Source organism: Microvirga sp. ACRRW (genome assembly GCF_022346925.1).
In the GTDB taxonomy this organism is placed as follows: Bacteria; Pseudomonadota; Alphaproteobacteria; order Rhizobiales; family Beijerinckiaceae; genus Microvirga.
The window spans coordinates 1-41,265 of the sequence record NZ_JAKRNJ010000014.1; the positions used below are offsets into that span (position 1 = coordinate 1).

A 41,265-nucleotide genomic window follows, 5' to 3' on the forward strand; every position below is an offset into this window, starting at 1 on the left:
GTCCGGGGTGGGGTGGGAGAGCGACCTTGCAGAATGGGGTGTTTCCACCCCACCCCGCCGCTGCTGACGCAGCGTCGACCCTCCCCCTCGAGGGGAGGATGGGTTGCGCCCCCTTGTCATGGCTTTAAGCAGCCTCGCCTTCACCAGCCGAAGCGGCAGCGGCCTTGGCTTCAGCGCGCTCGGTCGCCTTCTTGCCCGGAACGGCCTTCTGCGGGTTGTTGCGGGCCGTACGCTTCAGGAGGCCAGCGGCATCGAGGAAGCGCAGGACGCGGTCGGTCGGCTGGGCGCCCTTGGCGAGCCAAGCCTTGATCTTCTCGACTTCGAGAACGACGCGGCCGGCATCGTCCTTCGGCTTCATCGGGTCATAGGTGCCGACCTTCTCGATGAAACGGCCATCGCGCGGGGAGCGCGAGTCGGCAACGACGATGCGGTAGTAAGGACGCTTCTTCGCACCACCACGGGTGAGACGGATCTTGAGGGACATGGGTTTCTCCTAGTGTTTAGGCTTTTCGCTAAATTCGCTGATCAGGCGTTCGATAGAGGTTTCATCCTCTAAATCACCCGTGGATCGAAGCACTTCCACATCGGTAGTGCCGTCCTCGAGCAGATCGATCTCCCAGTATTCACCGGGAACGCGTGCAAGGACGGTAATTCCGTCCTTACGAAAGAAGCGGATCTCGTTCCAGATTTCTGCATCTTCCAATTTTTTTGACAGCGCATGAGCGCGCTGAAGTAGCTCAGTGGCGCTGAAGTTCTCGTTCATGGCCGGCCTCCCTCGACAACGCCACCAGCCGTGCTGATCGCTTCGTGATGGCGGATGACTTGCCTAACGATGAAGGCCAAGAACTTTTCAGCGAAGTCGGGATCGAGCTTCGCGGTCTCTGCAAGGGAGCGCAGACGTTTGATCTGCGTTGCCTCGCGGATGGGGTCGGCAGGCGGAAGGCTGTGCCGTGCTTTGAGCTCGCCTACTTTCTGCGTGCACTTGAAACGCTCCGCCAGCGTGTGAACGAGCACCGCATCGAGATTGTCGATGGAGTCGCGCAGGCGCTGCAATTCAGCGCTCGCGTCACTCATCTCATGCATCTGCGTCACAGTCGACATTGCCGCTTACTTCTTCTTACCGAACGGGAAGCCGCCGATGCCAGGCAGACCCGGCATCTTCGGCCCAAGGCCCGGCAGGCCCGGAACGCCCTTCGGCATAGACGGAAGTCCGCCGCCTGCACCCGTGCCCGGGAAATCGGGGAGCTTGCCGCCCATCTGCTTCTGCAGCGCCTCGATCTGCTCCGGCGTCGGCTGGGGCATGCCGCCACCGCCGAGACCGAACATCTTGCCGAGCTGGCCTGCCATGCCCTTGCCCTTGCCGCCGCCCATCATCTTCATGACGTCGGCCATCTGGCGGTGCATCTTGAGCAGCTTGTTGATGTCCTCGGGCTTCGTGCCGGAGCCTGCCGCGATGCGCTTCTTGCGCGAGGCCTTGAGAATATCCGGATTGCGGCGCTCAGACGGTGTCATGGAATCGATGATGGCGCGCTGACGCTTGATGATCTTGTCGTCGATATTCGCGTTTTCGAGCTGCGCCTTCATCTTGGCGACGCCGGGCATCATGCCCATCAAGCCGCCGATGCCGCCGAGCTTTTCCATCTGGGAGAGCTGCTCGCGCAGGTCTTCGAGATCGAACTTCCCCTTGCGCATCTTCTCGGCCATGCGCTGGGCCTGCGCGGCGTCGAAGTTCTCGGCGGCCTTCTCGACCAGCGAGACGATGTCGCCCATGCCGAGGATGCGGTTGGCGACGCGGCTCGGATGGAACTCCTCCAGCGCATCGACCTTTTCGCCCGTGCCGATGAGCTTGATCGGCTTGCCGGTGACGGCGCGCATGGAGAGCGAGGCACCGCCGCGCGCGTCACCGTCCATACGGGTGAGCACGATGCCGGTGACGCCGAGGCGCTCGTCGAAGGCGCGCGCGGTGTTGACCGCGTCCTGACCGGTGAGCGCATCCGCCACGAGCAGAACCTCGTGCGGGTTGGTGGCGGCGCGCACGTCGGCGGCTTCCACCATCAGCGCCTCGTCCACGGTCACGCGGCCTGCCGTGTCGAGCATCACTACGTCGTAGCCGCCGAGGCGCGCGGCCTCCATGGCGCGCTGCGCGATCTGCACCGCCGACTGGCCCGTCACGATGGGGAGCGTATCGACGCCCACCTGCTTGCCGAGCACAGCGAGCTGCTCCATCGCCGCCGGACGGCGCGTATCGAGCGAGGCCATGAGGACCTTGCGGTTCTCGCGATCCGTCAGGCGCTTGGCGATCTTGGCGGTGGTGGTCGTCTTACCCGAACCCTGGAGACCGACCATCAGGATGCCGACGGGCGGAACCGCGTTGAGACTGATCACCTCCGCGTCCGAGCCCAGCATGTCCACGAGCTGATCGTGGACGATCTTCACCACCTGCTGGCCGGGCGAGACCGACTTGACGACCTCGGCACCGACCGCGCGGGCGCGCACCTTGTCCGTGAAGGAGCGCACGACCTCGAGCGCAACGTCGGCCTCAAGCAGGGCGCGGCGGACTTCGCGCAGGGCGGCGTTCACATCTTCTTCCGTCAGCGCGCCACGGCGCGTGAGGGAATTCAGGATGTTGGAAAGTTTATCGGAAAGGCCTTCGAACATGATCACTCAATTCCTTTTGCAATGAGTGGTACATCGCGATCCGCGATGGCCTTTTCAAACTGATTGATTGCCGTTTCGAACTTGTCGCGGCAGCCGGGATTGCAGAAGCCGACCACTTCGCCGCGATAGAGGGTGAGCGAATCCGCCGCGATCGGCTTTCCCGACCACGGGCAGGTCTCGTTGACCGCGTCCTCGATGCGCAATGTGTCTTTCGACATTCCTTCGTCCATTCGTCGGGCTCTTTCGCAGCCTCATCCTGAGGAGGACCGTCAGGTCCGTCTCGAAGGACGAGGCGTCTCCAGTGCCCGCTGGACCCTCCTTCGAGACGCCGCTGACGCGGCTCCTCAGGATGAGGGTCGGTGTAGTGGAGAAAGACCAAATGAAAGCGCGCCCGAGGGCGCATCGCGCTGTCGGACGTTGACCTCCAGCCTCTCAGGCTGGTCGGCGGCTCATAAGGGCTCGCTCTACAGATTTGCGGTCAGCACGTAAGGGGAAATGACCGGAGAGTCAAGAAAGTCGCCTCACCTTCTCTTTGACCCAACCCTGAATTAGCTTGGCCTTTCATGGAGAAAGCCCGCATGCTCCCTCGCACCGCTATCGCTTGTGCTTGTCTTGTCCTGAGCATCGGGGCTGCCCGGGCCACAGGCACCTTGGATTGCGAGGCGAAGGATAAAGCCATCGATTTCACGGCCTTATCGGCCGTTCCTTATGGTCACGGCAGCCCTTTCCTGAACTTCCAGGCCGAACTGAACCTCCTTTTGAAGGGGGCGCCCGACGATTTCCGGCACCTGAAATTGAGCCAGGAGAACCTCGTCCACCACTGGATCGATGCCCGCGACATCAAATTGCTGCTCTATTGGGAGCGCATCGAGGGGCCTCACGCCTATGTCGAGCTCGTCGTGGAAACCAAACGCAAACCCGACGACGATACCAGCAGAGGGACTTATCAGCTGAGCCTCTTCACGGTCACGAGCGACAACTCCAGGCTTATCAAGAAGCGTGGAATTGTCTCATGCGGGGTGCAATAAGAGGCCTCTTGAGCCACCTAATAAGTCACCGATGAACCGTCGCACCCTTCTCAAAGCCTTAGGTCTCCCCGCCATCGCCGCCACGGGCGCCTTTGGCTGGATGACAGCCGCCCGCGCCACGAACCGCTATTACCAGGGCCCTGTGAGCGACCATTTCGACGGGGTGCGGTTCTTCTCGCCGGGCCAGCCGCAGGACAAGGGCTTTGGCGAATTGCTGCGCTGGCAGCTCGGCGGCGGGCGTAAGGACTGGCCGGAGAGTTTTCCAAGCCCTTTTCAGGACATGCCTCCAGCCGAGGTGAAGGACTTGCGGGTCACGCTGATCGGCCACGCCTCCTTCCTGATCCAGGTGGCGGGGCTCAACATCCTCACCGATCCGGTGTTTTCCGAGCGGGCGAGCCCGGTCTCGTTCTCAGGCCCGAAGCGGGTCAATCCGCCCGGCATCCGCTTCGAGGATCTGCCGCCGATCCATGCGGTGCTGATCACGCACAACCATTACGACCATCTCGACATCGAGACCCTGGGCCGCCTCTGGCACAAATATAAGCCGCGCTTCATCGCGCCGCTCGGCAACGATGCGGTGATCAACGCCGAGCATCCTGAGATTTCCGTCGAGGTGCGGGATTGGGGCGGGTCGGTCGATCTTGGGTCAGGCGTCACCGTGCATCTGGAACCCGCCTATCACTGGTCCGCGCGCGGCATCAACGACCGGCGCATGGCGCTCTGGTGTGCCTTCGTGCTCACCACGCCGGAAGGCACGATCTACCATATCGGCGATACGGGCTTCGGCGACGGCAAGATCTTCCATGCGGTCCGCGAGCGCTTCGGCGCGATCCGCCTCGCGCATCTTCCCATCGGCGCCTACGAGCCGCGCTGGTTCATGCAGCCGCAGCACATGAACCCGGACGATGCGGTGAAGGTGTTCAACATCATCGCTCCGCAGCAGGCGCTCGGCCACCATTGGGGCACATTCCGCCTCACCAACGAAGGCGTCGACGAGCCGCCGGTGGAGCTGGCAGCGGCGCTTGAAAAGTCGGAGATCTCGCCGGAACGGTTCAGGCCGTTGTGGCCGGGCGAAGCGTGGATCCCGTCAGGGTCAGAATCGGGTCTATGAGCTCGCCGGGCCGGTCCACGAAGCATGTCACGCCCGCATCCAGCAATTCCTGACGGGAGCCGTAGCCCCAGGTGACGCCGATGCCGGCGATGCCATTGGCCCGCGCGCCGATGGCATCGTGCTCCCGGTCGCCGATCATGACGGCTCGGAGCGGGTCGAAGCGTTCCTCATCGAGGATGTGGCGGATCAGGTCGCGCTTGTCGGCGTTGCGGTTGTCGAGCTCGGACCCGTAAACTTCGTGAAAGAAGTGCGACAGGCCGAAATGCTCGATGATCCGCCTTGCGAAAACATGGGGCTTGGAGGTCGCGACGAAGAGGCGGACGCCAGCATCCTGCAAGATTTCGAGAACAGCCGGAATGCCGGGATAAACCTCGTTCTCGAACAGCCCGACATCGCTGAAGCGCTCGCGATAGAGCCGCACCGCTTCCATGGCATCGTCCGGCGCGCCGAAGAGCTTCGTGAAGCCTGCAACCAGAGGCGGCCCGATCATCCATGTCAGCTCGTCCGCATGCGGAACGGGGCGGCCCAGCTTTTCGAGGGCGTATTGGATGCAGCGGGTGATGCCCGTCTTCGGGTCGGTCAGGGTCCCGTCGAGATCGAAAAGAGCAATCGTCATTTCGGCTGAACGTAGATATTCACTTCGAAGTTGGTGTCCTGCGAATCCGTGAAGTCGCTCACGTATTCCTCGATGAAGGCGTCGTTGGCGACGATTTCCTTGATGTCGAGATAGGCCGTGATCGTCTCGTAGGTGCCGTCGATCTCATCATAGGCATCCTTGTGCACGAAGCGGAATGCCTTGCCTTCCGGCGTCTTGCCGAACTTGATCTCCGGCGTCAGCTCGGTCTTGCCCTCGGGCGCCTGCGCGATCGGGATCATGACCTCATACTTGAAGCCGTTATCGTCCGTATGAACGAAGATGGTGATCGGGCGACCTGCGGACGCAATGTTCGCCTTCTTCAGCTCAGCATCGAGCTTCGCGACCGCGTTCTTCAGGTTGGTGAAGGCATCGTCCCAGGTGCTGGTACCGGTGAGGATTGCCGACGGCTTGGCCGTGAGCACGCCTTCCTCCACACCCGTGGGATCGTTCGGATTGGGGAAGAGCGTCGTGCGCGCCGACTGCTGGGCGGGCGCGATGGGAGCCGGGGCGGGCTGCGCCGTCGTCGGCTGCTGCGGCTGGGCCGGGGTCTCAGCCGCGGAGGCCGGGGCCGAGGGAGCGGGGGCGCTCTCCGCCGGGGCTTGAGCAGCAGGAACTTGGGCGGCAGGAGCCGGAGCGGGCTGGGGGGCTGGCGTCGCCGGTACGGATTCTGCAGGCGCTGGAGCGGCCGGAGATGGGCTTGCTGCGGGCGGAGTCTGTGCCAGGGCCACGCTTGAGCAGAGGGCGAGCACGAGACAGAAGGTGGTGGAGCGCAGCCGCATGGGAATGCCTTAACTTCGAATCACGACAGAGTGATGAGCCGGAGCATAAGGGGGTTTTGACCGGGCCGCGAGGTGGTCCAAGCCTCACTGTGCATGTCAGATGGAAGCAGGGTTAAAGCTCCCTCTCGCGATTTTCGGAATTTTCGGCCATATACGGCCATAAGCCTTTGAAAAGCAGCGTCATGATGAGCCCCCTCGCGAACCACCGCTTCCTGAAGATGAACGGTCTCGGCAACGAGATTACCGTGTTGGACCTGCGTGACTCCGCCCATGTGGTGAGCCCTGCGGAGGCACGCGCCATCGCCGCCGATCCCCGTTCGCGCTTCGACCAGCTGATGGTGCTGCACGATGCGGTCTCGCCTGGAACGGATGCCTCCATGCGCATCTACAACACGGACGGCTCGGAATCCGGCGCCTGCGGCAACGGCACCCGCTGCGTCGCCTGGGCCATGCTGGCCGACCCGGTCATGAGCCGCCCGGTTCATGAGGGCCTGGTGCTCGAAACCAAAGCCGGCCTCCTGCCGGTGACGCGCGTCTCCGACACGGTGTTTACCGTCGATATGGGCCCGCCGCGCCTCGCCTGGAACGAGATTCCCTTACGCGCACCCGTTTCCGACACCAGCGCCGTTGCGGTCGATAGGCATCTGCCGGAACACCCGGAGCTGCAAAACCCATCCGTCGTGAGCATGGGCAACCCGCATGCGATCTTCTGGGTCGAAGATGCACAATCCTACGATCTCGCCGCTGTCGGCCCGGTCTTCGAGCACGATCCGGTGTTTCCGGAGCGAGCCAACATTTCCTTTGCTCAGGTCGTTAGCCCAGACCACGTGATCCTTCGCGTCTGGGAGCGCGGAGCGGGCGCCACCCGCGCCTGCGGCTCCGCCGCCTGCGCCACCGTGGTGGCGGGGGCCCGTAAGGGCCTGACAGGCCGCAAGGCCAAAATCTCGCTTCCCGGCGGAGACCTTCTGATCGAGTGGCGCGAGAGCGACGGCCACGTGCTCATGACCGGCGAGACGCAGCTGGAGCACGAGGGTTTCTTCCCTCCTGCCCTGTTCGCGGGGGCAGCCTGATGAGCGTCGAGGTCGTTACCTTCGGCTGCCGCCTCAACATCTACGAATCCGAGGCCATGCAGCGCCACGCGGAGGATGCGGGCTTAGGCGAGGTCATCATCGTCAACACCTGCGCGGTGACCTCCGAGGCGACGCGCCAGGCGCGTCAGTCAATCCGCAGGATCGCGCGCGAAAAGCCCGATGCCCGCATCATCGTGACGGGCTGCGCGGCGCAAGTGGAGCCCGGAACCTTCGCCTCCATGCCGGAGGTCGCTCAAGTTCTCGGCAACCACGAGAAGATGAAGGCCGAGACTTGGGTATCCATGCGCGATTTCGGCTTGGGCTCATCCGAAAAAGTTCTCGTCAACGACATCATGGCGGTGAAGGAAACCGCCATGCACCTGATCGACGGCCTTCGCGGGCACACCCGCGGCTTCCTGCAGGTGCAGAACGGCTGCGACCATCGCTGCACCTTCTGCATCATCCCGTATGGCCGCGGCAATTCCCGCTCCGTGCCCATGGGCGCAGTGGTGGAGCAGGTGCGCACCCTCGTGGAGCACGGCTCGCGCGAGGTGGTGCTCACCGGCGTCGACATCACGAGCTATGGCAAGGACCTGCCGGGCGAGCCGAAGCTCGGCTCGCTGGTGAAGAGCATCTTACGCCATGTACCGGAGCTGGAGCGCCTGCGCATCTCCTCCATCGACTCGGTGGAAGCGGACGATGATCTTCTCGATGCGATTGCCAACGAGAGCCGCCTGATGCCGCATCTGCATCTCTCATTGCAGGCTGGCGACGACATGATCCTCAAGCGCATGAAGCGCCGCCACCTGCGCGACGACGCCATCGCCTTCTGCGAGCAGGTGAAACGCCTTCGCCCCGACATGGTCTTCGGCGCCGACATCATCACGGGCTTTCCGACGGAAACGGAAGAGATGTTCTCGCGCTCCCTCGATATCGTCGACGAGTGCAGCCTCACGCATCTCCACGTCTTCCCATTCTCGCCACGCCCCGGCACGCCCGCCGCGCGCATGCCTCAAGTTTCGCGTGACGTCGTGAAGGACCGCGCGAAGAGGCTTCGCGAAAAGGGCAAGGCGGCGCTGCTGAAGCATCTCGTCAAAGAGGTAGGCGCACAGCGCAACGTGCTGGTCGAAGCCAATCAAGTTGGCCGCACGGAAGGCTTTACCCTCGTGCGCTTCGCAAATCCCGTGACGCAGGGCACGATCTTGCCGACGACGATTGCGGGGCACGACGGCAAGGATCTGCTGGCGGCTTAAAAACCCAAGCGTCATCCCGGACGAAGCACAGCGAAGATCCGGGATCGGTTTACGAGATTGGCGCTCTATTCTGCGGACGATCCCGGCTCGGCTCCGCCGCCGGGGATGACGCCGCACAGCTCCACTCGCTCGCGCATATGCTCCGGCACCGGCGCTTCCACGAAGATTGGCGGTTTCTTCGGATAGAGCGGCACCGTGATGCTGCGCGCATGCAGATGCAGGCCCGGACCGTGAAAACGCGGAGCGGTGCCGTAGATCGGATCGCCCAGGATCGGGAAGTTCATGGCCGCGCAATGCACGCGCAGCTGATGGGTGCGGCCTGTGATAGGGCGCAGTTCTAGCAAGGTCAGCCGCCTTTCACCCTCCCCTTGAGGGGGAGGGTCGGAGCGCATCAGCGATCCGGGGTGGGGTGGCGGCGCTGAATTCTCAGAACTGGCGCTTCCCACCCCCTCCCGCGCCTCCGGCGCGACCTCCCCCCTCAAGGGGGAGGTGAAGCGCCCCAGCACGCGCCATTTGGTCAGCGAGGGCTGGCCCTTCGGGTCCACCTTCATCCACCAGCCGCGATCCGGCGATTTCGGCGCGAGGGGCAGATCGATCTCGCCTTCATCCTCGTGAGGCCCGCCCTCGACCACGGCCCAATAGACCTTGTCGATCTCGTTCTTGCGGAAAAGCTCGTTGAGCCGGGCGATGGCCTTCGGATGGCGGCCGAGCACGAGGCAGCCCGAGGTGTCCTTGTCGAGGCGGTGCGCCGCTTCCGGCCGTCTCGGCAGGCCGAAACGGAGGGCATCCAGGTGATGGAACAAGGTCTCCCCGCCCTTGGGGCCGGGATGCACCGGCAGACCGGCAGGCTTGTCGATCACGAGCATCAGGGCATCGCGATACAGCAAACGGCTTACTATCTCTTCCGCATTCATGCTGCCTCGGCTATCGAGGCCCAAGCACTAAATCAAGCACCAGCATCACGAGGCACGCAAAGCATGGCCGAAAACAAGCCCGGATTCCTGTCCCGTCTCTTCGGGCGCAAGGAAGCGGAAGTCGCCCCTCAGGCCGGCGGTGAGCCCGAGGCCATGCCCTCTCCGCCCGCGACTGCTGCGGATGATCTGACGGCTGCCCCGCCGAGTGTCACCACGGCCTCGCCCGATACGCCCGAGGAGAACAAGACGGCGCCTGAATTGGCAGGGGCCGATCTGCAGCCTGTGGAGGGTCTCACTCCGGAGGGCACCAGTCCGCAGGGACCGCTGCCGGAGATCCTGACCGATGTCGGGCCTCAGCTGCGTCCCGACATCGCCGCCGCGGATATACCCGTGTCCGAGCCTGCTCCCGCCGAGGTGGTCCCGCCGGCCCCAGCCCAGCCCGCCCCGACGCAAGGCTGGTGGCAGCGGCTGACGGAAGGCATGCGCCGGACCTCGACGTCCCTCTCGGACAGCGTCACGGGCCTCTTCACCAAGCGCAAGCTCGACGCGGCGACGCTGGAGGAGCTGGAGGACGCCCTGATCCAGGCCGATCTCGGCGTGCCCACCGCCCTGCGCATCACGGAAGCAATCTCGGCGGGCCGCTACAACAAGGAGATTTCGCCGCAGGAAGTAAAAACCATTCTCGCGAGCGAAGTCGAGAAAGCTCTCTCTCCCGTCGCTCAGCCGCTCACCATCGACCGCTCGAAGAAACCCTTCGTGATCCTCATGATCGGCGTGAACGGCGCAGGCAAAACCACCACCATCGGCAAGCTCTCCCAGAAATTCCGGCAGCAGGGTCTGAAGGTGATGTTGGCTGCCGGCGACACCTTCCGCGCCGCCGCCATCGAACAGCTGAAGGTCTGGGGCGAGCGGGTCGGCGCGCCGGTTCTCGCCCGCGAGCAGGGCGCGGACGCGGCGGGCCTCGCCTATGACGCCCTGCAAGAGGCCAAAGCCAACGGCACCGATGTGCTGCTGATCGACACGGCGGGCCGGTTGCAAAACAAGGCGGGCCTCATGGCCGAGCTCGAAAAGATCGTGCGCGTGATCAGGAAGTTCGACGAGAGCGCACCCCATGCGACACTCCTCGTGCTCGATGCCACAGTGGGCCAGAACGCTGTGAGCCAGGTGGAGCTGTTCCAGAAGGCCGCGGGCGTGACGGGCCTCGTCATGACCAAGCTCGACGGCACGGCGCGCGGCGGCATCCTGGTGGCGCTCGCGGCCAAGTTCGGCCTTCCCGTGCATTTCATCGGCGTCGGCGAAGGCGTGGAGGATCTGGAACCTTTCACCGCAGGGGATTTCGCGAAAGCCATTGCCGGGTTAGAAGCAGCACCATGATCGACGCAAAGACAACCGCTGAAAAGCGCCTCCCTCCGCTCCTCAAGCTCGTGCTCGAGCTCGGGCCCCTGAGCCTGTTCTTTTTCAGCAATTCCTATGCGCCGCGCTTCGGCGTGCCTGAGGATCAGCGCATCTTCGTGGCCACGGGCATCTTCATCGTGGCGACGATCATTGCCTTGAGCATCAGCTATTTCCTGCTGCGCAAGCTGCCGATCATGCCGCTGGTTTCCGCGGTCGTCGTCGTGGTGTTCGGCGGGCTTACGCTTCTTTTGAAGGACGAGCTTTTCATCAAACTCAAGCCCACCATCGTGAATTCCCTGTTCGGGTTCGTGCTGTTGAGCGGCCTGTATTTCCGCAAGCCCTTCCTCCAGATCGTGCTCGACAGCATGTTCGAGCTGACCGAAGAGGGCTGGCGCAAGCTCACTCTCCGTTGGGCGCTGTTCTTCTTCGCGCTCGCCGCCATCAACGAGATCGTCTGGCGCACGCAGACCACAGATTTCTGGGTGAGCTTCAAGGTCTTCGGCATCATGCCGCTCACCATCGCCTTCGCCTTCGCGCAGACGCCGCTGATCCTGCGCTACGATACGAAGAAGACGGAAGAGGCCTAAACGGGCTTCAGCAGCACCATGTTGCGGGTGACGCCGGGCAAGGGCTCGTGCGCCACCTCACACCAGAGATCGGCGTCGCCCGCCTCCTCCACCGTTTCCTGCGAGGCGAGGATTTCGCAATCCGTGCTCTTCGTGGCCTGCTCGATGCGCGAGGCGATGTTCACCGTCTCGCCGACCACGGTGAATTCGAGGCGGCTTTCATCTCCCACCACGCCGCAGAACACCTCGCCCGTATGAATGCCGATGCCGACGCGCACGGGCGGATCGAATTGCCGCTTGGCATTCCAGCGCTGGATCAGCTGCAGCAGCGTGCGCCCGCAGGCGATCGCGCGCTTCGCATCGTCCTCGCCCTCTCCCGGCACGCCGAAGAGAATGAGCGCGCCGTCGCCCGTGAACTTGTCGATGACGCCGCCATGGCGGCTTGCGGCCCGTAAGACCCGGCGGCGGAACGAGGTGATGAAGACCGCAAGCCGCGTGGGGTCCATGCTCTCGCCGAAGGATGTGGAAGCGCGCATGTCGACGAAGAGAACTGTCACATGGGCACGCCGCCCCTGCCTCAAGGATGCGAAAGCCTGCTCGGTGAGCACGGGCGCGAGTTCGCGCGGCAGATAGCGGGTGAGATTGACGCGCAGCGTCGTCTCGCGCACTGCCCGCTCCAGCAGCACACGGCCCTGGCGCGCCACGAGAATGAGGATCAGCGCGAGGGAGAAGATCATGGCAAGCCGCACCAGATTGGCCTGGTCCGAGAACACCGCGTTGATCTCGGACAGGTCTTCCCGGCGTTCCGTGGGGCTCAACGTCTCGCCGCCGAAGGCGAGGAGCGACAAGCCCGCCACATAGATCAGGGCCACCATGATCTGCAGGCGCGGCTGGTAATGGATCGCCACCGCAGCCAGCGTGATGGGAACCACCCAGGTGACCGGAAAGACCGCGAACAATCCGCCTGGGACCCCTAGGCCCCAATGGGAATAGGCAAGGTTCCCGAGCACCAGCAGCGCATCCAGCACGGCGGTGAAGATGGGAAGCTGCTTGACCGCGATGCGTTTCGAGGCGAGCCACGCGCTCATCCAGCCAGAAACGCCGAACAGCGCCAGCGTCAGCTCCGCCGCCGCGATCTGTTTGCGCGCCATGGGGTTCGCAAGCTCGATCCCATAGGTCACCAGCAATACCGAGAGGAGCATGATGCCGGCCACCACCACGCGCACGATGCCGGCGCGCTGCAAGGCGCCCGTATCCGCCTCGCGGATCAGCCGCTGCGTAACCTCGCTCAATTCCGGCGATCTTCGCCGGTTGCGGAGGGAAATCCAGGCGGTGCGGATGCGGGAAGTATGGTCCACGGGGTTCTTTTCGCCTGAGGCTCGGTTATGGATGACAAGTGCCGAGCGGGCAGCTTTGTTCGCTATTTCGGCCAAAGCATGCCCGTTACAAGGAATAAATGGCTCATGACCGAGACCTCTCAAGCCATCGAAATCTACATAGATGCCGATGCCTGCCCGGTGAAGAACGAGGTCTACAAGGTCGCCGAACGCCACCGCGTGAAGGTTTTCGTCGTCGCGAACGCGTTTCTCATGGTGCCGCAAAGCCCGCTGATCGAGCGCGTGGTGGTGAGCAGCGGCTTCGACGCGGCGGACGACTGGATCGCCGAGCGGGCAAGGCGCGGCACTATTGTCATCACCGCCGATATTCCGCTTGCCCATCGCTGCGTGACGGCTGGCGCGGACGTGATCGGTTCCACGGGCAAGCCCTTCACGGAAGCCTCCATCGGCATGGCGCTCGCCACGCGAAATCTGATGGAAGACCTGCGCGCCATGGGCGACGTGACCGGCGGGCCGAAGCCGTTTTCGCAAAAGGACCGTTCGGCGTTTCTCTCGGCGCTGGATGTGGCGATCAACCGCCTCAAGCGCGCGGGATTTGGCTTAAGCGCTCTTTGAACCCTGCAAGATTCTCCGGCGTCAGCGGCCCGATATGCTTGTGGCGAATGGTGCCGTCGGGGCCGACGATGAAGGTTTCCGGCACGCCGTAGACGCCCCAGTCGATGGAGGCGCGGCCTTTCGGATCGACGCCGACGGCGGCGTAGGGATTGCCGAGGGCGCCGAGGAAGCGGCGGGCGTTATCGGGGTTGTCCTTCTGGTTGATGCCCACGAGCCGGACGGACGGGTCCTTCGCGAGATCGACGAGCAGCGGATGCTCCTGACGGCAGGGCGCGCACCAGGAGGCCCAGACGTTCACGATGGTGACGCGACCCTTCAGGTCTTCGTTGGAAAAGCCCGGAACGGGCTTGCCGTCGGCCGTCAAACCCTCCAACGGCGCGAGTGAGAAGACCGGCACGGGCTTGTTGAGGAGCGCGGAGGGAAGGTCCGCCGGATTGCGACCCGAGGTGAGCTGCACGAAGAACAAAACCGCCAGCACCACGAAAACGATCACCGGCAGGATGAAGACCAGCCGCGAGCGCGGCGCGCTTGCCTCAGCCACGGCGCGACCTCCGGCCAATGCCGCGCGACTCCAGATCGGCGAGCGCGCGGACCTGCGCGCGATGATCGATCACGGCGCGCAAGGTGAGGCCTAAGATCACGAGCGCCGTGAGACTATAGGAAAAGGCGATGAAGAACGTGTGCGTCATCAGGCGGCCTGAGCATCGAGGCGCTCGGCCTCGAGAAGGTTGAGCGTGCGCACCCGGCGGCGCAGGATTTCCGTGCGGATGCCTGACAGATGGAGCGCCACGCCGATGAGCGTGAAGGCGACCGCCATGACGAGCAGCGGCACGAGCATGGAGGTGTGGATCGTCGGGCCGCCGAGGCGGAACACGGAGGCCGGCTGGTGCAGGGTGTTCCACCAATCGACGGAGAATTTCACGATCGGCACGTTCACCGCGCCGACCAGCGTGAGGATCGACACGGCGCGCGCGGCGCGGTTCGGCTCCTCGATGGCGCGCCAGAGCGCCAGGATGCCGAGATAGATGAGCAGCATCACGAGCATGGAGGTGAGCCGCGCATCCCATTGCCAATAGGTGCCCCACATGGGCTTGCCCCAGAGCGAGCCGGTCACGAGGCAGATGAGCGTGAAGGCGGCCCCGATGGGCGCGGCGGCTTTCTGCGAAACGTCCGCGAGGGGATGGCGCCAGACCAGCGTGCCCAGGGCCGAGCTTGCCATGATCATGTAGAAGAACAGGGACAGCCAGGCCGCCGGCACGTGGATATACATGATCTTCACGGTCTCGCCCTGCTGGTAATCGGCGGGCGCGACGAACCAGACCATGTAGAGGCCAACTGCAAGCAACAGCACGGCCAAGCCCGTGACCCAGGGCAGAAGGGTGCCGCTGAGGCTCATGAAGCGGGTGGGATTGGCAAGCTCACGGATCATACGCACGATGTAGCGGCCCTTGGGCGCGCCTGCAACGCGGACGCGCGCCGCAGGAATAACGATTTCGCCAGGATTGGCGTTCTCTTAGCGGCCAGGAGGATCTCTCGGCAATCCGGGATTGTCCGTAAGCGCATAACGGTGTCATCCCCGGCGGCCCATCGGGGCCGGGAAGGGGATCCACTATCAAGCGCAACGCTATGGCTTCCCTTCCCCTCCGCTTTCGCTCCGGCCGGGAATGACACGAGCGACTGCCTTTCAATCGCCATGGGAAGGGTTATGGTCCTCGCATCTTTGTTGCGGAGCAAGCCATGCGCCTTCCGGCCTTCAGCCTCATCGCCCTTTGCCTCAGCGGGACTGCGTATGCGCAGGACATCTCGCTTCGCCTGCCTGTCGCCTGCGAGATCGGGCGCACCTGCTTCATCCAGCATTACGTGGATCACATCCAAGATTCAGGGATCGCCGATTACCGCTGCGGGACGATGACCTATGACGGGCATGACGGCACGGACATCCGCGTGCCCACCACGGCGGCCATGAAGGCTGGCGTGGATGTGGTGGCCGCCGCCGACGGTAAGGTTCTGCGCACCCGCGACGGGATGGAGGATATTTCCATCACGGGCCGGGGCCGGGAGAGCGTCGAGAATATCGAATGCGGAAACGGCGCCGTCGTTGATCACGGCAACGGCTGGCAGGCCCAGTATTGCCACATGGCCAAGGGCAGCTTGTCCGTGAAATCCGGCGATGTGCTGAAGGCTGGCGATAAGCTCGGTCAGGTCGGGCTCTCCGGCGCGACCGAGTTCCCGCATCTCCACTTCACCCTCCGCAAGGACGGCAAGGTGGTCGATCCGTTCGACACGGCGCCACCCACCAAATCCTGCGACAGCCGGGGCGCTTCCTCCTTGTGGGAAGAGAGTGTGAGACCCTCCCTGGCCTATCAGGCGGGCAGCGTTTTGAACAAAGGGTTCGCGCCCGGACCGGTGAGCATGGAGGGGATCGAATCGGGCTCGGCAGAACAGAATGTCCCGACGACGAAATCTCCTGCCCTCGTCGCCTATGTACGCGCCATCGGCCTCAAAGGCGGCGACGTGCAGACGCTCACTCTGTTCGACGCTGACGGCAAGCCGGTTGCCCAGAACAAGGCTCCGCCGCTTGATCGCAACAAAGCGCAATGGATGATGTTTTCCGGCGTGAAGCAGCCGGATGGCGGGTTCAAGGCCGGCCTTTATCGCGCGATCTATCGTGTGGAGCGGGAGGGCAAGCCCGCAATCGAGCAGGCTTTCGGGATCAATCTAAGGCCTTAAGGCAGAAAATAGGATTCGACCTCTTTGAATCCGTGGCCTCGATAAAGACGCAAGGCTCCCGAGGGATTGTCCGCTTCCACTTTCAGCTCGATGAAAGCCGCGCCGCGTTCCCTGAAGACCCGGAAGGCTTCATGGAGCAGTGCTGCGCCTAAGCCTTGCCGGCGATAGGCAGGAGCGACCGCGAGATCCTTGATGAAGGCGCTGGTCCAGCATTGCGCGACGGCGGCGACGTCATTGTTCTCGTTCACGGCGACAAGGCAGAGCGCCGGATCGAATTGGGCATCGTCGCGCAGGCGCGGCCACCAGATATCGAAAGTCGCGACCGAGCCTCCGCCATGCGCATAGGCGGTCACGAGAAGGGAATGAATCCGCTGCGCATGATCGTCCGGCACGAACGGCACGAGGCGAACGTCTTTCGGCCACGCAGGCGGTGGCACAGGCCCGTTCAATGAACGGCGCATGCGATGGACGAGACGCTCACTCATGAAAACTATTCCCCCGACCGCAGAGCCGCCGCCGCGCCCACCGTGCCGACGACGGCTGAGATCAGCGACAGCGCGATGAGGATGAGGAACGGCGTCGCGAACGGCACCGTGCCGCCAAGCGCCGCATTCGCTGCCGAGACGCCGAAGATCAGCGTCGGGATCATGAAGGGCACCACCAGGATCGCGAGGATCAGGCCGCCGCGCCGAAGCGAGGCGGTGAGCGCCGCGCCGACCGCACCGATGAAGGTGAGCGCAGGCGTGCCCACGAGCAGCGTCGCCACCATGGCGAGCATGCTCTCGGGCGAGAGCGCCACGAGCAGGCCGAAGAGCGGCGCGGCAATAGCGAGCGGCAATCCGGTGGTGAGCCAATAGGCAATGACCTTGGCGAGCACGATCATTTCGAGAGGCGCGGGTGAGAGGCGTAACAACTCGAGGGAGCCGTCCTCCTGATCGGCCTGAAACAGCCGGTCGAGGCCAATAAGAGTCGCGAGCAGGGCCGCGATCCAAAGGATCGCCGGGCCGATTCGCGACAAAAGATTGAGATCGGGACCGAGCGCGAAGGGAATCAGAGTCACGATCATCAGGAAGAAGATGAGGCCCATGACGCCCGAGCCGCCGACGCGGGCAGCGAGTTTCAGGTCGCGGATCAGGAGCGCGCGGAAGGAGCGGATCATTCTCCGTCTCCCTCATGCGAAAGAGGTGCCTTGGCCCGCTCGATCCTGATTTCCTTCGGCTCGGAGAGGAACAGCGGCGAATGAGTCGTGGCGGCGATCATGCCGCCTTGCGCCCGGTGATTCTCCAAAAGCTCGCGCAGGATCTCCTGCGAGGCGGCATCAAGCGCCGAGGTCGGCTCGTCGAGAAGCCAGAGGGGGCGATGAGCCACGAGGAGACGAGCGAGCGCCACGCGGTGCCGCTGGCCTGCCGAGAGATAGCCCACCGGCAGCCGGGCGGCGTGGGCAAGCCCCACGGCTTCCAGGGCCTCGCGGGCGGAGAGCGCCGGATTTCCAAGAAAATCCCTGGCGAAATCCAGATTCTCCTGGGCCGTCAGCGCGGTCTTGAGGGCATCGCGATGGCCGACATAGTGCAGGCTCTCTTGGAGACTGCGCTCGCCTGTCCCCTCCCAGAGGATCTTGCCGCCGGCAGGATGGAGACGCCCGGCCAGAAGCTCCAGCAGGGTCGATTTGCCGGCTCCGTTGCGCCCGGTGATGACCAAGGCCTCGCCGGTCTGAAGAGTGAACGACACCCCCTCGAAGATCCGGCGGCCGCCCCGCTCGCAGGCCAAATTGTTAACGGTCAGACGCAAACCCCGAGACCCCTGCCCTCTTTGCACCCCAGAATGGTTCTAAACCGTGTAGCGGGATGGTTCGAAATGATCTATAGCACCCTTGGCTGCGCCGCGCGCCAAGGCGTCCAATCCGTCTCGCGCGCTTTTCCCCTGTCCGGGCGCCCCCGGAGCGGCGCGCGCATTTCGCGCTTTCGGCCGAACAAACTGTTCGTTCGTAACCCAATGCACGCGAGGATTCGCCGTGACGCTCAATAACAGCTTCAATGCCCGCCAGACTCTCAAGGTCGGCGACAAGTCTTACACCTATTACTCCCTCGTCGAGGCCGAGAAGAACGGCCTGAAAGGTGCCTCCAAGCTGCCCTTCTCCATGAAGGTGCTGCTGGAGAATCTGCTCCGCTACGAGGATGGCCGCACGGTCACCAAGACCGATATCGAGGCCGTGGCCGCATGGCTCCACAACAAGGGCAAGGACGAGAAGGAAATCGCCTATCGCCCCGCCCGCGTGCTGATGCAGGACTTCACCGGCGTTCCCGCCGTGGTCGACCTCGCTGCCATGCGCGACGCCATGAAGAACCTCGGCGGCGACCCGCGCAAGATCAACCCGCTCGTGCCCGTCGATCTGGTCATCGACCACTCGGTGATCGTGGACGAGTTCGGCACGCCCAAGGCCTTCGACCGCAACGTCGAGCTGGAATACCAGCGCAACGGCGAGCGCTACCGCTTCCTTAAGTGGGGCCAGACCGCGTTCGAGAACTTCTCGGTCGTTCCCCCCGGCACCGGCATCTGCCACCAGGTAAATCTGGAATTCCTCTCTCAGACCGTGTGGACCCGCAAGGATACCGCCACGGGTGAGGAAGTAGCCTATCCCGACACCCTCGTCGGCACCGATTCGCACACCACCATGGTCAACGGCCTTGCCGTTCTCGGCTGGGGCGTGGGCGGCATCGAGGCCGAGGCCGCCATGCTCGGCCAGCCGGTTTCCATGCTCATCCCCGAAGTCATCGGCTTCAAGCTGACGGGCAAGCTGAAGGAAGGCGTGACCGCGACCGATCTCGTGCTCACTGTCACCCAAATGCTGCGCAAGAAGGGCGTGGTCGGCAAGTTCGTGGAGTTCTACGGCCCCGGCCTCACCGACATGTCGGTGGCCGACCGTTCGACCATCGGCAACATGGCTCCCGAATACGGCGCTACCTGCGGCTTCTTCCCGGTCGATCAAAAAACCATCGATTACCTTCGCACTACGAGCCGCACGGATGAGCGCGTGGCACTCGTCGAGGCTTACGCCAAGGCCCAGGGCATGTGGCTCACCCCCGACATGGCCGACCCGGTCTTCACCGACACCCTCGAGCTCGACCTCGGCGATGTGGTTCCCTCGCTCGCAGGCCCCAAGCGTCCGCAGGACCGCGTGACCCTCGACACCTCCAAGCCCGAGTTCCTCGGCGCCATGGAGAAGGAGTTCCGCAAGGCTGGCGACATCAGCCAGCGCGTGAAGGTGGAGAACGCCAATTTCGATCTCGGCCACGGCGACGTGGTGATCGCGGCGATCACCTCCTGCACCAACACCTCGAACCCGAGCGTAATGATCGGCGCGGGCCTTCTCGCCCGCAACGCCGTCGCCAAGGGCCTGAAGTCCAAGCCGTGGGTGAAGACCTCGCTCGCGCCCGGCTCGCAGATCGTCGAGGAATACTTCAAGAAGGCCGGTCTCCAGGGCGACCTGGACGCGCTGGGCTTCAACCTCGTCGGCTTCGGCTGCACCACCTGCATCGGCAATTCCGGCCCGCTGCCGGAGAACGTGTCGAAGGCGATCAACGACAACGACCTCGTGGCCGTGTCGGTGCTCTCGGGCAACCGCAATTTCGAAGGCCGCGTGAACCCGGACGTGCGCGCGAACTACCTCGCCTCGCCTCCGCTGGTGGTGGCCTATGCGCTTGCCGGCTCCATGCTGGTGGATCTCACCAAGGATCCGCTCGGCACGGGCTCAGACGGCAAGCCGGTGTACCTGAAGGACATCTGGCCGTCTTCGGCGGAAGTGCAGGAGTTCATCGACCGCACGATCACGAGCGAGCTGTTCAAGTCGCGCTATTCCGATGTGTTCGCCGGTGACGCCAACTGGAAGAAGGTGACCTTCGAGCCGGGCCTCACCTATGAGTGGGACATGGGTTCGACCTATGTGCAGAACCCGCCCTACTTCGAGGGCATGACGAAGGAGCCGAAGCCCGTCACGGACATCCTGAACGCGCGCATCCTCGGCCTCTTCCAGGACTCGATCACCACCGACCACATCTCGCCCGCAGGCAACATCCGCGCCGCTTCGCCGGCCGGTGAATACCTGCAGTCGCATCAGGTGCGCGTTGCCGACTTCAACCAGTACGGCACCCGTCGCGGCAACCACGAGGTCATGATGCGCGGCACGTTCGCCAACATCCGCATCAAGAACCAGATGGTGAAGGACGAGAGCGGCAACGTGGTCGAAGGCGGCTACACCATCCACCAGCCCTCCGGCGAGCGGATGTTCATTTACGACGCCGCCATGCGCTACAAGGACGAGGGCGTTCCGCTCGTCATCCTGGCAGGCAAGGAATACGGCACCGGCTCGTCCCGCGACTGGGCGGCCAAGGGCACGAACCTGCTCGGCGTGCGCGCCGTGATCGCCGAGAGCTTCGAGCGCATCCACCGCTCGAACCTCGTCGGCATGGGCGTGGCACCTTACGTGTTCCAGGGCGACACCTCCTGGGCATCGCTTGGCCTGAAGGGCGATGAGACCATCACCCTCAAGGGTCTCTCGGGCGACCTGAAGCCGCGCCAGATCACGGACATGGAAATCACCTACGCCGACGGCTCGGTGAAGCGCGTGCCCGTGCTCTGCCGCATCGATACGCTGGAAGAAGTCGAATACTTCCGCAACGGTGGCATCCTGCACTACGTGCTGCGCCAGCTTGCGGCTTAAGGGCTGCGATAACGCATAAATGAAAATGCCCGCTCTTCGGATGAGGAGCGGGCGCGAAAAAAGAAAGCCGGGGCGATCTGATTTGGATCGCCTCGGCTTTTTTACTGCTTAAGCGATCACCAGGAAATCGTTCATGGTCAATGCTTGTTTATTCAGGAAGGTTGCAATCAGAACAGGGGCGCTCAACTCACGAGAGCCATCGCCATCATAGAACAGCCTGCCGGTCTCGATGTCATAGAGAATTCGCTGTGAGGTGCTGGTCGCGACAGGTCCAAGATGGAAAGTCGCTTCCGTTAATCCTCCGCCGGTAAGCGCTTCCAACTTGAAGAGCGAACCTGTTAGATGAATCTTGTCTTCCCCAACGGTGAAATCGACGACAATGTCCCTATTGGCCGTATAGGCACGGGTGTCAAAAACAAAAACATCTTTGCCTTCGCCGCCCGTTAGAACATCTTGTCCGTAACTTCCAACAAGCGTGTCGTCTCCCTTTCCACCACTAAGTCGGTCAGCACCTAGGCCTCCTCTGAAATAATCATTGGCATCACTGCCGCCTGTATACTCATCGAGCCAATCCATTACGTATATGCTGATTGTCTTCTCGAAGGAAGCTCCGGAGCCATCCGTTACGAGAACCCTAATTTCGTGCGATGAAGCTTGTTCGCTATCGAGCTTATAGCCGTTCTTTACGCGAAGCTCATTGCCATCGACGTAAAAACGTCCTCCCGCATCATCGATCAGCGAGTAGGTAAAGCTGTCTCCTGCGTCCTCATCGAGGGTCGACAATTGCCCTATGACTAATCCATCATAGCTTAATTCTCGAACATCCGCATTATCAATCAGAATGTCCGTCGGCGCATGGTTCACCTCGCGGATGTCGAGCGCAAACGTCTTCTCGATCTTCAGCCCATATCTGTCCGTGGCGACAATCGTTACGTCGATCATCTTGTCCGGGTCTGACGCATAATCGATCAGGCTGCCGTCCTTCACCCGCAGCTGGTACACACCCGCCGCATTGCGCACGATCTCGAACGGGCTCGTCGCCGCATCCTTGAGACTGTAGCTCAACACATCGCCCGCATCCTGATCGCTGCCGCCGATATCGGCGATCCAGGTGCCTGCTGCCGCATGCTCGTCGACGGAGCGACTGCTGATGACGATGTTCGTCGGCGCCTCGTTCACATCCACGACGGTGAGCGCGAAGTCCTTGATTACGGCTTGCGTCGCGTCGGCCACCTTGATGCGCAGATTGAGCGTCGGGCCAACCGTCTCGAAATTGATCTTGGTGGCGTCCTTCACGACGAGCTTGTACTGACCGGTTGCCGGCTCGTAGACCAGCTCGAAGGCGCTCGTGAGATCCGTGTCGCCGAAGGCATCGACGATGGAGACGGCAAGCGCATCGCCATCCGGATCAGAAACGCTGATGCGGCCGATGACGGTGCCGTTGGCATAGGTCTCAAGGAGCCAGTTGGTGTCGAGAGCGGGAAGGTTGGGAGCAGCCATAGAAGGATACCTTTGAGTTGAATCACTCATGAAGTGATACGTTATTATACAACTAAAAGTTATACTCGCTCAAGACGTGCCTTTTCCTTGTTTCTCCGTCTTTGCATGGCTTCTGTTGTATTGAGCTTAAACGGGTCAAACGCAAATACGCCCGCTCATCTGCTGAGGAGCGGGCGTAGCAAACGATGCGGCTTTCGCAATCGGAGAAGGTTACAAGCTCATTCCGTCAGATCACGACGAAGTCGGTGTGGAAGATGGCTTTGTTCTTGCCGATATTCGCGAACACCACCTGACCGCCGGCCTTGCTGCCGTTGGAATCATACCAGAGGTCGCCGGTCTTCTTGTTGTAGCCGATGAAGTCGTTGCCGTCCTTCGCGGCAGATCCGAGCACGAAATAGTCCTTCTTGAGCGTGCCGGTCTTGGTCAGCTTCTTGAAGATCTTGTTCTCGAGATGGATCGTGTCGTCGCGATAGTTCCAGTCCTTGATCGTGTCCTTGTTGGTGCGGCTGTTGGGGGTGGTGTTGAAGACGAAAGTATCTCTGCCCGCGCCGCCCCAGAGCTGGTCGTTGCCTGCGCCGCCATTGATCTTGTTGGCGCCGCCGTTGCCCTTGATCATGTTGGCGAGCGTATTGCCTGTCAGGTTGATCGAGGACGAGCCAGAGGCCGTCAGGTGTTCCACATTGGCATCGAGCGTGTAGCTCGCCGTGGTGTAGACCTGGTCCGTGCCCCCGTTGACGGCTTCCACGATGCGGTCGCCCGGATTGTCGACATGATAGATGTCGTTGCCTGCGCCGCCCTGCATCGTGTCGGCGCCGCCTTCTCCGTTGATCACGTTGTCGGCTTCGTTGCCCGTGAGCACATTGTTGAGGCCGTTGCCGTTGAGCGACAGCGCACCCGCTCCCGAAGCGGCGGTCAGGTTTTCGAGGAAGCTCTCCAGGCCGCGGCTGTAGGAAGTGACGACCGTATCGACGCCCGAGGCATCGATGATCCCATCGGCTGCGCTGTCCACGTGATAGGTGTCGTTGCCCGCACCGCCATTCATGGTGTCGTTGCCGGTGCCACCATTGAGCACGTCGTTGCCGTCATCGCCCGTCAGACGGTCGTTGCCGCCGGCACCGTTGAGCACGTCGTCTCCTCTCGTGCCGACAAATTGGTCGTCAATGGCACTTCCGTTCAGAACGACGCTTTGACCGCGCGGATCGACGGCCTGCGCCCAAACATCCAGGCTGCCACCGGGTCCGATACCCTGCCAGGTCACCATCAGGCGCCCATCCGACATTGTCGTCAGGCCTCCCTTGAAGAAACCGGCTTTGAACGTGCCGACGATCATATCGGCACCCGAGCGGGTGCCATACGCATCGAATGTAATCAGCCGGACCTGGTCGACATCGCCTACGGCATTCGAGCTATCCTTGAACGCGACTGCAAATCCACCATCCATCGTCGCCGCGACGACAGGAAGCGATTGTCTTCCGGACGTCGTCGTGTTGACGACGAACTCACCGCCATAGACAGTGCCGTCGGCGTTGAAGATCTGGCCCTTGATGCACATTTCCGAGCCGTCGCCTGTCCTGGTGCCGATATGCTCCCAGACGACGACGAAACGGCCATCCTTCAGCATCGTGGCCGAGGGCTGCAGTTTATAATCTCTCGAGCTCGGCACGACGAAATCCGGCGTTTCCGGAATCGGTCGTCCTTCCCCGCTGAGAATGCGCGCCCTCACCGTATAGGAAGAAGTATCGTCGGAGCTCTTGCTTTCATCGGCGTAGATGACGACCTGGCGTCCGTCCTTCAGCCCAAGGCTGATCGAACTTGTTTGATTATTGGCCGTCGTCCCATTGACGTAGACTTCGTCGCGGACCTTTTCCAGGCTGGCATTGAACGTCTGCGATTTGATGCCGTACCCGGACCCATCTCCATTGGAAAGATCCGTATAGGAGATGGCAAATCCCCCTCCCGCCAGAGCAGCGATCGAAGGAGCGGTTTGATCCATCGCCCCCGGATCCGTAGCGCTGCCGTTGACCCGGAAGTCATAATCGACGGGAGTGCCATCCATCTTGAAGACGCGGGCACGAATGCCGAGACCCTGTTCTCCGCCCGCACCGCTGCCATCGGTCCACGCCACGACGAAGCGGCCATCGTTCAGGACTGCAATGGCAGGATTCATTTTCGCGCCGCCAGGCGTGGAATTGATGATGAACTCGCCACCCTTCTTGGTGCCATCCGCATTCAGGATCTGGCCTCGGATACTCTCCGTATAGCCAGTCGCATCGGTGCCTTGGGTATCCCTCCAAACCGCCACCAACGTACCGTTGGAGAGCGCGACGACTTTAGGGGTGACCTGAGTACCGGAACCGGTGCTGTTGATCTGAAACAGGGATCCCGAGAGAACAGGCACGGCCATGTGCATTTCCTTCCAACGGCTGGATTCAAAACAAGGGCGGCGATCAAAAGGCTTCGCTGCTGATACCCATGCTTAATATGTAATAACGTTTGGTAAAGCGAGGCGTGTTCTATCACACAGCCCGTAGGGAGGATTGCGACATATTCGCTCTTGCACCGCCATTATCAGGATACGATGAAAGACGGCGCCCGCACGTCAATCGTCCCTTGTCTCTTGCGTGGATACACGGCTTTCAGCTCTTCAATGACATTCCCAAGCGGGGGCCTCGTCCTTGCGGCGTTTCGCCTGTGCCTCACCGGCCTGGTTTGGCTTAAAGAAGTGATGCTTAGCCGTGCTTGTTCTCGCGCCATCTTAACGTCTCGTTAACCATGATCCGGCGAAGCTCTTTCCATTGCTTCTTCAGACTTTTGCCGAGCCATGAGCGACCTTCTTGTCAGTATCCGTCACGCCAAGCCCGACGATGCTCCAGCTTTGTCGAAGGTGTTCGATGCGGCCTGGCGCGAGGCCTATCTCGGCATCATCCCCGGCGTGACCCTCGACAAGATGTTCGCCCGGCGCGGCGAGCGGTGGTGGCGCTCCACGGTGACCCGGGGCCGTCCTCTCGTGGTGCTGGATATCGGCCAGGGTATCGCGGGCTATGCCTCCTACGGTCGCTGCCGGGACCGCGCCCTGCCGGCGGATGGCGAGATCGACGAGCTTTATCTCCTGCCGGAATATCAGGGCATCGGGCTCGGGCGGCGCCTGTTCAAGGCGGTTCTCAACGACCTTCGGCACAGCGACATGCCCCGCGTAGCGGTGTGGGCGCTCGCCGAGAACGAGCGGGCCTGCGCCTTCTATGAGGGCCTCGGCGGGCGAAGCGTCGCCCATGTGCAGGAGCGGATCGGCGGCACACCCCTTGCCAAGGTCGCCTATCTCTTTCGGTAGCGCCGAGCGCACCTGAAAGTCCGTGCTCAACAATGCATTCCGCTCGGGAAGAATCGGATTCGTCCCCAAAGTGAGCTCCACTATGGGGTCCAAGGCTCCAAAACCGCTTTTTGGTTCTTGTTGGGAGCGCCCAGTCCGGCTAGGAAGCGCGGAAAGTCTTTTGGGTGCGGCCTCTTAGGCATCAACTCCCCGCATCCGAGGGCTTCTTTTTGCTGCATTGATGAGTGAGACAGCCCTGTCCCGCTCAGCCGATGCCTCAAGCCTTGTTCCGGAGAACAGCTCTATGCGCCTTGATGCGATCCCGACTGGAAAGAACCCGCCTGAGGACGTGAACGTCGTCATCGAAGTGCCGCTCGGCGGCGAGCCCATCAAATACGAGATGGACAAGGAATCGGGCGCCCTCTTCGTCGACCGCTTCCTCTACACCGCCATGCGCTACCCCGGGAATTACGGATTTATTCCGCACACCCTGTCCGGCGACGGCGATCCTTGCGACGTGCTCATCGCCAACACCCGTGCCATCGCTCCCGGCGCCGTCATGAACGTGCGCCCCGTCGGCGTCCTCGTGATGGAGGATGATGGCGGTCAGGACGAGAAGATCATCGCGGTCCCCTCGAGCAAGCTGACCCAGCGCTACGACCGGGTGAAGACCTATACCGACCTGCCCGAGATCACCCTCAAGCAGATCGAGCACTTCTTCGAGCACTACAAGGATCTCGAGCCCGGCAAATGGGCCAAGATCATCCGCTGGGGCGATGCCCAGGAAGCGCACCGTCTGATCCAGGAAGGCATCGAGCGGGCGAAGAAGAAGTAAGCAACGCTTCAACGAACAGGACCGGGAATCTCCGGCCATCGTTATGAAAAAGCCCGGCTCGCAGGAGCCGGGCTTTTTGGTTTCCATTCATCAGAAGATGATGAAGTCCTTGTGCGTCAGAGCCAGGTTCTTGGCGATGGTTGCGAACTGGACCGCCCTGGCTCCGCCCGAGCCATCCGGATCGTAGAACAGAGCGCCTTGTGCCTTGTGATAGAGAATGCGGTCATCGGCATCGAGCTTGAACCCGCTGTTATCGCCCACCTTGAAAGCTCCAGCCTTCAGCGTTCCCTTGGAAATCTTGCTGAAGTACTTGCGGGCCAGCTTGATCGTATCATCGGCCGGCTTGAAGTCGGCGATGTGATCGACGTTGGCGCTGCTGATCCTGGAATCGAAGAAGAAGGTATCCTTGCCTTTGCCGCCGTAGAGAACATCCTTGCCGTTGTTTCCGTACAGGAGATCGTTGCCGTCACCGCCGTAGAGCGAGTCGTTGCCGTTACCGCCATAGAGCGTGTCGTTGCCTGTGCCGATCAGCCCGGCTCCTGAGGCTCCGTCACCACCGATGACGAAATCGTTGCCGTCGTCTCCGTAGAGCTTGTCATTACCCTTGCGGCCGAAGACCTGGTCATTACCGCCGCGACCATAAGCACGGTCGTTGCCGTATTCACCGATGACCTGCTCACCGGCACTGGTGCCGTAGCGGACGACGCCCCCATTTTCGTATTCGTTGATGATCTTGATCACCACGTCACGCGTGGCGGTGCCTGTCATCCCACCATTGGCGAGATTCTTGAAACCGTCGCTCACCGTAACCTTGAGGGTGTAGCTCGCGGTGATCCCGTTGCCGAATGCCTCGAAATTGAGAGCATCCTTGTTCTTGACGCGAATGGTCTTGCCGTCTTCATCGAGCTTGAAGAAGGGGTTGTCCTGCAGCGTGAAGGTCAGCGCATCTCCATCGGCATCGCTCGCCGAGAGACTTCCGACGCTCGTATCGGTGGCCGTGTTCTCCCGGACGCCGCCAATCGACGACCAGCTCGACGACAGCGAGAGTTTGACCGTGTCGGGGGCCGCGGAATTGTAGAGCGCATAAGTTTCGTCGTCGGCATCGTCCGTTGCATTGGCTCCGAGGAATTTCACCAGACGAATTTTCTTCAGGGTGTCTAGGCCACCGGCTCCGTTGTGCCTGACCGTATACTGGGTGTTGTCGTCACCGCTGGTATGCGAGAAAGCATAATTGGCCCTGACGCCCGAGAAGACCGCCATGTTCTTGCCTTCGCCGCCGTCGAGAGTGTCGTCGCCGTCGCCGCCCCAAAGCGTATCATTGCCATCGTCGCCGAAAAGCTTGTCGGCTCCCGCTCCGCCGATGATGCTGTCGTTGCCATTGCCGCCCGTGAGGCTGTCGTTATCCGCGCCGCCATCGAGCGTATCGGAACCTTCTCCGCCATCGAGAGTGTCGTTGCCGCCATGGCCGTTGAGGACGTCGCCGCCGCTCCAGCCCCACAGCTTGTTGGCGGCGCTACTGCCGTCGATGGTATCCCAACCGCTGCTGCCGTTGACGTTCTCGATGCTCTTCAACGTATCCGTACCGTAGCCGGACGTGTTCTGAGCCACGCCGTCTTTGCTCAGGTCCACTTTGACGGCGGCCGATCCGTAATAGCTGACCGTGTCGATGCCGTCCCCGCCGTCGAGCGTATCGTTGCCGGCGCCGCCCTCGAGCGTGTCGTTGTTTTTCCCGCCCTGGAGCAGATTGTCGGCGGCGTTGCCAGTCAGAACATCGTTGTGGTCGCTGCCGATGATGTTCTCGATATTGATCAGGGTGTCATAATCCTGCCCACTGCCGACATACTGGCCGGTGGTGTTCATGAGATTGACGGTGATGGAGGAAATCGCCTTGGAGTAATCGACTGTGTCGCTACCTGCGCCGCCGTCGTAGAGGTCGTTGCCTTTTCCGCCGACGAACCACTCGGCGCCAGCGCCGCCATAGGCTTTGTCGTCACCTTCGCCGAGATCGATCATACCGAAGACGACGCCGCCGCCGCCATCGTAGATGTCGTCGCCCGCGCCAAGGTCGATCGCAGCAACGGCAGCACTTGTCGTGCGGATGATGCCGGTATTGACCACGCGATCATTGCCGGCAGCGCCGACAATGGCCTTGTTGTTGGCAATGATCATGCCCGAGTTGGACACGTCCAGCTTGCCGGTGCCTTCCAGCTTGATGCCGATCTCCGCCTGGATGGCGCCCTGATTCAGGACGATGCCTTCGCCGCCCTTGGCAAAGAAAATGCCCGTGCCCTCAAGAGACCAGATAAGGCCGTTTGTATTGAAAACCCTGTTTGGATGATCGGCATCGCCAGCGATGTCGAAGTAGATGCCGTGGCTCCTGCTCCGGATGGTCGCGCCGGAAATCAGCGTGATGTCCTGAATGCCGTGAGCGCGAATTCCGGCCCCTGCCAAGTTCAAATACGTAAGGCCGATGATCGCGGTTCCTGCATCCAGTTGCAGCGCCTGATCGGGATCTTTGGCGATTGTTGTTACATCATGGTTAGGAGCAAAATAATAATCGGCCATGGCTGTCTTCCGTAAAGCAAAGGGATGTCGGCCACGTTTGATACGTTATTTCATATTAAACAGGAAGGGGTTCAACTGCATAATTCCGCCGCACCTTTGCAATTTTGCCGGGCTCTTGCTTGGCAAGCCCAAGCATTTCAAGAAGAAGCGGCATTCCATCTGTTTATTGGAATAGTTAATAGCCGGCCGGGCGCGAGCTTCCCTTAAGGCCTGCCGTAAAATCGCGGCGGCCTTATCATACCCCCTTCAGAGAGCCTCGCCCTTGAGCAGCCTCGGCGCGTCCTCTTTCCTCAAGCCCGCCGCCTCGCGGATGAAGAAGCGCTTCAGGCCCGGCATCCGGTCGACCAGTCCCAGGCCGAAGTCGCGAATCAGGCGCACGGGCAGCATGTCGTTCGAGAACAGGCGATTGAGGCCATCGGTCATGATGCCCATGGCGGTGATGTCGGCCCGGCGCGCGCGCTCGTATTGCATGAGCACGTCGGCGCCGCCCGGGTCCTGCCCCAGCCGCATGGCATCGGTGATGATCTCCGCCAGGGCCGCGACATCGTGCAGGCCCAGATTGAGGCCCTGCCCCGCGATGGGATGGATGAGATGGGCCGCGTCGCCCAGAAGCGCCAGGCGCTCACCCACGAAGGAGCGCGCCACGCCGAAGGCCAGCGGAAAGGCCTGAGGCTTGGTCTCGAAGGCGATCTTTCCGAGCTGCAGGCCGAAGCGCTTTTCGAGCTCAGCGAGCAGATCCTCCGGATGGGAATCGAGCAGCACCGGCACGTTTTCGCTGCGCTCGCTCCAGACGATGGAGGAGCGGTGCTGCACGGACCCGTCGGGCTGCTGCTCGTCCTTCAGCGGCAGGATCGCGAAGGGGCCTGCGGGGAGGAAATGCTCCACCGCCCTGCCCTCGTGGTCGCGCTCATGGGAGATCGTGGCGACGATGCCGGATTGATTGTAGGGCCAGTAGATCCAGCCGATGCCGGCCTGTTCGCGCAGGCGCGAGCGCGCACCATCGGCCGCAACGAGAAGGGCGGCGGAGAGCGTCTCGCCTCCAGTGAGCATGACATCGGTGTACGCACCCTGCGCGGAAAAGCCCTTCACGCCCTCCGGCCTCAAGCTCACGCCGGCCTCCCGGCATGCATCGAGCAGCAGCCCCGTCAGGTCGCCCGCGGTGACCATGTGGGCGAAAGCCTCGCCATCCACCGCGCCCTCGAAGGTGAGATAGGTGGGGCGCACCGGATCCTGCAGGCTTGAATCGGTGATCACCATATCGAGGATGGGCTGCGCCTTCTCGGCAACCGCGTCCCAGACGTTGAGCGCCTGGAACATCCGCCGGGCGGCTGCGGCGATGGCATAGGAGCGCCTGTCCCCATGCGGATCGCGGGATAGCGCCGGATCGCACATGACCACATCCACGCCGTCGGCCAGCGCACGCTTGAGGGCGAGCGACAAGGACAGTCCGGCCAATCCGCCGCCTGCGATGACGATACGCGATGCTGTCATGTTCTTCTCCTCGCCTCTCGATGGTCGGCAGCGGCCCAAGGAACGCGCCGCTTAGCCTTATCCCATGTTGATCGTTATAGGTTGGGTGTCAGCGATCCATTGACCAGCGTCAAGCTTGACCTTCGCACGCCGCTCGCCGATGGATGACACTTCTTCACAATGAGGATCACCGATTCATGTCCCGCGCCGTCACGGACCTTCTCTCCATTCTCGACCTCGAACAGCTCGAAGTGAACCTGTTTCGCGGCCAGAGCCCGAAGAGCGGCTGGCAGCGGGTGTTCGGCGGTCAGGTGATCGGCCAGTCGCTCGTCGCGGCCACTCGCACGGTGGACGGGCGCCATCCGCACTCGCTCCATTGCTATTTCATGCTGCCGGGCGATCCCAAGGTACCGATCATCTACGACGTGGATCGCATCCGCGACGGCAAGAGCTTCGCCACCCGCCGCGTGGTGGCGACCCAGCACGGCCAGGCGATCTTCGCCATGTCGGCCTCGTTCCAGATGGATGAGGGCGGTTTCGAGCACCAGGCCGAGATGCCGAAGGTGCCGGGCCCCGACGAGCTTCCCTCCGAGGAGGAGGTGAAGGGCGGCCTGCTGCTCAAGATGCCGGAGCCCATGCGCACTTATTACGAGCGCGAGCGCCCGCTGGAGATCCGCCCCGTCGAAATCGGGCGCTACACCTCCCGTGAGCCCGGCGAGCCGCGCTTCCATGTGTGGATCAAGACCAACGGCCGCCTGCCGGACGATCCTGCGATCCACCAATCCGTGCTGGCTTACGCCTCCGACATGACGCTCCTCGACACGTCGCTCATTCCTCATGGGCGCACGGTGTTCGATCCCACGGTCCAGGGAGCGAGCCTCGACCATGCCATGTGGTTCCACCGCCCCTTCCGGGCGGACGAATGGCTGCTTTATGCGCAGGACACCCCGAACGCCTCGGGCGCCCGCGGCTTCTCGCGCGGCCTGATCTTCAGGCAGGACGGCACCCTCGTCGCCTCCGTGGCGCAGGAAGGCCTGATCCGCGACCGGTCCTGAGCCGGAGCCTGCCCACAAATTAAGCAAACAGGGCTTTTTCTGGCCAATTCCAGCCTGCCTATGAAAGAGGCAGGGCTGATGCCTCCTGTCTGAACAGGCTTGGCACGTCTCTTGCATATCCCCTCCCGACACCCGCCGGAAAAAGCGGGTTCGCGTGGAAACCATGGCCTGAATGCTTCGGGCCAGCGTCTCAAAGGGGGCAAGACCCATGAAAATCGTGATGGCGGTCATCAAGCCGTTCAAGCTGGAGGAGGTGCGTGACGCACTCACCGCTCTGGGCGTGCACGGCCTCACCGTGACCGAGGTGAAGGGATACGGCCGGCAGAAAGGCCATACGGAAATCTACCGTGGCGCCGAATATGCCGTGAGCTTCCTGCCGAAGCTCAAGATTGAAGTGGCGGTGGCGTCCGATCTGGTACCGCAGGTGATCGACGCGATCACGGCAGCCGCGCGCACGGGCCAGATCGGCGACGGCAAGATCTTCGTCACGTCGCTCGAGAAAGCGGTCCGCATCCGCACGGGCGAGACCGATACCGACGCCCTGTAATCCTCCTTTTCAATGATTTTCCGGAGTTCTGATCCGATGAAGTCCCGTCCTCTTCTCCTTCCCGCGCTCGGTGCGCTGGGTTTAAGCCTCGCCGCTCTCGAGCCCGCTCTGGCGCAAGATGCAGCCCCCACCGTCGATAAGGGTGACACCGCCTGGATGCTCGTCTCCGCGCTCCTCGTGATCCTCATGACGATCCCGGGTCTCGCGCTGTTCTATGGCGGCCTCGTGCGCACCAAGAACATGCTCTCCGTGCTCATGCAGGTCTTCGCGGTGTTCAGCCTCGTGTCGATCCTGTGGGTGTTCTACGGCTACTCGCTCGCCTTCACCTCCGGCGGCGAAGGCACGCTGGGCGCCATCATCGGCGGCTTCTCCAAGGTCTTCCTCGCCGGCGTAACGACGGATTCCACCGCCGACACCTTCACCAAGGGCGTCGCCATTCCGGAATTCACCTTCATCGCCTTCCAGCTGACCTTCGCGTGCATCACGCCCGCGCTGATCGTCGGCGCCTTCGCCGAGCGCATCAAGTTCTCGGCGGTGATGCTGTTCACGGCTCTGTGGTTCACCTTCGTGTACCTGCCGATCGCTCACATGGTGTGGTTCTCGGAAGGTTATCTCTTTGGCCTCGGCGCTCTCGACTTCGCGGGCGGCACGGTGGTGCACATCAACTCGGGGGTGGCCGGTCTCGTCGGCGCTCTCCTCGTCGGCAAGCGCATCGGCTACGGCCGCGACCTGATGGCTCCGCACTCGCTCACACTCACCTTCGTCGGCGCTTGCCTTCTGTGGGTCGGCTGGTTCGGCTTCAACGCTGGCTCGAACCTCGAAGCCACGGGCGGTGCTGCTCTCGCGCTCCTGAACACCATCCTCGCCCCGGCCGCCGCCGGTCTCGCCTGGATGGGCGTGGAAGCTCTCGGCAAGGGCAAGGCCTCGCTGCTCGGCATCGCCTCGGGCGCGGTTGCCGGCCTCGTCGCCATTACGCCTGCTGCCGGTCTCTCCGGTCCGATGGGCTCCATCGTGCTCGGCCTCGTCGCCGGTGCTGCCTGCTACTTCGCGGTGACCTCGCTGAAGAACGCGCTCGGCTATGACGACGCGCTCGACGTGTTCGGCATCCACGGCATCGGCGGCATCATCGGCGCCATCGGCACGGGCATCGTGGCCGCTCCCTCCCTCGGCGGCTACGGCGTCGGCGAGTACAGCATCGGCGGGCAGGTGTGGACGCAGATCATCGCCGTCGTCATCACCCTCGTGTGGACCGGCATCGGCTCCGTGGTGCTCTACAAGATCGTCGACCTGATCACGGGCCTGCGTGTCACGCAGGACGAGGAGCGCGAAGGTCTCGATCTCGCGGACCACGGCGAGCGCGCCTACAACTACTGAGCATCGGACTAAGAAAGCGGATCCCGGTTTCGGGATCCATCCGATGCTCGAATCCAAACTGCAATCTCCGCATCGCGCGAGTGGGTGTGCTCGCACGATGCGGCAACGAAGCCTTCCAGAGGCTCAAAAGAAAAGCCCCGGTCACATGGCCGGGGCTTTTCTGTCTGAGAGCCTTTTCAAGGTCTAGTCCTACCCTAATCAGGCACGCCGACGCATTCCATTACCGAGTGCCATGTTCTGAGACAGCTTTTAAACGGCATGACATACAGTCCGCTCAGAGCCATTAGAATAGCAGCGGCGCTAATGATCAGAGCCGCTATAATTCCCTGTCTCATGATCACCCGTTCCTGATGAGCTGCTTGATCTTGGACCGTCTGATCTCAGCCGATTCCTGAAAGTTCGACGTGGCGTAGAAATCGCCCTTGCTGTCCATGAGGAAGATCGTGGCCGAGTGATCCATGGTGTAGCCGTTGTCGGTCGGCACCTTGCGGTAATAGATCTTGTATTCCTTCGCGACAGCCGCGATCTCCTCGTCCGTTCCGGTGAGCCCTACGATGCGCGGGTCGAAGGACGAGAGATAAGTCTTCATCAATTCCGGCGTGTCCTGCGCGGGATCGACGGTGATGAAGGCGACCCGCAGCTTGTCGGCATCCGAGCCCATCGACGCGAGGTCCTGGGTCAGATCGTAAAGCGTCGTCGGGCAGACTTCCGGACAATGGGTGAAGCCGAAGAACACGGCGAAGGGCTTGCCCTTCAGATCCGCATCCGTGAACGGCTTGCCCTCATGCGAAGTCAAACGGAACGGCCCGCCGATGGGCACGCGCCCCGCGCTTTGTTGCTGCTGCGGTTGCAGGATGAAGAAAGCGGTGGTCAGCAGGACAGCAAGACCTGTGAGGAACACCGCGATCGGGATGATCAAGGAGCGTTTGAAAGCCATCGTTCGCATACCTCTTAGTGGTGATGATGTTCGCCGGCAGCGGGAGCAGCATCGCCCATGCCGCGCACGGCATATTCGACATCCACTGTTCCGACTTTTTCGAACACGAGCGTGCCCTTCACGATCTGGCCCTCGGTGAGCGGCGCCTTCAGATCCATGAACATGAGGTGGTAGCCGCCGGGCTTCAACTCGACACTCGCGCCGGGCTTGATCTCGAGGCCGCCATGCACCGGCTTCATGCGCATGATGTCGTTTTCCATCTTCATCTCATGCACCTCGACGCGCGACGCATTCGGGAAAGAGCCGCCGATCAGGCGGTCGGTTTCCTTGCCGTTATTGGTGATGCGTAGATAGCCGCCGCCGACCTTCGCGCCACCGGGCGTGGCGCGCGACCAGGGCTGCTCGATGGTGAGTTCGCCGACCTTCTGTGCTGCGGGTGCGGCGTTCGCTGCGCCTGCGATCTTCACGCCCGGTGCGGGCATGGCGAGCTTGTGCGCGTCTTCGCCTGCGGCAGGCACCTGCACCCATTCCTCGGCGGCGCCATCGCATTCCTGCACGACGGGGAAATATACCGTCGCACCCGGCTGGAACGCATCGGTGAATCGCGCCTGGAAGACGAACTCGTCGTAATGGCCGTCGTCGAGCGAACCCGTCCAGACGATGTCGGTCACGCCTTCGGAGACGGTTTCGCCGTGCACCTTGTAGGTGCGCACGTAAGAGCCCTTCGTGGTCTCGAGCTTCCAGCCCGCCTTCGGCATGGGTTTGACCGCGACGACGCCCTCCGGAATGCGCACGCGCACCTTGAGAGTGGGCTTGCCGTCGCAGCCGTGCGGAATGCGCAAGATTCCCTTGTAGGACGTGTTAGGCGTGGCCTGCGCCGTCTCGAAAGAGACGTGGGCGAAAGCAGGCGTGGAAACGGCGAAGAAAGCGGCTGCGACCAGCGCACCGCGAGAGTGAGACGTAAACATTTATGATTCCTGTGAGAGTTCGGGTGATTGATCAGAAAGCAATCAGCCGAGGCGCGGAGGCGCGCGCGATCCGACAGGAAGAACGGTGGAGAAGAGACGTGTCGCCGAAGAGACGACAGGCACCTGCACATCGAGAGTGACGGGCGTCGCCCGCTTCGGCAGGGACGCGGTGGGAACGGGTCCGGCCGCGCCCGTGCCATGACAGCTCAAGATGCAGCAGAGCCCGTTATGGGCCTTGGCGGGATCGTGATCGGGCAGGCTCTGGCCGTCCTGCAAGCAGAGGATGCCTTGTGGTCCCGCCGCTTCGGCGGCATGCGCAGCCCCGCTGAGCGAGACAAGAACCATCTGCAGCACGAGCGCATAGGCCACCAGCGCCGTGAGAACGGCGCGCTTCCAACCGGTGGTGATACCCTTGCGCGTCATGGCCGGGACACTGGTCTTTTCACGTGGCCCCGTCAACAGCGCAGAAGAAGCGACAGGGTTAATAGGCCCTTAACCCGCGCCCTCTAGGATCGGAGCAAGATTGTCTCGTTTATTCGGTTTTCAGAGTGGTTTGATGCGTACGGCCCGCCGTTCCTCCTCTTCCGCCTATGACGGCCTTTTCAGCGCCTTGCGGGCCTTCATCGCCCGCAGGACGCAGGAATTGACGGGCCTGTGCCTTGTCGCCGTCTCCGGCGCGGTGGCGGTGGCGCTCGCCACCTGGTCGGTGGACGACCCGAGCCTCAACAACGCCACCGACATTCCTGTCCGCAACCTGCTCGGCTGGCCCGGCGCCATCGTGGCCGACCTGCTGATGCAGCTCTTGGGCCTTGGCGCCATCGCGGCCGTCCTGCCGCTGGCGCTGTGGGGCTGGCGCCTCATGAAATCGGGCGAGCTCGGCCGCCTGCAGCTGCGATTCGCGCTCTGGGTCATGGGCGCGGGCGCCGCCACCGCGTTGGCCAGCGCCATGCCCGCCACCGACCGCTGGCCCCTGCCGACGGGCCTCGGCGGCGTCGCGGGCGATGCGATCCTCACCGGCGCGAAGGCCATCACGGGCCTGTCCAATGGCTCGGCCAGCGCCGTTCTCGGCTTCCTTTTTGCCGGCATCGCGATCTTAAGCCTGACCGCCGCCTGCGGAATCAGCCCGAACGAAGAGCGCCACTACGAAGAGCCGGAAGAAGAGGCTCCCCGCCCGGTCAAGCGCCGCCAGATCGCCGATCTGGACGATCCCGACGATATCGGCCACGACGAGCCCGGCTGGGGCATCGTCTCGTTGGGCGCGCTCGCCCATGGCGTCATGAGCCTTCGCGCCAGCGCGCGCCGCTGGAGCGAGAGACGAAACGCACCGGACGAGGACGAGGATTATGAGGCCGCGCCGCAGCCGCGCCGCGGCAAACGCGATGGCACCACCATGCGCCGCGAGCCCATGCTCGATGCACCGCCTCCCCGCGCTTCGCGGACGGCGCCCGCGCATGCCTACGACGATGAGGACGAGACCTATGACGATGAGCCCATGGCCCAGCCGGTGCCCCGCGCAGCCATGCGGCCCGAGCCCGTCTCGGCGCGCGTCGGACCAGCACCCACCGCGCCGAAGCCCGGCAAGCGCATGGCCCGCGAGGCGCAGCCCTCGCTGCTCGACGAAGAAAACTACCAGCTGCCGCAGCTGAACCTGCTCGCGGAGCCAAAGAAGTCATCCGCTCCGCTGATCTCGGCGGAAGCGCTGGAGCAGAACGCCAATCTGCTGGAAGGCACGCTGGAGGATTTCGGCGTGCGTGGCGCGATCACGAAAGTGAGCCCCGGTCCTGTAGTGACGCTGTATGAGCTTGAGCCTGCGCCTGGGACGAAGTCGTCGCGGGTGATCTCCTTGGCTGATGACATCGCCCGCTCGATGAGCGCGGTCTCGGCCCGCGTCGCCGTGGTCCAGGGCCGCAACGCCATCGGCATCGAGCTGCCCAACCACAAGCGCGAGACCGTGTATCTCCGCGAACTGCTCGCCTCCCAGGACTTCGAGACCTCGAAGCAGAAGCTCGCGCTCTGCCTCGGCAAGACCATCGGCGGCGAGCCCGTCATCGCCGATCTCGCCCGCATGCCGCACCTGCTCGTCGCCGGCACCACCGGCTCGGGCAAGTCGGTGGCGATCAACACCATGATCCTGTCCCTCGTCTACCGGCTCACCCCGGCCGAGTGCCGCCTGATCATGGTCGATCCCAAGATGCTCGAGCTCTCGGTCTATGACGGCATCCCGCATCTGCTCACCCCGGTGGTCACCGATCCCAAGAAGGCGGTGGTGGCCCTCAAATGGGCGGTGCGCGAGATGGAAGACCGCTACCGCAAGATGTCGAAGCTCGGCGTGCGCAACATCGACGGCTTCAACGCCCGCGTCTCCGAGGCCAAGGCCCGCGGCGAAACCATCACCCGCACGGTCCAGACCGGCTTCGACCGCGAGACCGGCGAGGCGATCTATGAAGATGAGGTGATGGATCTCGAGCCGCTGCCGTACATCGTGGTGATCGTCGACGAGATGGCGGATCTCATGATGGTGGCGGGCAAGGAGATCGAAGGCGCGATCCAGCGCCTGGCGCAGATGGCGCGTGCGGCGGGCATCCACGTGATCCTGGCGACGCAGCGCCCGTCGGTGGACGTGATCACCGGCACGATCAAGGCGAACTTCCCGACCCGCATTTCCTTCCAGGTGACCTCGAAGATCGACAGCCGCACCATTCTCGGCGAGATGGGAGCGGAGCAGCTTCTGGGCCAGGGCGACATGCTGTACATGGCCGGCGGCGGGCGGATCACGCGCGTGCACGGGCCGTTCTGCTCGGACGAGGAGGTCGAGCATGTGGTGGCGCATCTGAAGCGCCAGGGCCGTCCGCAGTACCTCGAGGCCGTGACGGCGGAGGAGGACGAGGGCGGGGCTTCTGGCGACACGCCGGTGTTCGACCAGGGCGAGTTCGGGGCTCCCGGAGGCGACCTGTACGACCAGGCGGTGGCGGTGGTGCTGCGCGACAAGAAGGCGTCGACGAGCTACATCCAGCGGCGCTTGCAGATCGGCTACAACCGGGCCGCCTCGCTCATGGAGCGCATGGAGCAGGAGGGCATCGTCGGGCCCGCAAACCACGCCGGTAAACGCGAAATCCTCATGGAAAGCCCTCACGGGGGAGAGGATTAATCCCTATATTAGCGGAACCTTGGCCGCGGCCCTGCGTCATCTTGAATGATGCGGCAAAGCGGAGCTGCGGTCATAGTGGTTCTTAAAGGAAGGTTGGGATGCGCCCTGTCAGTTTGATCGGTCTTGTGACCGTGGCGTCCGCTCTTGCGGGCCCGCTGACGGCTGCCGCGCAGACGACCCTGCCCATGGACATGATCCTGCCGCCCAAGCGGCCGATCGCCCAGGGCTTCAACGCGACGGCACCGTCGCTTCCGACATCCAGTTTTCATAACCCATCCTCGCCTGCTCAAGCCCCTGCGGTGGCCCAACCGGCCAGACCCACCGCCGCTGTCAGGCCGGTGAATGCCGAGCAGCTGCTAGCCGCCACGGCCCCCCTGCCCCCTGCCCGTCCGGCCACGGCCGAGGCTGCGCCGGTCCCACAGGCGGAGCCCATCGACATCGCGCCGAAACCCATCGTCACCGCCTCCATGGGCCCGGTCGGCCAGGGTCAGCCCCTGCCGAACAGCGCCATCGTGGAGCGGGCGAATTCCTATTTCACCAATCTCAACACCCTGGTCGCCGACTTCACGCAGGTGGGCGGCGACGGGCGGCGGATGGGCGGCACGCTCTATCTCCAGCGTCCCGGCAAGGTTCGTTTCGAATACGATACGCCCTCCAGCCTCGAAGTGGTCGCCGACGGCCGCTCGGTGGCCGTGCGCGACCGCAAGCTCGCCACGCAGGATCTTTATCTGATCTCGCAGACGCCGCTGAAGTTCCTGCTGCGCGAAAAGGTCAATCTCGGCCAGGACATCAAGATCACCGGCATCTCGAACGAGCCCAACGCGGTGCGCATCAACCTGGAAGACACCGCGACGCTGGGCGGCACCTCGCGGATAACCCTGTTCTTCGACCCCGAGATACAGAACCTGAGTCAATGGCGCATTGTGGATGCGCAAGGCTTCCAGACGATGGTGGTGCTGAACCAGGTCCAGAAGGGCCGCCGCATCGACCAGGATCTGTTCAAGATCCAGTACGAAGAGATCCGCGGCGACCACAAGTAGCCCTTCCCATCCGCCCTGCCCTTCCCTCCGGCGAGAATCTGTCGTAGCCCGGAAGGAATTCTCGAAGGGGCATGTCCGTGAAACTCACCGTCTCCACCTGGAACATCAATTCTGTGCGCCTGCGCATCGATCAGGTCGAACGCTTCCTGAAGGAACGGCGTCCCGACATTCTGTGCCTGCAGGAAACCAAGTGCCCGAACGACAAGCTGCCGCTCAAGGAGCTGCAGGCTTTCGGCTATCCCTTCGTCGTCCACATGGGCCAGAAGGGCTATAACGGCGTCGCGATTCTCTCACGCTTCCCGTTCACGGAGACGAGCGTGATGGAGATGTGCGGCCGCCCGGATGCGCGCCACATCACGGTGACCCTCGGCCAGGCGAAGGCCGCCACCGGCATCACGATCCATAATTTCTACGTGCCCGCCGGCGGCGATATTCCCGATCCGGAAGTGAACGAGAAATTCCGCCACAAGCTCGATTTCATGGCCGAGATGCGCTCCTGGGGTTCGAAGTCGAAACCGACGAAGGGCCCTGCGATTCTCGTGGGCGATCTCAATGTCGCGCCGCTCGAGCACGATGTGTGGAGCCACAAGCAGCTTCTCGACGTGGTGAGCCATACGCCCATCGAGACGCAATTGCTCGAAGAGCTGCGCCAGGAAGGCGGCTGGACGGACGCCATGCGTCACCTTCGTCCCGAACCGGAAAAGATCTATTCCTGGTGGAGCTATCGCTCGCCCGATTGGGCTGCCGCCGATAAGGGCCGCAGACTCGACCACATCTGGATTTCGGACGCACTGAAAGGCTCGCTGCGCAACATCGGCGTGACCCGCGACACCCGTGGCTGGGAACGCCCCTCCGACCACGCGCCGGTGACGATGGAACTGGAATTGTAATCGCTCGCGCGAGTTCCCCGCCTGAGACTATCATCCTCTACGCGCTGCCCCCGCAAGCCAGGCGCAAGCCAAGCTCTGTAGAACGCGAATACTATTCCGGAAGACCATGTCTCGGGGGCAATTGGATGGTTCTCAAACTGCGTTCAATCAAAACCCGCGTCCTGCTGCTGGCAGGCGCGGGCTTCATCGGGGCCTGCACGATCCTGACATTCGCGGGCGCGCAGATCATGATGAGCAAAGGCCGGGATGAGGCCATCGTCACGGCAAATTCGCTGCTCAACCAGTACAAGGATTACGTCCACGGTGAGATCGACCGTGCGGTCGCTGCCGCAACCGTCACGAAATCCACCGCTGAGGCCATCGCCTATGACTACAAGGTGGAGCGCGGAGAGCTTGCGGAGATTCTGGCACTCACCGTCGAGAGCCAGCCCAATCTCATCGGCATGGCGCTCGCTTTCGAGCCGGATGCTCTCGACAGGCGCGACAAGGAATATCTGGCCGATACCTACTCGGATGCGACAGGCCGCTTCGCGCCTTACTTCTTCTGGACGAAGGAAGGCAAAGTCTCCGTCGAGCCTCTCAACATGAAGGGCGCCGAGGGTTGGTACGACAAGCCCTTGCGCGAGAACCGCAACCAGATCACGCCGGCCTATCTCTACCCAGTCAATGGCGAGGAAGTGCTGATGTCCACCGTCAGCATCGTCATCCGCCGCGACAAGGCGCCGATCGGCATCATTACCGCAGATATCGGCCTGAAGAAGATCTCCGACGAGATCGGAAGCCTGAAGCCCTTCGGAGAAGGCTCGGTCAGCCTCGTGG

Annotated in this window: 40 protein-coding genes; 18 read left to right on the plus strand and 22 right to left on the minus strand. The window is 62.8% G+C overall.

Annotated features, from left to right (window positions below; genetic code table 11):
• Positions 1 to 124: 124 nt before the first annotated feature.
• From rpsP to MHY87_RS18275, 5 genes are read right to left on the minus strand one after another with little or no spacing between them, the layout of a single operon-like run.
• A complete protein-coding gene (gene rpsP, locus MHY87_RS18255; protein WP_239354003.1) occupies positions 125 to 484 on the minus strand; it encodes a 30S ribosomal protein S16 in 360 nt (119 codons plus the stop codon).
• Positions 485 to 493: 9 nt separating this feature from the next.
• The gene (locus tag MHY87_RS18260) at positions 494 to 763 is read right to left on the minus strand and encodes a hypothetical protein (protein WP_239354004.1); all 270 of its coding nucleotides are present in this window, start codon (positions 761 to 763) and stop codon (positions 494 to 496) included.
• Positions 760 to 1,101, minus strand: coding sequence for a chorismate mutase (locus MHY87_RS18265; protein WP_239354005.1), 342 nt, complete (start codon positions 1,099 to 1,101; stop codon positions 760 to 762). Before MHY87_RS18265 ends, MHY87_RS18260 begins: the two co-directional genes overlap by 4 nt.
• Before the next feature lie 6 nt (positions 1,102 to 1,107).
• Positions 1,108 to 2,658 (minus strand): signal recognition particle protein, encoded by a 1,551-nt coding sequence (ffh, locus tag MHY87_RS18270; RefSeq protein WP_239354006.1) that lies wholly within the window; start codon positions 2,656 to 2,658, stop codon positions 1,108 to 1,110.
• A gap of 2 nt (positions 2,659 to 2,660) precedes the next feature.
• The gene (locus MHY87_RS18275) at positions 2,661 to 2,876 is read right to left on the minus strand and encodes a glutathione S-transferase (RefSeq protein WP_239354007.1); all 216 of its coding nucleotides are present in this window, start codon (positions 2,874 to 2,876) and stop codon (positions 2,661 to 2,663) included.
• 360 nt (positions 2,877 to 3,236) lie between these two features.
• Here MHY87_RS18275 and MHY87_RS18280 point away from each other — a divergent pair, with 360 nt between their 5' ends.
• Positions 3,237 to 3,686, plus strand: a complete 450-nt coding sequence (locus MHY87_RS18280) for a hypothetical protein (RefSeq protein WP_239354008.1) — start codon at positions 3,237 to 3,239, stop codon at positions 3,684 to 3,686.
• A 31-nt stretch (positions 3,687 to 3,717) separates the two neighbouring features.
• Positions 3,718 to 4,797 carry an MBL fold metallo-hydrolase gene (locus tag MHY87_RS18285; protein ID WP_239354009.1) on the plus strand — a complete coding sequence of 360 codons (1,080 nt, stop codon included), beginning with the start codon at positions 3,718 to 3,720 and terminating at the stop codon, positions 4,795 to 4,797.
• Here the strand turns inward: MHY87_RS18285 and MHY87_RS18290 are convergent.
• Positions 4,739 to 5,413 carry an HAD family hydrolase gene (locus tag MHY87_RS18290; RefSeq protein ID WP_239354010.1) on the minus strand — a complete coding sequence of 225 codons (675 nt, stop codon included), beginning with the start codon at positions 5,411 to 5,413 and terminating at the stop codon, positions 4,739 to 4,741. The genes MHY87_RS18285 and MHY87_RS18290 overlap by 59 nt on opposite strands.
• Complete coding sequence (locus MHY87_RS18295) at positions 5,410 to 6,213, minus strand: GyrI-like domain-containing protein (protein WP_239354011.1); 804 nt, start codon at positions 6,211 to 6,213, stop codon at positions 5,410 to 5,412. The genes MHY87_RS18290 and MHY87_RS18295 overlap by 4 nt, the downstream gene beginning before the upstream one ends.
• 185 nt (positions 6,214 to 6,398) lie before the next feature.
• Between MHY87_RS18295 and dapF the strand changes: the two genes are divergently transcribed.
• Both dapF and mtaB read left to right on the plus strand, forming a co-directional pair.
• Complete coding sequence (gene dapF / locus MHY87_RS18300; protein ID WP_239354039.1) at positions 6,399 to 7,283, plus strand: diaminopimelate epimerase; 885 nt, start codon at positions 6,399 to 6,401, stop codon at positions 7,281 to 7,283.
• Positions 7,283 to 8,536 carry a tRNA (N(6)-L-threonylcarbamoyladenosine(37)-C(2))-methylthiotransferase MtaB gene (mtaB, locus tag MHY87_RS18305; protein ID WP_239354012.1) on the plus strand — a complete coding sequence of 418 codons (1,254 nt, stop codon included), beginning with the start codon at positions 7,283 to 7,285 and terminating at the stop codon, positions 8,534 to 8,536. Before dapF ends, mtaB begins: the two co-directional genes overlap by 1 nt.
• Positions 8,537 to 8,601: 65 nt before the next feature.
• Here the strand turns inward: mtaB and MHY87_RS18310 are convergent, their stop codons facing one another.
• Positions 8,602 to 9,450, minus strand: coding sequence for an RluA family pseudouridine synthase (locus MHY87_RS18310; protein WP_239354013.1), 849 nt, complete (start codon positions 9,448 to 9,450; stop codon positions 8,602 to 8,604).
• A 63-nt stretch (positions 9,451 to 9,513) separates the two neighbouring features.
• Here MHY87_RS18310 and ftsY point away from each other — a divergent pair, with 63 nt between their 5' ends.
• The gene (gene ftsY / locus MHY87_RS18315; RefSeq protein WP_239354014.1) at positions 9,514 to 10,824 is read left to right on the plus strand and encodes a signal recognition particle-docking protein FtsY; all 1,311 of its coding nucleotides are present in this window, start codon (positions 9,514 to 9,516) and stop codon (positions 10,822 to 10,824) included.
• On the plus strand, positions 10,821 to 11,432 hold the full coding sequence (locus MHY87_RS18320; RefSeq protein WP_239354015.1) for a septation protein A: 612 nt from the start codon (positions 10,821 to 10,823) through the stop codon (positions 11,430 to 11,432). The genes ftsY and MHY87_RS18320 overlap by 4 nt, the downstream gene beginning before the upstream one ends.
• On the opposite strand, the gene MHY87_RS19005 is transcribed toward MHY87_RS18320, so the two are convergent.
• On the minus strand, positions 11,429 to 12,769 hold the full coding sequence (locus MHY87_RS19005; protein ID WP_239354016.1) for an adenylate/guanylate cyclase domain-containing protein: 1,341 nt from the start codon (positions 12,767 to 12,769) through the stop codon (positions 11,429 to 11,431). The genes MHY87_RS18320 and MHY87_RS19005 overlap by 4 nt on opposite strands.
• 105 nt (positions 12,770 to 12,874) lie before the next feature.
• Here MHY87_RS19005 and MHY87_RS18330 point away from each other — a divergent pair, with 105 nt between their 5' ends.
• Positions 12,875 to 13,363 (plus strand): YaiI/YqxD family protein, encoded by a 489-nt coding sequence (locus MHY87_RS18330; RefSeq protein WP_239354017.1) that lies wholly within the window; start codon positions 12,875 to 12,877, stop codon positions 13,361 to 13,363.
• Here MHY87_RS18330 and MHY87_RS18335 read toward each other — a convergent pair.
• The 3 genes from MHY87_RS18335 to MHY87_RS18345 are packed head-to-tail and all read right to left on the minus strand — an operon-like array spanning position 13,329 to position 14,792.
• Positions 13,329 to 13,904 (minus strand): DsbE family thiol:disulfide interchange protein, encoded by a 576-nt coding sequence (locus tag MHY87_RS18335; protein WP_239354018.1) that lies wholly within the window; start codon positions 13,902 to 13,904, stop codon positions 13,329 to 13,331. The two genes, MHY87_RS18330 and MHY87_RS18335, sit on opposite strands and share 35 nt — an antisense overlap.
• Positions 13,897 to 14,052: a heme exporter protein CcmD gene (gene ccmD / locus MHY87_RS18340; RefSeq protein ID WP_239354019.1), complete on the minus strand. Its 156-nt coding sequence runs from the start codon at positions 14,050 to 14,052 to the stop codon at positions 13,897 to 13,899. Before ccmD ends, MHY87_RS18335 begins: the two co-directional genes overlap by 8 nt.
• Positions 14,052 to 14,792: a heme ABC transporter permease gene (locus MHY87_RS18345; protein WP_239354040.1), complete on the minus strand. Its 741-nt coding sequence runs from the start codon at positions 14,790 to 14,792 to the stop codon at positions 14,052 to 14,054. The genes ccmD and MHY87_RS18345 overlap by 1 nt, the downstream gene beginning before the upstream one ends.
• Before the next feature lie 308 nt (positions 14,793 to 15,100).
• Between MHY87_RS18345 and MHY87_RS18350 the strand changes: the two genes are divergently transcribed.
• Positions 15,101 to 16,093 carry a M23 family metallopeptidase gene (locus MHY87_RS18350; protein WP_239354020.1) on the plus strand — a complete coding sequence of 331 codons (993 nt, stop codon included), beginning with the start codon at positions 15,101 to 15,103 and terminating at the stop codon, positions 16,091 to 16,093.
• Here the strand turns inward: MHY87_RS18350 and MHY87_RS18355 are convergent.
• Genes MHY87_RS18355 through ccmA form a run of 3 tightly spaced genes read right to left on the minus strand, consistent with a single transcriptional unit; the run spans position 16,090 to position 17,881 of the window.
• Positions 16,090 to 16,578, minus strand: a complete 489-nt coding sequence (locus MHY87_RS18355; protein ID WP_239354021.1) for a GNAT family N-acetyltransferase — start codon at positions 16,576 to 16,578, stop codon at positions 16,090 to 16,092. The two genes, MHY87_RS18350 and MHY87_RS18355, sit on opposite strands and share 4 nt — an antisense overlap.
• Positions 16,579 to 16,583: 5 nt before the next feature.
• Positions 16,584 to 17,252: a heme exporter protein CcmB gene (ccmB, locus tag MHY87_RS18360; RefSeq protein ID WP_239354022.1), complete on the minus strand. Its 669-nt coding sequence runs from the start codon at positions 17,250 to 17,252 to the stop codon at positions 16,584 to 16,586.
• A complete protein-coding gene (gene ccmA, locus MHY87_RS18365) occupies positions 17,249 to 17,881 on the minus strand; it encodes a heme ABC exporter ATP-binding protein CcmA (protein WP_239354023.1) in 633 nt (210 codons plus the stop codon). The genes ccmB and ccmA overlap by 4 nt, the downstream gene beginning before the upstream one ends.
• A 223-nt stretch (positions 17,882 to 18,104) precedes the next feature.
• Between ccmA and acnA the strand changes: the two genes are divergently transcribed.
• Complete coding sequence (gene acnA, locus MHY87_RS18370; protein WP_239354024.1) at positions 18,105 to 20,810, plus strand: aconitate hydratase AcnA; 2,706 nt, start codon at positions 18,105 to 18,107, stop codon at positions 20,808 to 20,810.
• A gap of 108 nt (positions 20,811 to 20,918) precedes the next feature.
• On the opposite strand, the gene MHY87_RS18375 is transcribed toward acnA, so the two are convergent.
• Both MHY87_RS18375 and MHY87_RS18875 read right to left on the minus strand, forming a co-directional pair.
• Complete coding sequence (locus MHY87_RS18375) at positions 20,919 to 22,310, minus strand: M10 family metallopeptidase C-terminal domain-containing protein (RefSeq protein WP_239354025.1); 1,392 nt, start codon at positions 22,308 to 22,310, stop codon at positions 20,919 to 20,921.
• A 226-nt stretch (positions 22,311 to 22,536) separates the two neighbouring features.
• Complete coding sequence (locus MHY87_RS18875; RefSeq protein WP_304611144.1) at positions 22,537 to 24,714, minus strand: calcium-binding protein; 2,178 nt, start codon at positions 24,712 to 24,714, stop codon at positions 22,537 to 22,539.
• A gap of 417 nt (positions 24,715 to 25,131) precedes the next feature.
• On the opposite strand from MHY87_RS18875, the gene MHY87_RS18390 reads away from it, so the two are divergent.
• On the plus strand, positions 25,132 to 25,638 hold the full coding sequence (locus tag MHY87_RS18390) for a GNAT family N-acetyltransferase (protein WP_239354026.1): 507 nt from the start codon (positions 25,132 to 25,134) through the stop codon (positions 25,636 to 25,638).
• A 283-nt stretch (positions 25,639 to 25,921) separates the two neighbouring features.
• Positions 25,922 to 26,452 (plus strand): inorganic diphosphatase, encoded by a 531-nt coding sequence (gene ppa / locus MHY87_RS18395; RefSeq protein WP_239354027.1) that lies wholly within the window; start codon positions 25,922 to 25,924, stop codon positions 26,450 to 26,452.
• Between the two features lie 90 nt (positions 26,453 to 26,542).
• On the opposite strand, the gene MHY87_RS18880 is transcribed toward ppa, so the two are convergent.
• Positions 26,543 to 29,017: a calcium-binding protein gene (locus tag MHY87_RS18880; protein WP_304611145.1), complete on the minus strand. Its 2,475-nt coding sequence runs from the start codon at positions 29,015 to 29,017 to the stop codon at positions 26,543 to 26,545.
• A 246-nt stretch (positions 29,018 to 29,263) separates the two neighbouring features.
• Complete coding sequence (locus tag MHY87_RS18415) at positions 29,264 to 30,508, minus strand: ubiquinone biosynthesis hydroxylase (protein ID WP_239354028.1); 1,245 nt, start codon at positions 30,506 to 30,508, stop codon at positions 29,264 to 29,266.
• 176 nt (positions 30,509 to 30,684) lie between these two features.
• Here MHY87_RS18415 and tesB point away from each other — a divergent pair, with 176 nt between their 5' ends.
• The 3 genes from tesB to MHY87_RS18430 all read left to right on the plus strand — a co-directional run bounded on the left by tesB (position 30,685) and on the right by MHY87_RS18430 (position 33,463).
• The gene (tesB, locus tag MHY87_RS18420; protein ID WP_239354029.1) at positions 30,685 to 31,542 is read left to right on the plus strand and encodes an acyl-CoA thioesterase II; all 858 of its coding nucleotides are present in this window, start codon (positions 30,685 to 30,687) and stop codon (positions 31,540 to 31,542) included.
• Positions 31,543 to 31,750: 208 nt separating this feature from the next.
• The gene (locus tag MHY87_RS18425; RefSeq protein WP_239354030.1) at positions 31,751 to 32,089 is read left to right on the plus strand and encodes a P-II family nitrogen regulator; all 339 of its coding nucleotides are present in this window, start codon (positions 31,751 to 31,753) and stop codon (positions 32,087 to 32,089) included.
• 36 nt (positions 32,090 to 32,125) lie between these two features.
• On the plus strand, positions 32,126 to 33,463 hold the full coding sequence (locus tag MHY87_RS18430) for an ammonium transporter (protein WP_239354031.1): 1,338 nt from the start codon (positions 32,126 to 32,128) through the stop codon (positions 33,461 to 33,463).
• Between the two features lie 337 nt (positions 33,464 to 33,800).
• On the opposite strand, the gene MHY87_RS18435 is transcribed toward MHY87_RS18430, so the two are convergent.
• The 3 genes from MHY87_RS18435 to MHY87_RS18445 are packed head-to-tail and all read right to left on the minus strand — an operon-like array spanning position 33,801 to position 35,791.
• Positions 33,801 to 34,400 (minus strand): SCO family protein, encoded by a 600-nt coding sequence (locus tag MHY87_RS18435; RefSeq protein ID WP_239354032.1) that lies wholly within the window; start codon positions 34,398 to 34,400, stop codon positions 33,801 to 33,803.
• 14 nt (positions 34,401 to 34,414) lie between these two features.
• The gene (locus tag MHY87_RS18440) at positions 34,415 to 35,368 is read right to left on the minus strand and encodes a DUF1775 domain-containing protein (protein WP_239354033.1); all 954 of its coding nucleotides are present in this window, start codon (positions 35,366 to 35,368) and stop codon (positions 34,415 to 34,417) included.
• Between the two features lie 42 nt (positions 35,369 to 35,410).
• Complete coding sequence (locus tag MHY87_RS18445; RefSeq protein ID WP_239354034.1) at positions 35,411 to 35,791, minus strand: DUF2946 family protein; 381 nt, start codon at positions 35,789 to 35,791, stop codon at positions 35,411 to 35,413.
• A gap of 133 nt (positions 35,792 to 35,924) precedes the next feature.
• On the opposite strand from MHY87_RS18445, the gene MHY87_RS18450 reads away from it, so the two are divergent.
• From MHY87_RS18450 to MHY87_RS18465, 4 genes are all read left to right on the plus strand, one after another.
• Complete coding sequence (locus MHY87_RS18450) at positions 35,925 to 38,516, plus strand: DNA translocase FtsK 4TM domain-containing protein (protein ID WP_239354035.1); 2,592 nt, start codon at positions 35,925 to 35,927, stop codon at positions 38,514 to 38,516.
• A gap of 98 nt (positions 38,517 to 38,614) precedes the next feature.
• Complete coding sequence (locus MHY87_RS18455) at positions 38,615 to 39,556, plus strand: outer-membrane lipoprotein carrier protein LolA (RefSeq protein ID WP_239354036.1); 942 nt, start codon at positions 38,615 to 38,617, stop codon at positions 39,554 to 39,556.
• A 77-nt stretch (positions 39,557 to 39,633) separates the two neighbouring features.
• Entirely contained in the window at positions 39,634 to 40,446 is an 813-nt protein-coding gene (gene xth / locus MHY87_RS18460; protein WP_239354037.1) for an exodeoxyribonuclease III, read from the plus strand.
• 125 nt (positions 40,447 to 40,571) lie between these two features.
• Positions 40,572 to 41,265, plus strand: a 694-nt coding sequence (locus MHY87_RS18465; RefSeq protein ID WP_239354038.1) for a cache domain-containing protein, incomplete at its 3' end; no start/stop codon positions are given.

Coding starts and splice junctions, on each gene's coding strand:
- tesB (WP_239354029.1), top strand. CDS start 30,685: ATGTCCCGCGCCGTCACGGACCTTCTCTCCATTCTCGACCTCGAACAG.
- MHY87_RS18450 (WP_239354035.1), top strand. CDS start 35,925: ATGCGTACGGCCCGCCGTTCCTCCTCTTCCGCCTATGACGGCCTTTTC.
- MHY87_RS18280 (WP_239354008.1), top strand. CDS start 3,237: ATGCTCCCTCGCACCGCTATCGCTTGTGCTTGTCTTGTCCTGAGCATC.
- MHY87_RS18390 (WP_239354026.1), top strand. CDS start 25,132: ATGAGCGACCTTCTTGTCAGTATCCGTCACGCCAAGCCCGACGATGCT.
- MHY87_RS18880 (WP_304611145.1), bottom strand. CDS start 29,017: ATGGCCGATTATTATTTTGCTCCTAACCATGATGTAACAACAATCGCC.
- ccmD (WP_239354019.1), bottom strand. CDS start 14,052: ATGACGCACACGTTCTTCATCGCCTTTTCCTATAGTCTCACGGCGCTC.
- MHY87_RS18425 (WP_239354030.1), top strand. CDS start 31,751: ATGAAAATCGTGATGGCGGTCATCAAGCCGTTCAAGCTGGAGGAGGTG.
- MHY87_RS18345 (WP_239354040.1), bottom strand. CDS start 14,792: ATGATCCGTGAGCTTGCCAATCCCACCCGCTTCATGAGCCTCAGCGGC.
- MHY87_RS18445 (WP_239354034.1), bottom strand. CDS start 35,791: ATGACGCGCAAGGGTATCACCACCGGTTGGAAGCGCGCCGTTCTCACG.
- ppa (WP_239354027.1), top strand. CDS start 25,922: ATGCGCCTTGATGCGATCCCGACTGGAAAGAACCCGCCTGAGGACGTG.
- dapF (WP_239354039.1), top strand. CDS start 6,399: ATGAGCCCCCTCGCGAACCACCGCTTCCTGAAGATGAACGGTCTCGGC.
- MHY87_RS18320 (WP_239354015.1), top strand. CDS start 10,821: ATGATCGACGCAAAGACAACCGCTGAAAAGCGCCTCCCTCCGCTCCTC.
- MHY87_RS18430 (WP_239354031.1), top strand. CDS start 32,126: ATGAAGTCCCGTCCTCTTCTCCTTCCCGCGCTCGGTGCGCTGGGTTTA.
- MHY87_RS18455 (WP_239354036.1), top strand. CDS start 38,615: ATGCGCCCTGTCAGTTTGATCGGTCTTGTGACCGTGGCGTCCGCTCTT.
- MHY87_RS18435 (WP_239354032.1), bottom strand. CDS start 34,400: ATGGCTTTCAAACGCTCCTTGATCATCCCGATCGCGGTGTTCCTCACA.
- MHY87_RS18260 (WP_239354004.1), bottom strand. CDS start 763: ATGAACGAGAACTTCAGCGCCACTGAGCTACTTCAGCGCGCTCATGCG.
- ccmB (WP_239354022.1), bottom strand. CDS start 17,252: ATGATCCGCTCCTTCCGCGCGCTCCTGATCCGCGACCTGAAACTCGCT.
- ffh (WP_239354006.1), bottom strand. CDS start 2,658: ATGTTCGAAGGCCTTTCCGATAAACTTTCCAACATCCTGAATTCCCTC.
- MHY87_RS18275 (WP_239354007.1), bottom strand. CDS start 2,876: ATGTCGAAAGACACATTGCGCATCGAGGACGCGGTCAACGAGACCTGC.
- ftsY (WP_239354014.1), top strand. CDS start 9,514: ATGGCCGAAAACAAGCCCGGATTCCTGTCCCGTCTCTTCGGGCGCAAG.
- MHY87_RS18310 (WP_239354013.1), bottom strand. CDS start 9,450: ATGAATGCGGAAGAGATAGTAAGCCGTTTGCTGTATCGCGATGCCCTG.
- MHY87_RS18330 (WP_239354017.1), top strand. CDS start 12,875: ATGACCGAGACCTCTCAAGCCATCGAAATCTACATAGATGCCGATGCC.
- MHY87_RS18375 (WP_239354025.1), bottom strand. CDS start 22,310: ATGGCTGCTCCCAACCTTCCCGCTCTCGACACCAACTGGCTCCTTGAG.
- MHY87_RS18285 (WP_239354009.1), top strand. CDS start 3,718: ATGAACCGTCGCACCCTTCTCAAAGCCTTAGGTCTCCCCGCCATCGCC.
- MHY87_RS18415 (WP_239354028.1), bottom strand. CDS start 30,508: ATGACAGCATCGCGTATCGTCATCGCAGGCGGCGGATTGGCCGGACTG.
- MHY87_RS18290 (WP_239354010.1), bottom strand. CDS start 5,413: ATGACGATTGCTCTTTTCGATCTCGACGGGACCCTGACCGACCCGAAG.
- MHY87_RS18875 (WP_304611144.1), bottom strand. CDS start 24,714: ATGGCCGTGCCTGTTCTCTCGGGATCCCTGTTTCAGATCAACAGCACC.
- MHY87_RS18350 (WP_239354020.1), top strand. CDS start 15,101: ATGCGCCTTCCGGCCTTCAGCCTCATCGCCCTTTGCCTCAGCGGGACT.
- MHY87_RS18295 (WP_239354011.1), bottom strand. CDS start 6,213: ATGCGGCTGCGCTCCACCACCTTCTGTCTCGTGCTCGCCCTCTGCTCA.
- MHY87_RS18265 (WP_239354005.1), bottom strand. CDS start 1,101: ATGTCGACTGTGACGCAGATGCATGAGATGAGTGACGCGAGCGCTGAA.
- mtaB (WP_239354012.1), top strand. CDS start 7,283: ATGAGCGTCGAGGTCGTTACCTTCGGCTGCCGCCTCAACATCTACGAA.
- MHY87_RS18355 (WP_239354021.1), bottom strand. CDS start 16,578: ATGAGTGAGCGTCTCGTCCATCGCATGCGCCGTTCATTGAACGGGCCT.
- MHY87_RS18440 (WP_239354033.1), bottom strand. CDS start 35,368: ATGTTTACGTCTCACTCTCGCGGTGCGCTGGTCGCAGCCGCTTTCTTC.
- rpsP (WP_239354003.1), bottom strand. CDS start 484: ATGTCCCTCAAGATCCGTCTCACCCGTGGTGGTGCGAAGAAGCGTCCT.